This is a genomic window from Phyllobacterium sp. RCAM01083 (assembly GCF_055685835.1).
Map to the genome: position 1 here is coordinate 460508 of NZ_JBVFZN010000003.1, position 55843 is coordinate 516350.

General features: G+C 59.2%; 58 protein-coding genes (2 of these 58 cut by a window edge). 36 read left to right on the forward strand and 22 right to left on the reverse strand.

What is annotated here, in order from left to right:
* On the reverse strand, positions 1–283 hold the 5' portion of the coding sequence (locus tag ACZ25R_RS03670; RefSeq protein ID WP_223614644.1) for an AraC family transcriptional regulator. Its footprint begins 545 nt before the window's first position; the window shows 283 of its 828 coding nt (coding positions 1–283); the start codon lies at positions 281–283; its stop codon lies beyond the left edge, outside the window.
* Between the two features lie 131 nt (positions 284–414).
* Between ACZ25R_RS03670 and ACZ25R_RS03675 the strand changes: the two genes are divergently transcribed.
* From ACZ25R_RS03675 to ACZ25R_RS03695, 5 genes are all read left to right on the forward strand, one after another.
* Positions 415–1641, forward strand: a complete 1227-nt coding sequence (locus tag ACZ25R_RS03675; RefSeq protein ID WP_346306194.1) for an MFS transporter — start codon at positions 415–417, stop codon at positions 1639–1641.
* A 227-nt stretch (positions 1642–1868) separates the two neighbouring features.
* Positions 1869–2750 (forward strand): helix-turn-helix domain-containing protein, encoded by an 882-nt coding sequence (locus ACZ25R_RS03680; RefSeq protein ID WP_472460080.1) that lies wholly within the window; start codon positions 1869–1871, stop codon positions 2748–2750.
* A gap of 171 nt (positions 2751–2921) precedes the next feature.
* Positions 2922–5111, forward strand: a complete 2190-nt coding sequence (locus tag ACZ25R_RS03685; RefSeq protein ID WP_472460081.1) for a TonB-dependent siderophore receptor — start codon at positions 2922–2924, stop codon at positions 5109–5111.
* Between the two features lie 221 nt (positions 5112–5332).
* A complete protein-coding gene (locus ACZ25R_RS03690; RefSeq protein WP_346306191.1) occupies positions 5333–6259 on the forward strand; it encodes an ABC transporter ATP-binding protein in 927 nt (308 codons plus the stop codon).
* Positions 6256–7017: an ABC transporter permease gene (locus ACZ25R_RS03695; protein WP_223614639.1), complete on the forward strand. Its 762-nt coding sequence runs from the start codon at positions 6256–6258 to the stop codon at positions 7015–7017. The genes ACZ25R_RS03690 and ACZ25R_RS03695 overlap by 4 nt, the downstream gene beginning before the upstream one ends.
* Positions 7018–7019: 2 nt before the next feature.
* Here ACZ25R_RS03695 and ACZ25R_RS03700 read toward each other — a convergent pair whose 3' ends face one another.
* A complete protein-coding gene (locus tag ACZ25R_RS03700) occupies positions 7020–7208 on the reverse strand; it encodes a hypothetical protein (RefSeq protein ID WP_463012736.1) in 189 nt (62 codons plus the stop codon).
* 82 nt (positions 7209–7290) lie between these two features.
* Positions 7291–7713, reverse strand: coding sequence for a hypothetical protein (locus ACZ25R_RS03705; protein WP_464664741.1), 423 nt, complete (start codon positions 7711–7713; stop codon positions 7291–7293).
* A gap of 350 nt (positions 7714–8063) precedes the next feature.
* On the opposite strand from ACZ25R_RS03705, the gene ACZ25R_RS03710 reads away from it, so the two are divergent.
* Positions 8064–8771, forward strand: coding sequence for a DUF3053 family protein (locus tag ACZ25R_RS03710; protein ID WP_472460082.1), 708 nt, complete (start codon positions 8064–8066; stop codon positions 8769–8771).
* Here the strand turns inward: ACZ25R_RS03710 and ACZ25R_RS03715 are convergent.
* From ACZ25R_RS03715 to ACZ25R_RS03730, 4 genes are read right to left on the reverse strand one after another with little or no spacing between them, the layout of a single operon-like run.
* Positions 8768–9826: a D-TA family PLP-dependent enzyme gene (locus ACZ25R_RS03715; protein ID WP_472460083.1), complete on the reverse strand. Its 1059-nt coding sequence runs from the start codon at positions 9824–9826 to the stop codon at positions 8768–8770. The two genes, ACZ25R_RS03710 and ACZ25R_RS03715, sit on opposite strands and share 4 nt — an antisense overlap.
* A 3-nt stretch (positions 9827–9829) precedes the next feature.
* Positions 9830–10711 (reverse strand): MurR/RpiR family transcriptional regulator, encoded by an 882-nt coding sequence (locus tag ACZ25R_RS03720; protein ID WP_346306186.1) that lies wholly within the window; start codon positions 10709–10711, stop codon positions 9830–9832.
* Between the two features lies 1 nt (position 10712).
* Positions 10713–11780: an ABC transporter ATP-binding protein gene (locus tag ACZ25R_RS03725; RefSeq protein WP_472460084.1), complete on the reverse strand. Its 1068-nt coding sequence runs from the start codon at positions 11778–11780 to the stop codon at positions 10713–10715.
* A gap of 1 nt (position 11781) precedes the next feature.
* Entirely contained in the window at positions 11782–12573 is a 792-nt protein-coding gene (locus ACZ25R_RS03730) for an SDR family oxidoreductase (RefSeq protein WP_472460085.1), read from the reverse strand.
* A 281-nt stretch (positions 12574–12854) separates the two neighbouring features.
* On the opposite strand from ACZ25R_RS03730, the gene ACZ25R_RS03735 reads away from it, so the two are divergent.
* The 5 genes from ACZ25R_RS03735 (at position 12855) to ACZ25R_RS03755 (ending at position 17754) form a co-directional block, all read left to right on the forward strand.
* Positions 12855–14084, forward strand: a complete 1230-nt coding sequence (locus ACZ25R_RS03735; protein WP_472460086.1) for an ABC transporter substrate-binding protein — start codon at positions 12855–12857, stop codon at positions 14082–14084.
* A gap of 96 nt (positions 14085–14180) precedes the next feature.
* Positions 14181–15050 carry a carbohydrate ABC transporter permease gene (locus tag ACZ25R_RS03740; protein WP_403181708.1) on the forward strand — a complete coding sequence of 290 codons (870 nt, stop codon included), beginning with the start codon at positions 14181–14183 and terminating at the stop codon, positions 15048–15050.
* Positions 15047–15874, forward strand: a complete 828-nt coding sequence (locus ACZ25R_RS03745) for a carbohydrate ABC transporter permease (RefSeq protein WP_288192171.1) — start codon at positions 15047–15049, stop codon at positions 15872–15874. The genes ACZ25R_RS03740 and ACZ25R_RS03745 overlap by 4 nt, the downstream gene beginning before the upstream one ends.
* 19 nt (positions 15875–15893) lie before the next feature.
* Positions 15894–16262 carry a RidA family protein gene (locus ACZ25R_RS03750; RefSeq protein WP_472460146.1) on the forward strand — a complete coding sequence of 123 codons (369 nt, stop codon included), beginning with the start codon at positions 15894–15896 and terminating at the stop codon, positions 16260–16262.
* 22 nt (positions 16263–16284) lie between these two features.
* The gene (locus ACZ25R_RS03755; RefSeq protein ID WP_472460087.1) at positions 16285–17754 is read left to right on the forward strand and encodes a M81 family metallopeptidase; all 1470 of its coding nucleotides are present in this window, start codon (positions 16285–16287) and stop codon (positions 17752–17754) included.
* Positions 17755–17772: 18 nt separating this feature from the next.
* Here ACZ25R_RS03755 and ACZ25R_RS03760 read toward each other — a convergent pair whose 3' ends face one another.
* Positions 17773–18240 (reverse strand): MarR family winged helix-turn-helix transcriptional regulator, encoded by a 468-nt coding sequence (locus ACZ25R_RS03760; protein ID WP_403181701.1) that lies wholly within the window; start codon positions 18238–18240, stop codon positions 17773–17775.
* Positions 18241–18314: 74 nt separating this feature from the next.
* On the opposite strand from ACZ25R_RS03760, the gene hmgA reads away from it, so the two are divergent.
* The 5 genes from hmgA (at position 18315) to mazF (ending at position 21936) form a co-directional block, all read left to right on the forward strand.
* Positions 18315–19631, forward strand: a complete 1317-nt coding sequence (gene hmgA / locus ACZ25R_RS03765; RefSeq protein WP_472460088.1) for a homogentisate 1,2-dioxygenase — start codon at positions 18315–18317, stop codon at positions 19629–19631.
* Positions 19628–20650 carry a fumarylacetoacetate hydrolase family protein gene (locus ACZ25R_RS03770; protein ID WP_472460089.1) on the forward strand — a complete coding sequence of 341 codons (1023 nt, stop codon included), beginning with the start codon at positions 19628–19630 and terminating at the stop codon, positions 20648–20650. The genes hmgA and ACZ25R_RS03770 overlap by 4 nt, the downstream gene beginning before the upstream one ends.
* Entirely contained in the window at positions 20650–21294 is a 645-nt protein-coding gene (gene maiA / locus ACZ25R_RS03775) for a maleylacetoacetate isomerase (RefSeq protein ID WP_288194425.1), read from the forward strand. The genes ACZ25R_RS03770 and maiA overlap by 1 nt, the downstream gene beginning before the upstream one ends.
* A 64-nt stretch (positions 21295–21358) precedes the next feature.
* Positions 21359–21601: an AbrB/MazE/SpoVT family DNA-binding domain-containing protein gene (locus tag ACZ25R_RS03780; protein ID WP_223614623.1), complete on the forward strand. Its 243-nt coding sequence runs from the start codon at positions 21359–21361 to the stop codon at positions 21599–21601.
* Entirely contained in the window at positions 21601–21936 is a 336-nt protein-coding gene (mazF, locus tag ACZ25R_RS03785) for an endoribonuclease MazF (protein ID WP_223614622.1), read from the forward strand. Before ACZ25R_RS03780 ends, mazF begins: the two co-directional genes overlap by 1 nt.
* Before the next feature lie 10 nt (positions 21937–21946).
* On the opposite strand, the gene ACZ25R_RS03790 is transcribed toward mazF, so the two are convergent.
* The 3 genes from ACZ25R_RS03790 to hppD form a co-directional block, all read right to left on the reverse strand.
* Complete coding sequence (locus ACZ25R_RS03790; protein WP_472460090.1) at positions 21947–22612, reverse strand: nucleotidyl transferase AbiEii/AbiGii toxin family protein; 666 nt, start codon at positions 22610–22612, stop codon at positions 21947–21949.
* A 113-nt stretch (positions 22613–22725) separates the two neighbouring features.
* On the reverse strand, positions 22726–22950 hold the full coding sequence (locus ACZ25R_RS03795) for a hypothetical protein (RefSeq protein ID WP_403181678.1): 225 nt from the start codon (positions 22948–22950) through the stop codon (positions 22726–22728).
* Between the two features lie 55 nt (positions 22951–23005).
* Positions 23006–24118: a 4-hydroxyphenylpyruvate dioxygenase gene (gene hppD / locus ACZ25R_RS03800; RefSeq protein WP_472460091.1), complete on the reverse strand. Its 1113-nt coding sequence runs from the start codon at positions 24116–24118 to the stop codon at positions 23006–23008.
* 120 nt (positions 24119–24238) lie between these two features.
* Between hppD and ACZ25R_RS03805 the strand changes: the two genes are divergently transcribed.
* Positions 24239–24700: an Lrp/AsnC family transcriptional regulator gene (locus tag ACZ25R_RS03805; RefSeq protein WP_105733708.1), complete on the forward strand. Its 462-nt coding sequence runs from the start codon at positions 24239–24241 to the stop codon at positions 24698–24700.
* A 20-nt stretch (positions 24701–24720) separates the two neighbouring features.
* Here ACZ25R_RS03805 and ACZ25R_RS03810 read toward each other — a convergent pair whose 3' ends face one another.
* From ACZ25R_RS03810 to ACZ25R_RS03825, 4 genes are all read right to left on the reverse strand, one after another.
* The gene (locus ACZ25R_RS03810) at positions 24721–25059 is read right to left on the reverse strand and encodes a type II toxin-antitoxin system PemK/MazF family toxin (RefSeq protein ID WP_464664729.1); all 339 of its coding nucleotides are present in this window, start codon (positions 25057–25059) and stop codon (positions 24721–24723) included.
* A complete protein-coding gene (locus tag ACZ25R_RS03815) occupies positions 25046–25264 on the reverse strand; it encodes a type II toxin-antitoxin system PrlF family antitoxin (RefSeq protein ID WP_346307580.1) in 219 nt (72 codons plus the stop codon). The genes ACZ25R_RS03810 and ACZ25R_RS03815 overlap by 14 nt, the downstream gene beginning before the upstream one ends.
* Before the next feature lie 71 nt (positions 25265–25335).
* The gene (gene pdeM, locus ACZ25R_RS03820) at positions 25336–26022 is read right to left on the reverse strand and encodes a ligase-associated DNA damage response endonuclease PdeM (protein WP_472460147.1); all 687 of its coding nucleotides are present in this window, start codon (positions 26020–26022) and stop codon (positions 25336–25338) included.
* Positions 26023–26048: 26 nt separating this feature from the next.
* Positions 26049–28628: a ligase-associated DNA damage response DEXH box helicase gene (locus ACZ25R_RS03825; RefSeq protein ID WP_472460092.1), complete on the reverse strand. Its 2580-nt coding sequence runs from the start codon at positions 28626–28628 to the stop codon at positions 26049–26051.
* 54 nt (positions 28629–28682) lie between these two features.
* Here ACZ25R_RS03825 and ACZ25R_RS03830 point away from each other — a divergent pair, with 54 nt between their 5' ends.
* On the forward strand, positions 28683–29699 hold the full coding sequence (locus ACZ25R_RS03830) for a ligase-associated DNA damage response exonuclease (RefSeq protein ID WP_472460093.1): 1017 nt from the start codon (positions 28683–28685) through the stop codon (positions 29697–29699).
* The gene (locus tag ACZ25R_RS03835; protein ID WP_472460094.1) at positions 29699–31324 is read left to right on the forward strand and encodes a cisplatin damage response ATP-dependent DNA ligase; all 1626 of its coding nucleotides are present in this window, start codon (positions 29699–29701) and stop codon (positions 31322–31324) included. The genes ACZ25R_RS03830 and ACZ25R_RS03835 overlap by 1 nt, the downstream gene beginning before the upstream one ends.
* A 50-nt stretch (positions 31325–31374) precedes the next feature.
* On the opposite strand, the gene ACZ25R_RS03840 is transcribed toward ACZ25R_RS03835, so the two are convergent.
* The gene (locus ACZ25R_RS03840; protein WP_472460095.1) at positions 31375–32172 is read right to left on the reverse strand and encodes a DUF1295 domain-containing protein; all 798 of its coding nucleotides are present in this window, start codon (positions 32170–32172) and stop codon (positions 31375–31377) included.
* Positions 32173–32808: 636 nt separating this feature from the next.
* Between ACZ25R_RS03840 and ACZ25R_RS03845 the strand changes: the two genes are divergently transcribed.
* The 5 genes from ACZ25R_RS03845 (at position 32809) to ACZ25R_RS03865 (ending at position 39929) form a co-directional block, all read left to right on the forward strand.
* On the forward strand, positions 32809–34404 hold the full coding sequence (locus ACZ25R_RS03845; protein ID WP_403181662.1) for a peptide ABC transporter substrate-binding protein: 1596 nt from the start codon (positions 32809–32811) through the stop codon (positions 34402–34404).
* 191 nt (positions 34405–34595) lie between these two features.
* Positions 34596–36197 carry a peptide ABC transporter substrate-binding protein gene (locus ACZ25R_RS03850; protein ID WP_472460096.1) on the forward strand — a complete coding sequence of 534 codons (1602 nt, stop codon included), beginning with the start codon at positions 34596–34598 and terminating at the stop codon, positions 36195–36197.
* Between the two features lie 79 nt (positions 36198–36276).
* Entirely contained in the window at positions 36277–37200 is a 924-nt protein-coding gene (gene oppB, locus ACZ25R_RS03855) for an oligopeptide ABC transporter permease OppB (RefSeq protein WP_105733698.1), read from the forward strand.
* Positions 37193–38323: an ABC transporter permease subunit gene (locus ACZ25R_RS03860; RefSeq protein ID WP_223614611.1), complete on the forward strand. Its 1131-nt coding sequence runs from the start codon at positions 37193–37195 to the stop codon at positions 38321–38323. The genes oppB and ACZ25R_RS03860 overlap by 8 nt, the downstream gene beginning before the upstream one ends.
* A gap of 1 nt (position 38324) precedes the next feature.
* Positions 38325–39929: an ABC transporter ATP-binding protein gene (locus ACZ25R_RS03865; protein ID WP_223614610.1), complete on the forward strand. Its 1605-nt coding sequence runs from the start codon at positions 38325–38327 to the stop codon at positions 39927–39929.
* Positions 39930–40001: 72 nt separating this feature from the next.
* Here the strand turns inward: ACZ25R_RS03865 and ACZ25R_RS03870 are convergent, their stop codons facing one another.
* Genes ACZ25R_RS03870 through ACZ25R_RS03880 form a run of 3 tightly spaced genes read right to left on the reverse strand, consistent with a single transcriptional unit; the run spans position 40002 to position 42528 of the window.
* Entirely contained in the window at positions 40002–40934 is a 933-nt protein-coding gene (locus tag ACZ25R_RS03870) for a carbohydrate kinase family protein (protein ID WP_472460097.1), read from the reverse strand.
* Positions 40931–41377, reverse strand: a complete 447-nt coding sequence (locus ACZ25R_RS03875) for an RbsD/FucU family protein (RefSeq protein ID WP_472460148.1) — start codon at positions 41375–41377, stop codon at positions 40931–40933. The genes ACZ25R_RS03870 and ACZ25R_RS03875 overlap by 4 nt, the downstream gene beginning before the upstream one ends.
* Positions 41378–41379: 2 nt before the next feature.
* The gene (locus ACZ25R_RS03880) at positions 41380–42528 is read right to left on the reverse strand and encodes an ROK family transcriptional regulator (RefSeq protein ID WP_472460098.1); all 1149 of its coding nucleotides are present in this window, start codon (positions 42526–42528) and stop codon (positions 41380–41382) included.
* A 313-nt stretch (positions 42529–42841) separates the two neighbouring features.
* On the opposite strand from ACZ25R_RS03880, the gene ACZ25R_RS03885 reads away from it, so the two are divergent.
* The 6 genes from ACZ25R_RS03885 (at position 42842) to ACZ25R_RS03910 (ending at position 48371) form a co-directional block, all read left to right on the forward strand.
* Positions 42842–43858: a substrate-binding domain-containing protein gene (locus tag ACZ25R_RS03885; protein ID WP_464664867.1), complete on the forward strand. Its 1017-nt coding sequence runs from the start codon at positions 42842–42844 to the stop codon at positions 43856–43858.
* A 94-nt stretch (positions 43859–43952) separates the two neighbouring features.
* Positions 43953–45035 carry an ABC transporter permease gene (locus ACZ25R_RS03890; protein WP_472460099.1) on the forward strand — a complete coding sequence of 361 codons (1083 nt, stop codon included), beginning with the start codon at positions 43953–43955 and terminating at the stop codon, positions 45033–45035.
* The gene (locus ACZ25R_RS03895; protein WP_105733692.1) at positions 45035–45814 is read left to right on the forward strand and encodes an ATP-binding cassette domain-containing protein; all 780 of its coding nucleotides are present in this window, start codon (positions 45035–45037) and stop codon (positions 45812–45814) included. The genes ACZ25R_RS03890 and ACZ25R_RS03895 overlap by 1 nt, the downstream gene beginning before the upstream one ends.
* Before the next feature lie 16 nt (positions 45815–45830).
* The gene (locus ACZ25R_RS03900) at positions 45831–46520 is read left to right on the forward strand and encodes a D-lyxose/D-mannose family sugar isomerase (RefSeq protein WP_472460100.1); all 690 of its coding nucleotides are present in this window, start codon (positions 45831–45833) and stop codon (positions 46518–46520) included.
* Positions 46521–46540: 20 nt separating this feature from the next.
* A complete protein-coding gene (locus tag ACZ25R_RS03905) occupies positions 46541–47167 on the forward strand; it encodes a nucleoside/nucleotide kinase family protein (protein WP_472460101.1) in 627 nt (208 codons plus the stop codon).
* Positions 47168–47252: 85 nt separating this feature from the next.
* Positions 47253–48371, forward strand: coding sequence for an alpha/beta fold hydrolase (locus tag ACZ25R_RS03910; RefSeq protein ID WP_472460149.1), 1119 nt, complete (start codon positions 47253–47255; stop codon positions 48369–48371).
* Positions 48372–48384: 13 nt separating this feature from the next.
* On the opposite strand, the gene ACZ25R_RS03915 is transcribed toward ACZ25R_RS03910, so the two are convergent.
* Positions 48385–49167 (reverse strand): IclR family transcriptional regulator, encoded by a 783-nt coding sequence (locus ACZ25R_RS03915; RefSeq protein ID WP_472460102.1) that lies wholly within the window; start codon positions 49165–49167, stop codon positions 48385–48387.
* Between the two features lie 99 nt (positions 49168–49266).
* Between ACZ25R_RS03915 and ACZ25R_RS03920 the strand changes: the two genes are divergently transcribed.
* From ACZ25R_RS03920 to ACZ25R_RS03935, 4 genes are read left to right on the forward strand one after another with little or no spacing between them, the layout of a single operon-like run.
* Positions 49267–50034 carry an SDR family NAD(P)-dependent oxidoreductase gene (locus ACZ25R_RS03920; protein WP_472460103.1) on the forward strand — a complete coding sequence of 256 codons (768 nt, stop codon included), beginning with the start codon at positions 49267–49269 and terminating at the stop codon, positions 50032–50034.
* Entirely contained in the window at positions 50031–50960 is a 930-nt protein-coding gene (locus ACZ25R_RS03925) for a 2-dehydro-3-deoxygalactonokinase (RefSeq protein ID WP_288194439.1), read from the forward strand. The genes ACZ25R_RS03920 and ACZ25R_RS03925 overlap by 4 nt, the downstream gene beginning before the upstream one ends.
* A gap of 5 nt (positions 50961–50965) precedes the next feature.
* Positions 50966–51610, forward strand: a complete 645-nt coding sequence (locus ACZ25R_RS03930; protein WP_223614600.1) for a 2-dehydro-3-deoxy-6-phosphogalactonate aldolase — start codon at positions 50966–50968, stop codon at positions 51608–51610.
* Positions 51611–51612: 2 nt separating this feature from the next.
* Positions 51613–52488, forward strand: coding sequence for an SMP-30/gluconolactonase/LRE family protein (locus ACZ25R_RS03935; protein WP_223614599.1), 876 nt, complete (start codon positions 51613–51615; stop codon positions 52486–52488).
* 14 nt (positions 52489–52502) lie between these two features.
* Here the strand turns inward: ACZ25R_RS03935 and ACZ25R_RS03940 are convergent, their stop codons facing one another.
* Positions 52503–52748: a hypothetical protein gene (locus tag ACZ25R_RS03940; RefSeq protein WP_472460104.1), complete on the reverse strand. Its 246-nt coding sequence runs from the start codon at positions 52746–52748 to the stop codon at positions 52503–52505.
* Between the two features lie 5 nt (positions 52749–52753).
* The gene (locus tag ACZ25R_RS03945) at positions 52754–53641 is read right to left on the reverse strand and encodes an MFS transporter (RefSeq protein WP_472460150.1); all 888 of its coding nucleotides are present in this window, start codon (positions 53639–53641) and stop codon (positions 52754–52756) included.
* Between the two features lie 474 nt (positions 53642–54115).
* On the opposite strand from ACZ25R_RS03945, the gene ACZ25R_RS03950 reads away from it, so the two are divergent.
* The gene (locus tag ACZ25R_RS03950) at positions 54116–55597 is read left to right on the forward strand and encodes a sensor domain-containing diguanylate cyclase (protein WP_472460105.1); all 1482 of its coding nucleotides are present in this window, start codon (positions 54116–54118) and stop codon (positions 55595–55597) included.
* A 156-nt stretch (positions 55598–55753) separates the two neighbouring features.
* Positions 55754–55843, forward strand: partial view of an IS30 family transposase gene (locus ACZ25R_RS03955; RefSeq protein WP_464664934.1) — the beginning only. Its footprint extends 921 nt past the window's final position; only the first 90 of its 1011 coding nucleotides appear in the window; the start codon lies at positions 55754–55756; its stop codon lies beyond the right edge, outside the window.

The window sequence follows — 55843 nt, forward strand, 5'->3', positions numbered from 1 at the left end:
GCATATCCACCGCATGCCGCACGCCCGCCGGCAGCCATAGCGCATGATGCGGCGGCACCATCCAGCGGCCGAACTTGGTGGAGACCATGACAACCCCGGTCATCGCGTGCAGCAGTTGCGACAGGCTGTGCTGATGCTCCGGAACATGGCACCCCGTGGGATAGTGCGCCAATCCGGCAACCACATCGCCCTTCGATTGCTCAAGCCATTCCAGCCGCTGCAGATGCACACGCCCCAGATCCCTGGCGTGGAAACTCATCTCGGGAAACTTCAGATAGAGCATCGGCTTGGCCCACTTGCGAAAGAAATAGACCAAACCACGAAGGCAGGTTTTGTGCAACAGGTATATCAGGGAAGGGAAGGGTGACGCGAAGCACGCAATCAACACCCTCATTTTCCGATGGAACGCCCGATATGACCGATACATCCCTGCCCGCACAGCGCTCTTCCGCTGAAATAACTGCCTTCGGCATCATCTTTGCCGTGAGCTTCTGCCATCTGCTCAACGACATGATGCAGTCCATGCTCTCGGCCATCTATCCGATGCTCAAGACCAACTATGGTCTCGACTTCAAGCAGATCGGCCTGCTGACGCTCACTTTTCAGGTGACAGCGTCCCTGCTGCAGCCTGTCGTCGGCACCTACACCGACAAGCGCCCGATGCCCTATTCCCTGCCGGTCGGCATGGGCTTTTCGCTGGTTGGCCTCGGCCTCTTGTCGATCGCCACGCACTATTCGATGCTGCTGATCGGCGCCGCTTTCATCGGCATCGGCTCGTCCATCTTCCATCCGGAGTCTTCGCGCGTCGCGCGCCTGGCATCCGGCGGACGTCATGGCCTCGCCCAGTCGCTGTTCCAGGTCGGCGGCAATTTCGGCACGGCGCTCGGACCTTTGCTTGCAGCGTTCATCATCCTGCCGCACGGCCAGCAGAGCATTGCCTGGTTCTCGGCGGCGGCACTGATCGGCATGATCGTCCTGTATCAGGTCGGCAACTGGTACCAGCGCTATCGCGCCGCCAATGCGAAAAAGCCGCCGGTCAGCCGTACCCTGAAACTGCCGCGCCGCAAGGTAACGATGTCGCTGATCATTCTCACACTGCTGGTGTTCAGCAAGAACATCTATCTCGCCAGCATCTCCAGCTACTACACCTTCTACGTGATCCACAAATTCGGCATCACCGTACAGCAGTCGCAGCTGATGCTGTTCCTGTTCCTCGGCGCCGCTGCTGTCGGCATCATCGGCGGCGGACTGGTTGGCGACAAGATCGGCGTCAAGACCGTCATCTGGTTCTCGATCCTGGGCGTCCTGCCGTTCACACTGCTGATGCCCTATGCGAACCTGTTCTGGACCGGCGTGCTGACCGTGTTCATCGGCCTCATCCTGTCCTCGGCATTCCCGGCCATCGTGGTGTTCGCACAGGAGCTTGTGCCGGGCCGGGTCGGCATGATCGCCGGCATCTTCTTCGGCTTCGCCTTCGGCATGGCCGGAATTGCAGCCGCGGTTCTCGGGGTCGTTGCCGACAACAAGGGAATCGACTTTGTCTATATGGTCTGTTCCTACCTGCCATTCCTCGGCCTGTTGACCATCTTCCTGCCGAGCATGCGCGAGGTGAAGGGCGAGCCCGTGGCGGTCCCGGCGTAAACAGGCTGCAGCATTGTTGCCATCCGGCGACAGTCGCTGAAATAACAGCCCTTTGTCGTAACGGGTCCGGAACGCGCGTGTTCCGGGCCCGTTTTCAATTGGCTCAACGATTTCAATGGTTAAAGATGATTTCGTTACTCATATTTTATAAGCTGATGCAAAACCTTCTGGAAGCGTTCCAAATCATTGGCGTTGCCTGATATTTCCAATGGTTTTATGCCAATCGAATGACGTTTCAACCGCAGATGAATACCAAGATAAACGGCTTTTCCGTCGTCGGGGGCTTGCAGCAGCGCGCCTGGGACGGTGTTGTCGCCGATCTATTCAGCGTGAATTGCGCGCCCGACGCCAGCGGTCAGTATGAGGCGAGGGACCCCCGACTTTTCATCGTTCTCGACGGTCTGAACACCGGCACGTTCAACGTGCGGCTCGACCCGCAGAGCAAGGATCTCGGCAGCGATGGCGTTGCCAATCCGATGTGCTATGTCCCGGCGGGAATGCCGCTCTGGTCCCGCCTCCGCGAGGTCAAGCATATCCGCCACATCGACCTGCACTTCAACGTCCAAACACTGGTCAAACGCTTTGGCGACGGGGTCGATCTTGGCGCGGTCACGCGGCCGCGCCTGATGTTTTCCGATCCGCGCATCCTGGCTCTGGCCAATCTCATGGCGGGGGAGTGTGCCAATCCCGATCCGCTGCACCCGCTCTATGGCGAGAGCCTGGCAATCTCGGTCTTCACGCTGCTGTTCGACATCAAGGCTAAAGCAGAGCGCAAGCGCAGCAAACTTGCGCCCTGGCAGCTGCGCCGTGTCACCAACTATCTCGGTGAAAACTGGATGCGTGCGGTCCGCCTGCAGGAACTGGCTGATCTGACCGGATTGTCGCAATCGCATTTCAGTCATGCCTTCAAGGCTTCGACCGGCATGCCGCCGCACCAGTGGCAGATGCGCGCGCGCGTGCGCCGCATTGAAGAAATGCTGCTGCGGACCGGCCACAGTCTCAACCACATCGCGGAGCTCGCAGGCTTTGCCGATCAGGCGCATTTCACCCGCGTGTTCCGCCAGCACACCGGCCTCACGCCGGCCGCCTGGCAACGCAGCCGGAAATAAGCATTACCGCCAGGCGACTTTAGCCCAAAAACATTCAACGGCCGCGATTTCGGACAAGACCCGCACTTATAGTTGAGTTAAATAGTCATAATATTTCAGGCATACGATGATATTGGCGCGGGCGCAGCGGCGTGCGGTGTCATTGTTCTTTGGGGTTTTTTGGGGCGACACATGACAAGACATAACCGGACACGGCGGGCAGGGCTTCTGTTTGCCGGCACAACCCTCAGCATTGCGCTTCTGCCAATCGCAGCCATGGCGGAAGAATCCATCGTCCTCAAGGAAATCGTCATCGATGGCGGCAACGGCACGGCGACCGGACCGGTCAACAGCTACGTCGCCAAGAAGACCACCGCCGGTTCGAAATCCGCCCTGCCGATCACCGCCATTCCCCAGTCCGTTTCCGTGGTCGGCCAGCAGGAACTGCAGGATCGCGGCGTCAAGAAAGTCGATGAAGCCCTGCGCTATACCGCAGGCATCACCGCAGCGCCCTTCGGCGAAGACCCCGATACGGACTGGATTTTCATTCGTGGCTTCCAGGCCACGCAAAGCGGCGTTTTCCTCGATGGCCTGCCGCTCTTCGGCTATGGTTTCGGCGGATTCCAGATCGATCCCTTCATGCTTGAGCGGGTGGAAGTCCTCAAGGGCCCCGCTTCGGTTCTCTATGGTGGCGCCAATCCCGGCGGCATCGTCAATATGGTGAGCAAACGTCCGGAAAAGGATCGCTTCGGCCGGATCGAGACGGGTGTCAACCAATATGGCAATGCCTATCTCGGCGTCGATGTCGGCGACAAGCTCGATGAAAACGGCGTCTGGACCTACCGCTTCACCGGTCGGATCGCCGGCGGCGAGCAACAGACGGATTTCGCCAAGGATTTCCGCGGCTCGCTGATGCCGCAGATCACCTATGCGCCATCAGCCGACACAAAAGTCACCGTGTTCGGCCAGTTCTCCGCCCTCGACCAGACCCATGCGGGCGGCGGGTTCCTGCCTTATTACGGCACCGTCAAGGACGCGGCATTCGGCAAGATCAGCCGCAAGGCGAACTTCACCGAACCAGGTATCGATGACGGCCAGAACCGCCAATATCTGTTTGGCTACGAAGCGGAACACACATTCGACAATGGCTGGAAGCTCAGCCAGAATGTACGCTACGGCCATCAGAACAAGAAGGAAACCAGCCCCTATCCCTATGGCTATGTTGATCCCGCCTTCCCCTATGGCGGCGGTCTGAAACCGACTACGCCGGACAATCTCCTGTACCGGATCGGCTTCAACCACGATACGAAAGTCGACACGTTCCTGATGGACAACCGGGCCGAGAAGCAATTCACCACCGGCGCGCTCGAACACAATTTCCTGTTCGGCGTCGACTACAAATATTTCAAGATCGACCAGGTGCAGGCATCGGGCGGTGCAACGCCGATCAGCGCCAGCAATCCGGTCTACGGTGCCCCGCAGGGCCCGACCAGCGTCTATCTCGATCAGGTTTTGAAGATGAACCAGATTGGCGTCTACACGCAGGATCAGGTGCGGTTCGGCGATGGCTGGCTGATGACCCTGAACGGCCGCTATGACTACGTCAACATCGCGTCGGATTCCGCCGAAGGCCCGTTCTTCCCGCTTGGCCCGACCTATGACTACAACAAGAGCGCCGTCAGCGGCCGTGTCGGGCTCGGCTATGAATTCTCGAACGGCGTGACGCCCTATATCAGCGCGGCAACCTTCTTCAATCCGGTGATTGGCGTCACCCTTGGCGAACCGCTGAAGCCGGAAGAGGGCTATCAGTTCGAAGCGGGTGTCAAATACGCCCCGGATTTCGTTGACGGTTTGCTGACGGCATCCGTGTTCCAGATCACCAAGCAGAATGCGCTGTCGCGCATTCCAGGTACCTTCATCGACACACAGCTGGGCGAGGTCACATCGACCGGGCTGGAACTGGAAGGCAAGGTCAATATCGACCAGAACTGGAAGGCCCTGGCATCGCTGACCGTGCTCGATATGGAGATTACCAAGGATGAGGACCCGGCATTGATCGGCAACTGGCCGACAATCGTCCCGAAAGTGTCCGCCGCGTTCTGGCTGGATTACACAGTCGACCAGGGACCGCTGCAAGGGGTCAATCTCGGGGCAGGGGTCCGCTATCAGGGCGAGTCCTACGCCAACAAGGCCAACACGCTGAAGGTTCCCGGCGCCACCTTGTTCGATGCCGCTATCCGTTACGAGAAGGACAACTGGGGCGTTGCCCTCAATGTCACCAATCTTTTCGACAAGGCCTATGTCAAGGGCTGCGACGGCGAGGCGGTCTGCGGTTATGGCGACGGCCGGACGATCACGCTTTCAGCCCACACCAAATGGTAGTTGCACAGCCCTTGTAGAAAACTGCCATCCGGACACCCGCCATGCATGTCGCATGGCGGGTGTTTTGTTTGATGGGCCTCCTGACTCGTTTTGTCAGGAGGTGGTTTGAAAACCAGTTTGGATCACCATATAAGGAAAACCATTCTTCCAATGACGGTTCAGGCCTCCTGTTTCATTCTACCGGAGACGTCGCAACCGAAAATTCCGTCCGGATAGACCCCATGTCCTCAGCCATATCTGTTTCCAATCTGCATAAAACCTATGATTCCGGGTTTGAAGCACTCAAGAACATCAATCTCGACATTCATCACGGTGAAATCTTTGCCTTGCTCGGCCCCAACGGCGCCGGCAAGACGACGCTGATCAGCACCATCTGCGGCATCGTCAATCCGACGTCCGGCACGATCCTTGCCGATGGGCACGACATCCAGAAGGAATATCGTGCGGCGCGCACCAAGATCGGCCTGGTGCCGCAGGAATTGACGACTGATGCCTTCGAGACGGTATGGAACACGGTGAGTTTCAGCCGCGGCCTGTTCGGAAAGCCGTCCAAACCCAGCCATGTCGAGAAGATCCTGAAAGACCTTTCGCTCTGGGACAAGAAAGACAACAAGATCATCACCTTGTCCGGCGGCATGAAGCGCCGCGTCATGATTGCCAAGGCACTGTCGCACGAACCGGAGATCCTGTTCCTCGATGAACCGACCGCCGGTGTCGACGTCGAGCTGCGCCGCGACATGTGGAATGTTGTGCGCGCCTTGCGCGAGTCCGGCGTGACCATCATCCTGACGACCCACTACATCGAGGAAGCCGAACAGATGGCGGACCGCATCGGCGTCATCAGCAAAGGCGAGATCATCCTGGTCGAAGAAAAGCACGAACTGATGCGCTCGCTGGGCAAGAAGCAGCTGCGCCTGCATTTGCAGGAAGAGCATTCGGCCGTACCCGACACTCTGGCCAAGTACGGGCTCGAACTGGCCGCCAGCGGCAGCGAGCTGATCTACAGCTACGATGCACATGAGGACAAAACCGGCATTGCCTCCCTGCTCAAGGATCTGGACAAGGCAGGCATAGGGTTCAACGACATTCAGACGAAGCAAAGCTCTCTCGAGGAAATCTTCGTCAATCTGGTGAGGGAACGCAAATGAACCTTTACGCGATCCGTGCGATCTATCTCTTTGAAATGCATCGCACTTGGCGCACGATCATGCAGAGCATCATCTCGCCTGTCATTTCCACCAGCCTGTACTTTGTCGTCTTCGGTTCGGCCATTGGCGGGCGCATTCCCGAGATCAATGGCGTCAGCTACGGTGCGTTCATCGTACCGGGACTGGTCATGCTGTCGCTGCTGACGCAGAGCATTTCCAACGCGTCCTTCGGTATCTACTTTCCCAAATTCACCGGGACGATCTATGAATTGCTGTCGGCACCGGTGTCCTATTTCGAGATTGTCATCGCCTATGTCGGCGCGGCGGCGTCGAAATCGATCATTCTCGGCGTGATCATTCTGGCAACGGCCGCCTTGTTCGTGCCGATGCGGATCGAGCATCCCTTTGTCATGGTGCTGTTTCTCGTGCTCACCGCGGTGACATTCAGTCTGTTCGGCTTCATCATCGGCATATGGGCCGACGGCTTTGAAAAGCTGCAGCTGGTGCCGCTGATGATCGTCACGCCGCTGACGTTCCTGGGCGGCAGCTTCTACTCCATCGACATGCTTCCGCCGTTCTGGCGCACGGTCACCCTGTTCAATCCGGTCGTTTATCTCATCAGCGGCTTTCGCTGGAGTTTTTACGGCTTGTCTGACGTGCACATCGGAACCAGTCTTGCCATGACATTGGTGTTCCTCATCGTCTGCATTCTGATTGTGCGCTGGATGTTCAAGACGGGGTACAGGCTGAAAAGCTAGGCCTATTCTTCCCAGCGCTGGAAGGGATCGCGATCATCCGTCGTATGATTGCGCTCCTCGGCGCAAAGGAAGGCCGCCGGGATTTCTTCCGGCTTCAGCACGGCAAAGCGGTCCGGATCGGGCTCGACGACGTCTGCCGGGCCGCTTGGCAAAACAGGCTGCTTGAACAACACCTTTACAGTTGGCCCCATACGCATTCCCCGTGTCCCGCACGCATAAGCTCTGGCGAAGGCCTGCATGATGCAGGAAAGACCCGCCGGGAGTCGAGTCCCTTCAGTGCCCCCAGAATCCGTAGACAACGAGTGCCACGAACAGGGTGACAAACGCGGCAAAGGCGATATGCAATTTCACCAGAACGCTCTTGGTCCCCGATATTCTGGCCTGCAACGGCCGCGTCTTTTCCGGACGGGACCGCAGCCGCATCCGCGCCAGCATGTCGTCCAGAGCCTTGCACCCATCCAGTTCATCCTCATGCGAGGCGATGAAGCGAAACAGAGCGGCATCAAACAGGAGGTAGCCGGTAAGCAACAGGGTGATGAGCCCGCCCATCATCATCAGGGGCCACAGGCCGGCAAGCACAGCGCCGCCCTTGTCGGCGATGAGCGACGTTGCCACCATAAGAACGCAGGTCAGGACCCCATAGGTCACTGCACGATGTCGCAAACGATGAGCAAACTCAGCAGCATCTTCCTCCATGGCAATTCCTTCCTCCGGCCCTGAACGCATGGCATTCTATGGCCAATCGGGAGCGGCCACAATCGGAGCCTTGATCGATCGGTCCGGCATGCAAGATGGCTCGGCCCCGGCCTCCCGCAGCTTCCATTGCTTCTGGAAAACATGCCTGACGGCGCCCGTCACGGTTGTGCAACATATCTTTCTGCACTAGGCCCTACCCAGCGATCCGATCAATTTTGAGGGAAATGCCACTCTTCCCATGCTGGCGCCCAATTTCTGCAGCACCACAGGGAGCAACAAGGCCGACAGGCCCTATCGTTCAGGCCACTTGCCTGAGCGGACGTCAAGAAGAAGAAAAGGAAAATAACAAAATGCCAGGATTCCGTTTTGCCATTGCGGCTGTGATGACCGTGTTCATGGCCTTCTCGATCTCCGCCTGTTCGGACAACGAGGCCACCCAGCGCAAGGCATTCATCGACTTTCTGCAGACGCGCATTGTCGACAAGAAGGGCGTGAGCGTCCCGCAATTGACCACGGAAGAAACCAAGTCTCTTGGCAGCTATGCAGCACAATACAAGATCATTACCGATTTTCATGCGGCGATGAACGAAAAGATCAGCAAACCCATGGAAGCCCTTGCTGCCAAAGGCGCAATCACCTCCATCGACGATGCCATGAACCGCAAGGATGACATCAAGGCCGCCTATGCCGGCCTCAGCACGCTGCGCACAACCATGGATGAAGAACAGAGCGTCGCCGACAAGGCCCATGCGGCGCTGAAGCAGCCGGAAGACCTCAAGCCCGTCTTTGACAAGGCCTATGAAAAGACCGTGAGCAATCTCGCCAACACCTACAAGGAAATCTTTCCGGCCACGAGCGAGACCTTTGACATCCTCCTGAAGGTTGTCGATTTCGTCGATCAGAACAAGGACAAGATCACCATCTCCGGCTCGATGTTCGAAGTGTCGGATCCCACCATCCAGGCACAGTTGAACATCCTGCTCGATCAGGTCAACGCCAAGGGGCAGGCAATGTCCGACGCGCAGCGGAAAATGCGCGCGGCCATCTACGGAAACTAGCCGACCCGGCCTCGCGCGGCGACGGGGGCAATGTCGACGACCGCGTCGCCTGATATCAGCACCACGCTGTCGAAGAGATTGGAGACCACGCAGGCGTGATTGGGAATGATCCGGACCCGGTCACCGATCTGCGGCTTGGATTTACACGCCGACACGTCGATCGTCCCGTGCTCCTCGCTGAGTGAGGTGATCACCGCATCGGGAAATTCGACAATCCGCCCGAACCCTTCCATGCCGAACGTATCGCTCGACAGCGATTTTGACCCGGCATCGATGACCGCGCGATTGTCCGTCGGGCGGCTGACCACGGTTGCCAGAACGGTGAGGGCGCAATCGTCCCAGGTGCCGGCATTCTTTGCCACCTGAAACCGGTCCATATAGATATACGTGCCGGGCCGATGTTCGGTGGCCGCCGTCACCTCGTGAGCCCGCCACATATCGGGCGAACCGCCGTTGGAGATGATGCGCGGATCAAGTCCTGCATCGGCCGCTTTCTGCTTTGCCGTTGCCAGCCATGCCTGGTTCTCCAGCACGCCACCTGCTTTCGGATAGGTCATGAAACCGGCGAAGCGAAGACCGTCGGCGGCGTCGATCACCTTCGCCAGCGCAACCGCGTCATCGGGTGTCTGCACGCCGCAGCGGCCCATGCCCGTATCGCATTCCACCAGAACCTCGAGCGGCTTCGCCGAACCGGCAAAGGCCGCGGCAAGACCGCTGACGGTTGCGGCGCTGTCCGCCGTCACCGCAAGCGTGATGCGTCCGTGCAGGACAACGAGCCGGTCGAGCTTGGCTTTGCCGATGATATTGTAGGGAATGAAAATGTCGGTCAAACCGGCGTCGGCCATCACTTCAGCCTCGCCCAGCTTCTGGCACGTGATGCCGACAGCGCCAAGTTCCACCTGCCGTTTGGCAAAACGCGGCAGCTTGTGCGTCTTGATATGCGGGCGCACGCGCAGCCCATGCGCATCGGCATAGGCCTGGAAGCGTTGCAGGTTGGCATCGGCCCGATCCACATCGATCAGAACGGCAGGCGTATCAAGGTCGGACAGTTTCAATTCTCAGTCTCCAAGCGGAAGGTTGGGTGCATCGCTCTTTTGCATGCCCTGAAGATTCTTGATCCGGCGCATGCGTTCCACTGCGGGCGCGCCGATTTTTTCCGCCACGCTCATGGCCAGCATATCGGTGAGGGCAAGCAGGGCATAGCGGGCAGGTGAGGGCCGGTAGACATTCGTGCCTTCTTCGATGTGAAAAGGCAAGACCAGTTGCGCCGCGGCCGCCAAGGACGACTTGGCCGCCGTGAACGCAATTGTCTTTGCCCCGTAGCGCCCGGCAATGGTCACCGCGTCGATGACCGGCTTGACTTCGCCGGACAGGGAATAGGCGACGATGACCGTATCCCTGTTGCTGGTAGCAGCGGTCATCTGCTGCATTTCGCCATCGATATGGGAGGAGGCCGGAAGACCCAACCGGAACAACCGGTTTTCGAGCTCGGTCGCGGCCATAGACGAGGCACCGCCCGACCCGTAGGCACGAACCATACCGGCACCGGCAACGATAGCCGCAGCGCGGTCGAGACTTGCCCGGTCGATGAGATTGGTCACCGTTTCAATCGCACTGACGGCACTGGTTGCTATGATGGACGGAATGCCATGGCTCGCCGAACCATCGGCGGCATTGACCGAGATGAACCGCCCGGCAACCGCCAGCGACTGGGCAAGCCCCACCTTGAAATCACGGGTGCCTTCGAAGCCGAGCGAGCGGCAGAAACGGGTAATCGTCGGCTCGCTGACCCCGGCCTTTTCCGCCAGCTTTTCGATGGACGCATGGGTGGCAAAATCCGCATCAGCCAGAACGGCGGCCGCCACCCTTTGATCGGAGCGCTGGCCATTCTCGGCGATCTCACGCAACCGGGCAACAATGTCAAAAAGCGGCGAAGCCATGTCAGATCCGGTTTCCGGTTTTCCCGTCGAAGACGTGCACCTTGCCGGGATCAACCGTCAACATCATCTGGCTGCCCGGTTCCGGCGCAATGCGGTCACGGAACACCGCGCGCACATCCACGCCGGCAATCGTGCCGAAAAGATGCGTTTCCGAGCCGGTCGGCTCGATCACGGCAACTTTATAAGGGAAACCCTGACCGCTAGCCGCCAGGCGGTAATGTTCCGGACGGATGCCCACCTCAATCGGCTGACCGGAAGCGGCCGTCGTATCGCCAACCGGGATCGCGAAACCATCCGATGTCCGCATGCGTACCATCCCGTCACCCCGCTCCAGCGTACCGGGAATGAAGCTCATGGCGGGCGAGCCAAGGAAACCGGCGACGAATTTGTTGGCGGGCTGGTCATAGAGTTCGAGCGGCGAGCCGATCTGTTCGATGCGGCCGCCATTCATCACCACGATCCGGTCCGCCATGGTCATGGCCTCGATCTGGTCGTGCGTCACATAGACGATGGTTGTCTTGAGCTGCTGATGCAGCGCCTTGATTTCCGTGCGCATCTGCACGCGCAGCTTGGCATCCAGATTGGACAGCGGTTCATCGAACAGGAACAGGTCGGGTTCCCGCACGATGGTCCGGCCCATGGCAACGCGCTGGCGCTGGCCGCCCGAAAGCTGGCGCGGCAGGCGGTCGAGATAGTTGTGCAGGTTGAGCGTTTCCGCTGCCTTGTTCACCTTGGCATCGATAACAGTTCCGGCTTCCCGCCGGATTTTCGGGCCAAAGCCGATATTCTTGCGCGTCGTCATATGCGGGAACAGCGCATAGCTCTGGAAGACCATCGAAATATTGCGCTGCTGCGGCGCGAGGCCATTGGTCAGGCGATCGCCGATCCATAGCTCTCCCGAAGAAATATCGTCGAGACCGGCAATCATGCGCAGAAGCGTGGACTTGCCGCAGCCGGAAGGGCCGATGAGAACGAGGAACTCGCCGTCACGCACCTCAAGATCGATGCCATGCAGAACGCTCATGGCTCCGTAGGATTTGACGAGTTGTTTGATCTGAAGTCCGGCCATGTCAGTCTTCTCCCGCAAGAACGTCGTTGATGAAGCGCAGATTGCCTGACGTCAACCCGGCATCCACGGCCAGCGCCGTGCCTGTTATTCCAGATGCCGCCGAGGAAGCCAGAAACAGGGCGGCATGTGCCACTTCTTCCGGTGTCACCATGCGCCCGAGCGGATAGTGCGGCAAGACTTTCGCCAGGAGTTCCGGCTGACTGGCGAGGCGATGATCCCATGCGGGTGTGCGCACCGAACCGGGGCAGACCGCATTGGCACGGATGCCGTACCGTCCACGCTCCACGGCCAGCGCCTTCACATAGGAGATAAGCCCGGCCTTGGCAGCCGAATAGGCCGGGTTGCCGAAATGCGAGAGGCCATTGACCGAGGATATGAACACCACATTGCCGACGCCGCGTCTGGCCATGGCATCGACGACCGGCGCCGTCACATGAAAGGCACCATTCAGGTTGACCGCAATCTCGCGATCCCAGACGTCGCCATCCACCTGATCCAGTGTTTCGCCGCGGGTGAAGCCGGCATTGTTGACCAGCACGTCAGGCGCACCGTTTTCGCCGATGAAATCACCGACGGCCTTTGCGATGCCGGCGCGGTCCGTGAGTTCAAAAACAAGACGATGGGCGAGAGGCAGGTTTTCCAATGCCGCATCCGTCCTGTCGGCGCCCGAGACGACGGCCCCCGCAGCCGTGAAGGCTGCAATCAATGCCTGGCCGATACCGCCTCCGGCACCGGTGATCAGCACCTGCCTGCCTTTTAGTCCATAAAAATCATGCAAATTGGGTGAGGTCATTGCGCGTTCATCTGTTCCCGTATCATTGGCCCGCTTCTGCGGACATTCTCTCGCGGATTCTACCGCCTGTTGCCCAGCTAATGGCGATGCGTGAAAAAAAGCAACATAAAAATACATCAAACCGATGCAAAATTCGCTTGCATGAAATTAAATTACATTTGAAGATAGAGAGGCTGGTTGGAAGAAGCGGCTTGCGGGAGGCGAAGGAGCCTACCCGCCGAAGACGGTTCGCGGACACAAACAAACGCCGTGTGACTGCGGCGATAACAAGGGGAATGACAATGACGTTCAAACAGAAACTATGCCTTCTTGCCGGAGCAAGCATCGTTGCCTTCAGCAGCAGCGCCTTTGCCGCAAGCACCGTGCGTGTCACCATCGCCGAATACAGCAAGGGCACGGGCCCTTACTTCCAGGAAGCGGCCAAGGCGTTTGAAGCCGCCAATCCCGATGTCAAAATCCAGATCGAGGTCGTGCCGTGGGACAGCCTGCAGCAGAAGCTGACCACCGATATCTCGGCTGGCGCCAATGCCGATCTTTCCATCATCGGCACACGCTGGCTGCTCGACTATGTGTCGGAAGGCATCGTTGCGCCGCTTGACGAGCACATCAAACCGGACTTCAAGGCCCGCTTCATCGACACGTTCCTGACGCCGTCGGTCATGAACGGCAAGGTCTACGGCCTGCCGGTCGCCGCCTCGGCGCGGGCGATGTACTACAACAAGGATATTTTCGCCAAGGCCGGCATCAGCACGCCGCCCGCGACGTGGGCCGACTTCAAGACCGATGCGGAAAAGATCAAGAAGCTCGGCGGCGAGACCTATGGTTTCGGTCTGCAGGGCAAGGAAATCGAGACGGACGTCTATTTCTACTACGGCATGTGGTCGAATGGCGGCGAAATCGTCAAGGGCGGCAAATCCGGCCTCGATTCAAAGGCGGCCATCGACACCGCCAAGCTTTACAAGAGCTTCATCGATGAGGGCCTGACCCAGCCGGGCGTGACCTCCTATTCGCGTGAAGACGTGCAGAACCTGTTCAAGCAGGGCAAGGTGGCAACGGTCATCACCGCACCGTTCCTCTCGGGCCAGATCAAGACCGAAGCGCCGAAGCTCAACTATGGCGTGGCACCCATCCCGGCAGGTCCGGGCGGCGACAAGGGCACCTATGGTGTGACCGACTCCATTGTTCTGTTCGAGAATTCCAAGAACAAGGAAGCGGCCTGGAAGTTCCTCGATTTCATCTTCACCAAGGAACAGCGCACCAAGTTCGACAAGATCGAAGGCTTCCTGCCGGTCAACGCGGAAGAGGCGAAGGATCCTTATTTCGCTGACAATGCCGATCTGAAGGTCTTCACCTCGCTGCTGCCGAATGCCCGGTTTGCGCCGGTCATTCCGGGCTGGGAGGACATCGCCAAGACAACCTCCAATGCCGTGCAGAAGATCTATCTTGGCCAGGGCGAGGCCGAGGCAACGCTGAAGGAAGCGGCTGCCAAGATCAACGCGACGCTGAAATAAGCCGGCCGCGGGAGAGTGGGCCAGCCGCTCTCCCGCCCCGTCCTTCAGAGGCCATATTCTCCGGTCCCATATTCTCCGGTCAAGGAACGCACGCTTATGCAACGGGCAACGGCCCCCTATTTTCTTATCCTGCCCAGCTTCATTCTGGCAGCCGCCATCATCCTCTGGCCGCTGAAGGAGATCGTCTCGCTGTCGCTGCACGACGTGAACCGTTTCGGCATGCTGCGCGAGTTCGTCGGGCTTGAGCATTTCCGCGTGCTGTTCGCCGATCCGGATTTCATCGCCGCAACCTGGCGCACGCTGGTCTGGACCGTTTGCGTCGTGCTCGGCACGCTGATCGTATCGGTCCCCATCGCGCTGATCCTCAACGAGGATTTCTATGGGCGCGGCATCGCCCGCATCCTCATCATGCTGCCCTGGGCGATCTCGCTGACCATGACCGCCGTGGTCTGGCGCTGGGCTCTCAACGGCGAAAGCGGCATGCTGAATTCGGCGCTGCGTGATCTTGGCCTGATCGGCAGCAATATCCAGTGGCTGGCCGAGGCGTCCACCGCCTTTCCGATGCAGATCCTGATCGGCATCCTCGTGTCAGTGCCGTTTACGGTGACCATTTTCCTCGGCGGCCTGTCCTCGGTTCCCGATGATCTCTATGAGGCGGCGGCCACGGAAGGGGCAGGGCGCTGGGACCAGTTCCGCCTGATCACGCTTCCCCTGTTGCGGCCCTTCATCAACATCGCGTTCGTGCTCAACACGATCTACGTCTTCAACTCCTTCCCGATCATCTGGGTGACCACACAGGGCGGGCCTGCCAATTCGACCCATATTCTCGTGACCTATCTCTACGAGCTCGGCTTCCGCCTGGGGCGCCTGGGCGAGGCAGCGGCGATCTCGCTGATCATGTTCGCCATCCTTCTGGTCTTCACGCTCATCTATGTGCGGCTGGCCATGCGCGAGGAGAAGGCATGATGAACAGCAAGCTCAAGCGCTCCCTCCTGTTCTGGCTGTTCCTGTCGCCGATCGTCGTGGTGATCCTCTTTCCCTATGTCGTCATGACGATCACCTCGCTCAAATCGGCAACGGAAGTGCTCAACCCCACCTGGTGGCCGGAAGAGCTGCACTGGCAGAACTTTTCGGAGATGTGGCAGACCTCCGGCATTGCGTCGGCGCTCGCCAATTCGCTCTACGTATCGACGCTGTCGACCCTGCTGACCATCGTCGTCTCCATTCCCGCCGCCTATGCCCTCAGCCGCTACCAGTTTGCCGGCCGCAACGCCTACCGGCAATTTCTGCTCGTCTCGCAGATGCTGTCGCCCATCGTGCTGGTCATCGGCCTGTTCCGGCTCGTGGCCAATGCCGGGATGATCGACAACCTGAACGTGCTCGTCATCATCTACACCGGCTTCAACATCGCCTTCTGCGTGTGGATGCTGCAGAGCTATTTCTCCACCATCCCGCGCGATCTCGAAGAAGCCGCATGGATGGAAGGGGCAAACCGTTGGCGCACGCTGCGCAGCGTCTTCCTGCCGCTCGCCGTCCCGGCAATGGTCGTCACCGCCATCTTCACCTTCATCAATGCCTGGAACGAGTTCGTCATCGCGCTCACCATGCTGCGCAAGGAAGAGAACTATACCCTGCCGATCCGCGTGCTGTCGCTTGTCGCCGGCCGCTACACGGTCGACTGGCACTACGTCATGGCTGCGGCATTTGTGGCATCCGTTCCGGTCGCCATTCTCTTTGCGTGGCTGCAGCGCTATCTGGTGCGCGGGCTTTCCATCGGCGCCGTCAAATAACCAAGCACAGGAATTGAACATCATGACAAAACAGCATTTCGGATCATCGCATGTGCCGCTGTCACCGGCCGTCCGCGCCGGGGATTTCATCTACATTTCCGGCCAGGTCCCGGTCGGCGCCGACGGCATCGTCATCACAGGCGGCATCGAGGCACAGACAAAGCAGGTGATGGAGAATATCAGGACAGCGCTGGCGCTGGCCGGTGCGGATCTGTCCGATGTGGTGAAGACTTTCGTCATTCTCGAAGATGCGCGCGAATTCGCCGCCTTCAACAAGACCTACGCGACCTATTTCCCGCAGAACCCGCCGGCCCGCACCACGATTGAATCGCGCCTGATGATCGACATCAAGATCGAAATCGAAGCCATTGCCTACAAGCCCCTCTGATACATAAAGAACAGGCATTTCCATGCGCATCTTCACCGCCTCCTTCGCGACGGAAACCAATACGTTTTCGCCGGTTCCAACCGACCGCGCCAGTTTTGAAATGGCCTTCTATGCGGGTCCCGGCGAACACCCGGACACACCGACGCTGTGCTCGGCGCCCATGGTGGTTCTGCGCCGCCGTGCACGGGAGGAGGGCTTTGAACTCATCGAGGGCACCGCGACCTGGGCCGAACCCGGCGGGCTTTTGCAGCAGCGGGCCTACGAGGAACTGCGCGACGAAATTCTCGGCCAGCTGCAAGCGGCCTTGCCTGTCGACGCGGTCATTCTTGGCCTGCACGGGGCCATGGTCGCCCAGGGCTATGATGATTGCGAAGGTGATCTGCTCGAGCGCATCCGCGCGATTGTCGGCCCTGACGTGCTCATTGCATCGGAACTTGATCCGCACAGCCATCTGACACGCAAACGCGTGGAAAATTCCAACATTCTCGCCGCCTTCCTTGAATTCCCGCATACGGATTTCTACGAGCGCGGCGAACACGTCGTCGATCTCGCGCTGCGCACGCTGCGCGGCGAGATCAAGCCGGTCATCTCCACCTTCGATTGTCGCATGATCGGTGTTTTCCCGACCAGCCGCGAACCGATGCGTTCCTTCGTCGACCGTATTCAAGCCTTGCAGGGCAAGAACAACATTCTCTCCATCTCGCTGATCCATGGCTTCATGGCGGGCGACGTGCCGGAACTCGGCACACAGGTCATGGTCGTCACCGACAATGATGCACCGCGTGGCGAGGCATTGGCTGAATCCCTCGGCATGGAAATTTTCGGCATGCGCGGCCGCACCGCCATGCCGATGCTCGATACGGAAGCCGGGCTCGATAAAGCTGTGGCTCTTGCTGGGCAGAAGACCGGAAAGCCGGTGGTTGTCGCCGATGTCTGGGACAATCCGGGCGGCGGTGTTGCCGGTGACGGCACGCTGATCCTGCGCCGCATCATCGAACGCGGCATCGATAACGTGGCGGTGGCAACGATCTGGGATCCGATTGCCGTCACGTTCTGTCTGGCAGCCGGCGAGGGCGCACGGATTCAGCTACGCTTCGGCGGCAAGGCTGGCCCCGATGGCGGCGCACCGCTGGATGCCCGGGTAGAAGTCGTGAAGGCCGTGCAGGAAGGCTGGCAGAGTTTTGGCAAAAGCCGGGTCACCCTTGGACCGGCCGCCGTCATTCGTCTCGAAGGCACGGATATCGAGGTCATCCTCAATACCAATCGCACCCAGACATTCGAGCCTGACATTTTTTCCAATCTTGGCATCGAACCCGCTGCCAAAGATATCCTGCTGGTCAAGTCGACCAACCATTTCCATGCGGGTTTCGAGCCGGTCGCAGCCGAGATCATCTATATCGATGCGGGCGCGCCCTATCCGTCGAACCCGAAGAAGACCGATTACCGGAAATTGTCCCGCGAAATCTGGCCGCGGGTCGACATGCCGTTCTGACCGGCCTGCAACCTGCTGCTACCGGCCCTGCCGGTAGTAGGCTTCCAGCGCCGCCAATCCCGCCTTCAGTTCTTTGGCGCCGCGTTCGCCGAGCCTGGCAAACAGCTCGGTCTCATAGTCGTGCGCCATCGTCGCCAGATGCTGATACGCCTTGCGTCCCGCCGGCGTCAGTTCCAGATGTTCCGTGCGGCGGTCGGCGTCATCGCGCTTGCGCTTGAGCCAATGGCGCTGCTCCAGTGAAAACACCGCCCGGCTAACCTTTGTCTTGTGCATGGATGAATGTGCACCAATGGCCGTCGCCGACAGCGCCCCGAATTGACCAAGCGTTGCCAGCGTGCGCCATTCCGGCCGCGTCAGGCCATATTCATCACGGTACTGGCTGGCAAAGCGCTGGCTGATCGCCTCCGCTGCCTTGTTCAGCCGGTAGGGAATGAAATCCTCCAGCACCAGCGGCGGCATTGCCGCCTCATTCTGTTTCCCGGTCATTTGATCTCCTTTGCCGTTGATAGTTACAAAAAAGATCGTCACAAATGCAACTAAATAGATCGGGAGGATTGATCATGACCCTTCACTACATGCCGGGCTTCGGCAATGACTTTGAAACCGAATCGCTCCCCGGCGCGCTGCCGCAGGGGCAGAACTCGCCGCAGCGCTGTGCCTATGGTCTCTACGCGGAACAGCTGTCCGGCTCCCCCTTCACCGCGCCGCGCGGCATCAATGAACGCTCCTGGCTGTACCGCATCCGGCCGTCGGTCAAACATTCGGGACGTTTCACGCCCGCGTCGCGCAAGGACTGGAAGACTGCGCCGAATCTCGACGATCACGAACTGCCCATCGGCCAGCTGCGCTGGAACCCGACACCCATGCCGCAGGAGCCGGTGAATTTCATCGACGGCATCCGCACCATGACCACGGCCGGCGACGTGCACGGCCAGACCGGCATGGCCGCCCATGTCTATGCGTTCAACCGCGACATGGAGGATGACTACTTCTTCAATGCCGATGGCGAAATGCTGCTGGTGCCGGAAAAGGGCCGCCTGCGGGTATTCACCGAGATGGGCATCATCGAGATCGAGCCCTCGGAAATCTGCATCATCCCGCGCGGCATGGTGTTCAAGGTCGCTGCCCTTGACGGCGAAGCCCGCGGCTATATCTGCGAGAACTACGGGGCGAAATTCGCGCTGCCGGATCGCGGGCCGATCGGCGCCAATTGCCTCGCCAACCCGCGCGATTTCAAGACGCCCGTTGCCGCCTATGAGGACAAGGAAACCCCGTGCCGCCTGCATGTGAAATGGTGCGGCAAGTTCTATCGGACGGATCTCGGCCATTCCCCGCTCGACGTGGTGGCATGGCATGGCAATTACGCGCCGTATAAGTACGACCTGCGCACCTTTTCGCCGGTGGGCGCCATCCTCTTCGACCATCCCGACCCGTCGATCTTTACGGTACTGACCGCGCCATCCGGCGAGGAAGGCACCGCCAATGTGGATTTCGTCATTTTCCCGCCGCGCTGGCTGGTTGCCGAACACAGCTTCCGCCCGCCATGGTACCATCGCAACATCATGTCGGAATTCATGGGATTGGTTTATGGTCAGTACGACGCCAAGGAGGAGGGGTTCGTTCCGGGAGGCATGAGCCTGCACAACATGATGCTGCCGCACGGGCCGGATACGATGGGCTTCAACAAGGCATCGACCGTGCAACTGAAGCCGCACAAGCTGGAGAATACCCTGGCCTTCATGTTCGAAACCCGTTTCCCGCAGCATCTCACGCGGTTTGCGGCGGAACTGGACTCGCTGCAGGACAATTATGCCGATTGCTGGACGGACCTGAAGAAGCGGTTCAACGGCACACCCGAAGGAGACTGGTCCGAATGAAACTTGCATCTTTGAACAATGGAACGCGGGACGGCAGGCTCGTCATCGTGTCCAGGGATTTGACCCGTTTCACCGATGCGTCGTTTCTCACACCCACCCTGCAATCCGCACTCGACAACTGGGCGCGCATTGCACCGCATCTGGAAGCGCTGGCCGAAAGCCTCGAGCATGGGGCCGTTCCTTCCGAGCGCTTTCATGAACATGAGGCGCTGTCGCCATTGCCGCGCGCCTTTCAATGGGCGGATGGATCGGCCTACGTCAACCACGTCGAACTGGTGCGCAAGGCCCGCGGGGCAGAGATGCCCGAGAGCTTCTGGACCGATCCGCTGATCTATCAGGGGGGCTCCGACAGCTTTCTCAGCCCCCGCGCGCCGATCGTCATGGCTGATGAAGCCTATGGCATCGACATGGAAGGCGAAGTGGCTGTCATTGTCGATGATGTGCCTATGGGTGCGACGCCCGATCGGGCACGCAGTGCCATCCGCCTCATCATGCTGGTCAACGATGTCAGCCTGCGCGGGCTGATCCCGGCGGAACTCGCCAAAGGCTTCGGTTTCTTCCAGTCGAAACCGTCTTCGGCTTTCTCGCCGGTTGCTGTCACGCCGGATGAACTGGGCGAGGCGTGGGACGGCGGCAAGGTGCATCTGCCGCTCAGTGTCGACTACAATGGCAAGCCGTTCGGCCGGGCCAATGCAGGCCTCGACATGACCTTCGATTTCCCGGTTCTGATTGCCCACGCGGCCAAAACCCGCCCGCTGTCGGCGGGTACGATCATCGGTTCCGGCACCGTTTCCAACAAGCTGGATGGCGGACCGGGCAAACCCGTCGCGGAGGGCGGGGCGGGCTATTCCTGCATCGCGGAAATCCGCATGATCGAGACGATCAATCACGGTGCCCCGAAGACGGCATTCATGCAGTTTGGCGACACGGTGCGCATTGAAATGAAAGACAATGCCGGCCATTCCGTTTTCGGCGCCATCGAGCAGCAGGTGACACGCTATCAAACGGACGCTGAGTGATGAACGGGCTCGTCCTCTTTGATTATTGGCGCTCGTCGGCAAGCTACCGGGTGCGGATTGCCCTGCAAAGCCTCAAGCTGAACTATGAAACCGTTCCGGTTAATCTGCTGAAGGGCGAGCACAAACAACCGGACAATCTGAGCCGCAACCCGCAAGGCCTCGTTCCGACGCTGGCCATGGACGGCAGGATGATGACACAGTCTCTGGCCATCATCGAATATCTCGATGAGATTTACCCCGATGCGGCGTTTCTGCCGCCCGATCCGGCAGGCAGGCAACGCGTGCGGGCGCTGTCCTATGCCATTGCCATGGATATTCACCCGGTCTGCAATATGGGTGTGACCGCGCATGTCATGGATATCACCGGGGGCGGCGATGCAGCGCGCGGCGCCTGGATGCAGAAGTTCATCGCGCAAGGACTGGAAGCCTTCGAACGGCTCCTCGACAATCCGGATACCGGCAAGTTCTGCCATGGCGACAAGCCGGGCATGGCCGATTTCTGTCTTGTGCCGCAGGTCTACAATGCCCGCCGCTGGGGCGCTGATATCTCGGGGTTGAAACGGGTCAATGCCATCTCCAGTCGCTGCGAAAAACTCAAGGCCTTCGTGGCAGCACATCCGGATAAAGCCAAGCCTGACGTATAGACATTGTTGACACATCAAGCGGAACTCGTCATTGTATCGACAATGATGATACAAGGAGTTGACTATGCGTGTAACCGTGAAGAAATGGGGGAACAGTGCTTCGGTGCGCATCCCGGCCGCTGTCATGGTTGCGGCGCGGCTGCAACTCGACACGGTGGTTGATGTGCGTGAAGAAGATGGCCTGATCATCATCGAGCCGGTCCGTCAGGCCGAATATGACCTGGATCAGCTGATCGAGGGCGTCACATCCGAGAACATGCATTCCGAGGCCGACTTTGGCACTGCCGTCGGCAAGGAATCCTTTTGATGCCGGCCTACGTACCCGATGCCGGCGACATCGTGTGGCTGCATTTCAATCCTCAGGCTGGTCATGAACAGGCCGGACATCGTCCCGCCGTCGTGCTCAGCCCTGCCAGTTATAACGGCAAGACCGGGCTCATGCTGTGCTGCCCCATGACCACGCAGATCAAGGGGTATCCGTTCGAAGTGCTGATCGCAGGTGACCGTCCAGGCGTGGTCCTCGCCGATCAGGTTAAGAGTCTCGACTGGCGCGTTCGGCGCGCAATGCACAAGGGTAGCGTGTCGGCAGCAGAACTTGCCGAAATCCGTAGCAAGGCCGCCGCGCTGATCGGCAAGCGTTAGAGGCAACGCCTTATTCGGCTTCTACACGGCCTTCCGGCCAGATGCGAGCGACGTCGATTTTCAGAGCGGCGATCCCGTCAAAAGCATCCTCCATGCTCATGTTCAGAACATCAGCAGCATGGTGCAATTCCTTGCCATCCTGGAGCCGGTTTACAACCCATCCAAGTTTGCGTTCGATGTCCTGACCATAGGCCTTTGTGGTCTTTTGGACAGCTGCATCGGGAATAGATCCATAACGTCGAACCAACATTCCAAGGTCGATCGCATCACGATATGCAATCGACCGGTCGTGGCAACGATCCGCGTTCGCCAGAAGCTTTTCGGCAAACATGTCCACGACAACAAGCGTGGGGATGCCGATCTGCTCATCGAAATGGCCCTGCACATCGATGCGCGCCTCGCGGATAATTTCAAACTTGATGGTCTGACCATGCAACAGCAAGGCAGCCCGCAGGCCATACTGGTCAATCTTGAAGCTGCGCAAGGATTCAACCGGTTCCGGGAAAAACGCCCGAATTCCCTTCTCCACTGCCGCTGAACGCAGCTCACGGTATCCATCCGCATCGGAGCAGAGAAAATCGACATCAAGCGATTGCCTGTATTCGCCAAGCTTGAGAACGATTGCCGTGCCACCACCAAACCAGCAATGATTGGCAAACAGGAACGCATGATCCATCAGCCCGAGCGCTTCAATGATGACGCGATGTTCCTGCCTCTTGAGTTCCCGCATGACTTTCCGATCACATTTTTCAGTCCTGCACTATGCAGGAACCGCTATGGATGGAAAAGTCAGGAAATCAGCAATACACCATTACCGAAAACCCGCGTCAGCTCCCGAATGAGTTTGGCTTCACGGGTGGTCAGGTGCTCGGCATCAACAAAGCGCCAGTTGCGCTCATAAAGTTCAAACGCTTCTTCGGCGGGGATTGGACGTGCAGCGTCCCTGTTCCACGCGAGCAATTTCAGCTCGGGGAAATCAGCGGGAACAATAGGGGCTACAAAAGCTGCAGTCATCATGCACTCAATATAGTGCACAACGAACCCGATTTATAGCCCGCTCCGTTGTGCGTTATTCCGCAGCAGCGACCTTGATCACGCCACGGCGGATCTGGTCTTCTTCGATCGACTCGAACAGAGCGCGGAAATTGCCCTCGCCAAAGCCTTCATCGCCCTTGCGCTGGATGAACTCGAAGAAGATCGGGCCGATGACGGTCTTGGAGAAGATCTGCAGCAGGATTTTTGTCATGCCGCCGTCGATCACGCCTTCGCCGTCGATGAGAATGCCGTGCTTCTTCATCCGCTCGATCGGTTCATCGTGGCCATGCACACGCTCATGCGACATGTCGTAATAGGTCTCGGGCGGGCCGGGCATGAATTTGAGCCCATTGTCCGCGAGCTTGTCCGTCGCGTCGTAGATGGTTTCCGTCCCGACGGCGATGTGCTGGATGCCTTCGCCCTTGTACTTGCGCAGATATTCCTCGATCTGGCTCTTGTCATCCGTCGATTCGTTCAACGGAATGCGGATCTTGCCGCAGGGGGAGGTGATGGCACGGGAAACGAGGCCCGTCAGCTTGCCGGCGATGTCGAAGAAGTGAATCTGCTTGAAGCCGAACAGTTCCCGGTAGAACGCCCACCACTTGTCCATGTTGCCGCGATAGACATTATGGGTCAGGTGATCGAGATAATAGAAACCGACACCTTCCGGTTTCGGGTCGCGTTCGCCCAGCCACTCGAACTCGTCCTCATAGACCGAGCCTTTCTCGCCATACTTTTCGATAAAATAGAGCATTGATCCGCCGATACCGACAATGGCGGGAACATCGATGGTCTTGTCATCGCCGGTATAGGGTGTCGCCCCCTTGGCAACCGCATGATCGAAGGCATGCTTGGCATCGACCACGCGCCAGGCCATGGATGGCGCACACGGGCCATGCTCACCGACGAATTTCGTCGCATGGGAATTGGGTTCAGCATTGAGGATGTAGTTGATGTCGCCCTGACGCCACAACGTTATGTTCTTGGTGCGATGCCGGGCAACGGGCTTGTAGCCCATGCGGGCGAAGAGCTCTTCCAGCTTTTCCGGCTCCGGATGCGAGAACTCGACAAACTCGAAACCATCCGTCCCGGCAGGATTTTCCTTGCTGATCGTGGCGACCGGTGCGTCGTGCGGAAATGGGCCCATGGCATCCTCCTCTGATTATCCGCATTATCGCGCAAATGACATGCAAAGTGTTTGCATTTCAGCGCTCCGCGGAGGCATAATGCGCACATTTCGTGCATATAACCATCAAGGAGAGCATGAATGGAGCAACTTGACGCGTTTGACCGCAAAATACTGTCTTCCTTGCAGGAGGATGGACGACTCACGAACAACGAGCTTTCCGAGCGGATCAACCTGTCCGCCTCGCAATGCTCGCGCCGCCGCTCCCGGCTGGAGGAGGAGGGATTCATTCGCGGCTACAGGGCGGAAATCGATCGCGAAAAACTGGGTCTCGGCATCGTCAACATCATCTCGGTCACACTTGCGACCCATAACAGGGACAACGCCCGCCGCTTTTCCGACCTCATTTCAAAGCTGCCGGAAGTCATGGAGGCCCATGCGCTGACGGGAGAGATGGATTATTTCATCAAGGTGGTCACACCGGATTTGCGGGCACTCTCGGCCTTCGTCAACGACGTGCTGCTGCCGCACGAGTCCGTACAGAACGTCAAGACCGCCATCGTGCTGGACACATTGAAGGAAGATGGCCGGCTGCCGATTTGAATGGAGAACTGACAGAATTGCTATTTGCTGAGGACTGAGGCAACCACACGCCTGACATCATCCAGTGTTTCCGTTGCAACCTGTCCCAGCTTGTCCGCATGAGCCGCTTCAATAGTCGCAATCTTGAGCGGCCGGATGACGGAGGCGACCGGAAGACCAGTTTCCGCATGACGGGGAATGGAAACATCTCCCACCCAGGATTTATTTTCAGCACTGGTAATCATCAGCACCCAAAGAAGGTTGGCATCTTCACCCACGGCACCATCCGAGATGACGAGCGCAGGCCGGTGCTGGCGCGTGTTGCGGTCCGTGTATGGAAACGGTACGCGGACGATATCGCCGGATTTAAAGGTCTGCATAGGCTTTTCTGTCGGCAGGGCTGTCCCACTCCACGAATGTTGCAAAGGGATCATCGCCTTGAGTACCGGCTTCCACTCGCATGAGGATGACCCGCCCCTCTTCAATCCGATAGGCAATTTCATCGCCTGGATTCAGTTTCAGCGCCACGCGCACAGCTTGCGGTATGGTCGTCTGAGCTTTACTCGTCATTTTGCTGGTGATCATGGGTTACTCCTTCGCATGGCCCATATGTAAGGAATTTCCTTACCAACTGCAAGAATAGCCGTGCGGATATCTCATGGATACAGCGTCTTGCGCAGCATGGGGTAAACCCTGGCATGGCCGAGCATATAGGCCTTGAGGCTATTGCTGTCGAACAGGCCATGGAAGGCCCGGCCGAGAATATTGAGCCCGCCGGTATAGGCGCCGAAGGCGGGCATGATCATGCGGGTATGGTCGGTGACGAAACAGCGCCGCTGCACCGACTGGCCGCGCCTTACCACCTTTGCCGCCGGATGCAGATGCCCGGCGATTTCACCGCGCGATGCGGTTTTTGAAGGCTCGTGGCGGAACACCAGCGCCCCGAAAGCCAGTTCGGCGTAGGTCTCGCCGGGAAGATCAGCCGGATGCTCCGGATCGTGATTGCCCGTGATCCAGATCCAGTCGCGGCCATGCATCAATGTCGCCAGCTGCTCGGCATAGATGGCGGGCAGGCGCGCGGCGGCATCGCCATCGTGAAAACTGTCGCCGAGGCTGATGACACAGGCCGGTTGATAGCGGGTAATGCTCGCCGCCAGTGCCTTCAATGTGGAGGCGGTATCATAGGGCGGCAGCATCATGCCGCGCCGGGCGAAGGACGAGCCCTTTTCGAAATGCAGGTCCGAGACGATCAGGATGCGATCGGCCTCCAGATAAAGCGCGCCGGATGGATCGCATAGGGCGGTATGGCCAGCAATATCGGTCTCGACCGCGCCGTGCAGCATTGTCCGTGTCGTGTGAACCGCCAGATTCATGTCCGTTCCATCATCTCGCGGGTCAGTTCGTCGGCAATCTCTTCGAGCAGCGTTTCGTGGGCTTCGCCCGGAACACGCTCCTTGCCGATTTCCATCATCACGGGAACGGCGAGCGGCGATATCCGGTCGAGCTCCTTGTGGATGATGTGACCCTTGATTCGTGCCAGCATATCGGCAAGGCGGCGGATGTCGAGCAGTCCGGTGGCCGCATCGGCGCGCGTGGCCTGGATGAGAATGTGGTCGGGTTGATGCGTGCGCAGGACGTCATAGATGAGATCGGTGGAGACGGTTACCTGTCGTCCGGTCTTTTCCTGTCCCGGATGCCGCTTCTCGACAAGGCCGGAGATCAGCGCGCAATTGCGGAACGTACGCTTCAGCATCCAGCTTTCCGACAGCCATGCCTCGAGATCGTCGCCCAGCATGTCTTCGTCGAAAAATTCGGAAAGCGGCAGTTCACCCTTCCGGAACATACGGCCCATGTCGCGCAGGCCCCAGATCGACAGCGCGTAATCCGTGGCGACAAAGCCGAGGGGCCGCGCCTTGGCCCGTTCGAGCCGCCGCGTCAGCAGCATGCCAAGGGTCTGATGCGCCAGCCGCCCTTCAAAGGGATAGATCACCATGTAATAGCGTTCACCGCGCGGGAAGGTTTCGACCAGCAGGCTGCCGGGATCAGGCAGCACCGATTTCTCCTTCTGGATTCGCAGCCAGTCGCTGACCTGATCGGGCAGGGCACCCCAGCGATCCGGATCGGCCAGCATGGCGCGCACCTGATCGGCGAGATAGGTGGTCAGCGGGAATTTTCCACCGGCATAGGCAGGGATTTTGGCGTCGAACCCTTCCGCATTGGAAACAAGGCATTCGTTCTCGCGAATGCCTTCAAAACGCAGCACGCGCCCGGAGAAGAAGAATGTATCGCCCGGCGACAGGGCTTCGAGAAACGACTCTTCCACTTTCCCGAGCACCGGGCCGCCACGCGCATTGCCACCCTTGCCGCGCTGGCGGGTGAGCCGCACATTGAGGCTGGGCGCTTCGATGATGGTGCCGACATTCAGCCGGTATTGCTGGGCAATGCGTGGATGCGTCACGCGCCATGTCCCATCGGCGGTCTGGCGGATTTTGGCAAAGCGTTCATAGCTTTTCAGGGCATAACCGCCGGTGGCGACGAAATCGACGATCCGGTGAAACGTTTCACGCAGCAAGCCCGCATAGGGCAGCGCCGTCGTAATCTCCTCGAAAAGTGCATCCGCATGAAACGGTTCAGCGCAGGCCATACCGAGGACATGCTGGGCCAGCACATCCAGCGAACCCTCGCCGAGCGGCGGCGTATCCTGGGCACCGAGATAGTTGGCATCGAGCGCCGCCTGGCATTCCATCACCTCGAACCGGTTGGCCGGAACAAGGATCGCACGCGAAGGCTCGTCCATGCGGTGGTTGGAACGGCCGATGCGCTGCGCCAGCCGGCTCGCCCCCTTCGGCGCGCCCACATGGATGACAAGATCGACGTCGCCCCAATCGATGCCCAGATCAAGCGTCGATGTGGCAACGACCGCACGTAGCGCATTGCTGGCCATCGCCTGCTCGACCTTGCGCCGCTTGCTGACATCAAGCGAGCCGTGATGCAGGGCAATCGGCAGATTGTCATCATTGGCCATCCACAGATCGTGGAACAGGCGCTCCGCCTGGCTGCGGGTGTTGACGAAAATGAGGGTGGTCTGGTGCCGTTTGATCGCCTCGTAAATGCCCGGCAGGGCATAAACGGCGGAGTGGCCGGCCCAGGGAATGCGGTCGGATGTTTCAAGAATGGTGATATGCGGTTTGGCACCGCCTTCGACCTTGACAAGACTGGCCATGGGCCTGCCTTCCAATTGCGGCAGCAACCAGCGCCGCAGAGCATCCGGATCGGCAACGGTTGCGGAAAGCCCGATGGTCTGCACGCCGGGCTGCAACTTGCGTAGCCGCGCCAGTCCCAGCGACAGCAGGTGTCCGCGCTTGGACGTCACCAGCGAATGCAGCTCGTCAAAGATGACATAGCGCAAATCCGCGAAAAACCGCCCGGCATCCCTGTTGGCAATCAAAAGGGCCAATTGCTCCGGTGTGGTCAGGAGGATATCCGGCGGAACAAGCTTCTGGCGTTGCCGCTTGTAGGCGGGAGTATCGCCGGTGCGGGTTTCAATGGTGATATCAAGCCCGATCTCCTCGATGGGACGGGCAAGGTTGCGCTCGATATCGACGGCCAGCGCCTTGAGCGGCGAGATGTAGAGCGTGTGAATGCCACGGCTGACATTGTTGCTTTTGCCGCGTGTCGCCAGATCGACCAGCGCCGGCAAAAAACCAGCCAGCGTCTTGCCCGCACCTGTCGGCGCGATCAGCAGGGTCGAACGGCCGGCTTGTGCTTCCTCCAGCAATTCCAGCTGATGCGCGCGCGGCGACCATCCCTTGGCCTGAAACCAGTCCAGGAAAGGTTTTGGCAGGAGAGAACTGCCTTCGATAAAAAGGGGCTTTGTCTTGGTGCTCACAAGAGCGAATGTAATGGCGTGCAAGGAAAGCGCCAAGTTTTCTTTCGTGGTTTTCGGCATTTGCGTGGAGCCGAATGCTGCCTATCTTCGTTGGTGCAGAAAGGTGGAAGAACAATGCTGACCCGTCCGGAGGCACTTTTGCGATCAACGCCAGCGGGTCTCTATTCCCCGGCTGGGGATTTCCATATCGATCCCGTCAGTCCGGTGGTGCGCGCCCTGATCACCCATGGCCATGCCGACCACGCCAGACCCGGCCACCAGCATGTCATGGCGACGCAGCAGACACTCGACATCATGGGGATACGCTATGGCGACAATTTTGCCGGAACGACCCAGGCGGCAGAGCTCGGAACCGTCAGCGACATCAATGGCGTCAAGGTCAGCTTTCACCCGGCGGGTCACGTTCTGGGATCAGCACAGATTGCCGTCGAGAAGGATGGCATGCGCATCGTCTGTTCGGGTGACTACAAGAGGGCGGCGGATCCCACCTGCATCGGGTTTGAACCCGTTCCCTGCGACGTGTTCATAACCGAGGCGACCTTCGCCCTGCCGGTGTTCCGGCATCCCAATGCCAGGGACGAAATCGCCAAGCTGATAAAATCCATCGAACAGTTTCCGGAACGCTCGCATCTTGTCGGCGCCTATGCGCTGGGCAAGGCGCAGCGGGTCATCCGCATGCTGCGCGATGCCGGCTATGACAGGACGATCTACATCCATGGTGCCCTGACAAAACTCTGCGACTATTACCAGTCGCAGGGCATCGATCTTGGCCCCCTGTCCCCGGCGACGTTGGAAACAGGTGCGCCACAGGATTTTGCCGGCAGTGTCGTTGTCGGACCGCCTTCCTCCTTTCAGGACCGCTGGGCCCGGCGCTTTCCCGATCCTGTTTCATGCTTTGCCTCGGGCTGGATGCGCATCCGCCAGCGCGCGCGCCAGCAGGGCGTGGAACTGCCGATCATCCTGTCCGATCACTGCGATTGGGATGAGCTGACCGGGACGATCAGGGAACTGGCCCCATCGCAGATCTGGGTGACCCACGGCCGCGAGGAGGCGCTTGTCCGATGGTGTGATCTCAACGGGTTTGCCGCACGGCCGCTGCATCTCGTCGGCTATGAAGACGAGGGGGACTGATGCGGGAATTTGCAGCCCTTCTCGACAGGTTGGTGCTTACGCCGCAGCGCAACGGCAAGATCAGGCTGCTTGTCGATTATTTCCGGCAGACACCGGACCCCGCCCGCGGCCTTGCCCTTGCCGCCATCACGCGGGATCTCGACATCGCCAATGTCAAACCCGCCATGCTGCGCGCGCTCGTCGCCGAGCGTATGGACGAACAGCTCTTTGCCTATTCCTATGACTATGTCGGCGATCTCGCCGAAACGATTTCCCTGGTCTGGTCAGCCAAGGAGCCATCACGTGTCAACGCCATTCCCACCCTTGGCGACGTCGTTGCCTCGCTCGCGCGCGCCTCGCGCAGCGACGCCATCAGGCTCGTGGAGAAATGGCTCGACCAGCTGGACGCCTCCGCCCGCTACGCCCTGCTGAAGCTGGTGACCGGCGGCCTGCGCATCGGCGTTTCGGCACGACTGGCCAAGCAGGCACTTGCGGATTTCGGCGCAGTGGATGTCGGCGAGATCGAGGAGCTCTGGCACGGGCTGAAGCCGCCCTATCAATCCTTGTTCGCCTGGCTGGAAGGCAAGACGGAAAAGCCTGCGAGCCTTGCCGCCGCGCCGTTTCGGCCTGTCATGCTTTCAACACCGCTCGAAGAGCCGGATTACGCCAGGATCGTCGCGGAAGATTATGCGGCGGAGTGGAAGTGGGACGGCATCCGCGTGCAGTTGACGGCTGAAGCCGGCCAGCGGCGCATCTATTCGCGGACGGGTGACGACATCTCCCACGCTTTTCCCGATATTGCCGATGCCATGCATTTCGCGGGAACGCTGGATGGCGAACTTCTCGTTGCCCGCAGCACGGCCGAAAGCGTCGAAATCGGCGCCTTCGGTGATCTGCAGCAGCGGCTCAACCGGAAAGCGGTCTCGGCCAAACAGATGGAAAGTCATCCGGCATTCGTGCGGCTGTATGATCTGCTGATTGACGGCGACGAAGACATCCGGGCTTTGCCTTTTGCTGAACGGAGGCAAAGACTTGAGCGCTTTGTCTCCGATCTCGATTCCACACGTTTCGATCTGTCGCCTCTCGTGCCGTATTCCACCTTCGAAGACCTTGTCGCAATGCGCCGGAACCCGCCGCACCCCGTTATCGAAGGGCTGATGCTGAAACAGTGGGATTCCACCTACGTGCCCGGACGCCCGAAGGGACCGTGGTTCAAGTGGAAACGCGATCCCTTCACCATCGATGCCGTGCTTGTCTATGCCCAGCGCGGTCATGGCAAACGGTCAAGCTTCTATTCGGATTATACATTTGCCGTGTGGACCGGCCCGGAAGACGACCCGCATCTGGTGCCGGTGGGCAAGGCCTATTTCGGCTTTACCGACGAAGAGTTGAAACAGCTCGATGCCTATGTGCGCAACAACACCACCGAACGCTTCGGGCCGGTGCGTTCCGTGCGGGCGGAGCCGGGTCATGGCCTTGTGCTTGAAGTGGCCTTCGAAGGATTGAACCGGTCGAAACGGCACAAATCCGGCGTCGCCATGCGCTTTCCCCGCATCGCCCGCCTGCGCTGGGACAAACCGCCGATCGAGGCGGACAGGCTGGAAACACTGGAAGCTTTGCTGCGTGATTCCGATGCCACCGATTGACACGATGGATATTATCCATACTTCAATAGGTTAATACCTGTTTCCTCACCTTATTCTTGAGGAGGCCTGGGAAAGAAGATGCTCGTGCGTCGTTGATAGTCCCGGAAAGCCTGGCCGCGCGAGGCGAGCATGTGCTCCTCCAGCGGCGGGACGCCGGAGACATGGCGCAGCAGCACATACATCAGAACCGGCGCGGCAAGCGTGAGCCAGCCATGTACGTAGTCGCCGTCGAAATCCGCAGCGATCAGCACATAGGCTACCCAGCCCAGCCATTCGAAGAAGTAATTCGGATGGCGTGACCAGCGCCAGAAACCCGTATCGCAGATCTTGCCGCGATTGGCCGGGTTTCGCGAAAACCGCTTGAGCTGCCAATCCGCAATCGCTTCGCCGGCAAGCGCAACAAGCGCCACCACGAGCCCGAGATAATCGGGAAATTCCAGCTCGACATCCGGCCGGGCGGCGGCAATGTAAACGCTGACGACGAGGAGAATGCCGGCAAAGGCCTGCGTTTGCAGAAAGAAGAACATCTGTGAATTGGCAGAGGCACCCCATTGCCTGCGCAACCGCGCGTAGCGCGGATCATCCTCGCTGTTGAGTGTGCGCAGCAGAATATGCCCGCCCAGCCGCAGCGACCATAGCGCAAGCAGGACAATCACCAGCCATTTTCGGGCCGGCGAGACCATATCGCTGGAAAACAGGATGGAAAGAATGCCGATTGCCCCGACACCGAACGACCAGAAGGCATCCGCCCAGCCGCTGTTCCCGGTCTGGCGCTGCACAAGAAAGGCACAGGCCATCACGCCGCAGAGCGCGACAGCTGCGATAGTAAGAATGACGAGAGCTGTCATGCACGTTTACCTGTTGTTCACCGGGGATGTCAGGGTCAGAACTCATTGATCTGGTCGAAATGGTGTGAGGCCAGATCAATGAGTTCTGACCCTAGGCTGATGTTCAAAGGGCGGGGCATTGCAGCATACAGGATTTTCTCGATCAGCAAATCACCACCCGCTTAAGACCTATTCTTGTCCGGCTGTCCAAGGATAAAATTGGGGGTATTGCGCGGTGTGGCAACAACAAAGGGCAACAATGGTCCTCGACGCTTGGCCGGCCACGGGGCTGCAAGCGCTCATCGTCTGCGCGGGCACCCGCACGGTGCCGGAAAGGCTTTGCTAACCAAATTTCCATTTCGGGGAAAAATATCAAAACAGACACCGTGAAACGCGCCAGAGCGGCGATTTTGGAGCAAAAAGTGACGAGAATGAGCCCGATGGTCCACATCGTGCACAATTTTTTTGACGTTTTCGTAAAATTTGCTTGCAGGCCAAACAGCCTGAAAATGCTGCTCTATCCTGAGTTTAACTCGATTTAGGCCGTTTCGTCGACTCGCATATTTCGCATAATTCGCAGAATCGACGGCTTGCGTTTGGCAAAATTTTGGCTTTTGTTCATGCCTTCATAATTCTTCAAAGGGGAAGGACCAAAAAATGTCATTTATGAAACTCAACCTCCGCGCGGCGCTGCTGCTTGGATCGCTGATGATCGGCGCAAGCCCGGCACTGGCAGAAGCCGTGCTGCATCGCGGCAACAGCGGCGAACCGCAGACCCTTGATCAGTCACAGACCTCGATCGATATCGAAGCATTCATCGTCAAGGATCTCTACGAGGGCCTGACGATCTATGACGCCATGGGCAAGATTGTTCCGGGCACCGCGGAAAGCTGGAAGGTTTCCGATGACGGCACCGTCTACACGTTCAAGCTGCGCGACAATGCGAACTGGTCGGATGGCACGCCGGTAACGGCGGAAGATTTTGTCTTCTCGATGCGCCGCGTCGAAGACCCGAAGACAGCCGCCGGCTACGCCAATATCCTTTATCCCATCAAGAATGCCGAAGCCGTCAACAAGAGCAAGGCCAAGGTGGAAGAACTCGGCGTAAAGGCCATCGATGCCAAGACGCTGGAAATCACGCTCGAACGTCCGACCCCTTTCTTCATCGAGCTGCTGTCGCACCAGACCGCGCTGCCGATCAACAAGGCCAGCTTCGAAAAGAATGGCGCCGATTTCGTCAAACCGGGCAAACTGGTGGGCAATGGCGCATTCAAGCTGCTTGAACACGTGCCGAACGACCATCTGACCGTTGCCAAGAACGAACATTACTGGGACGCGGCGAACGTCAAGCTCGACAAGGTCATCTTCTACCCCCTGGAAGACCAGGCTGCAGCCGTCCGACGATACGAAGCCGGTGAACTGGACCTCGTCTACAACTTCTCCTCCGACCAGATCGAGCGCATGCGCGCCGCCAATGCCAAGCAGGTCCACGTGACCCCGGCCATGGCAACCTACTACTACCCCTTCGATACGCGCACCGAACCGTTCAACGATGTGCGCGTGCGCCGTGCCCTTTCGATGGCCGTCGATCGCGATTTCCTTGCCAAGGACATCTACAACGGTACCAAATTGCCGGTTTACTCCCTGGTTCCTCCGGGCATGCAAAACTACGGCGAACCGTCCAAGGCCGATTTTGCCGACAAGTCGCAGCTTGACCGTGAAGATGAAGCGCTCAAGCTGATGAAGGAAGCGGGCTATGGCGAAGGCGGCAAGCCTTTGAACATCGAAATCCGCTACAACACCAACCCGAACCACGAGCGTGTGGCAACGGCTGTTGCCGACATGTGGAAAAAGGCCTTCGGCGCCAAGGTCACGCTGATGAACCTCGATATTTCATCGCACTACGCCTACCTGCAGGAAGGCGGCAAGTTCAACGTTGCCCGCGCCGGCTGGACGGCAGACTATGCCGATCCGGAAAACTTCCTGAACCTCAATGTCAGCACCAACAAGACCTTCAATTACGGGCATTATTCCAATCCGGAATTTGATGCCCTGATGAAGAAGTCCTATGAAGAGCGCAATCCTGCGGAACGCGCCAAGATCCTGCACCAGGCAGAAGCATTGATCATGCGCGATCAGCCGATCGCGCCGCTGATGAATGATGCGAACCTCTGGCTCGTGGCCGACAAGGTCAAGGGCTGGGGTGACAACGCCAACAACGAGCACCTGAGCAAATATCTCAGCGTTGAATAGCAAAGTCTGACGCGCAACCCGCACCCGCGGGTTGCGCGTCACGCTTTTGCCCGGCTCGCTATGTGCCAGCTACCGACCGCAAATCGACAAACAGACATGACCCGGCACGGCCCTTTCGACAGGACCGTGAACGGATGGATATTGCCATTTCATGCCAAACACCGACCAGTAAACGGCGAGGAAACAGCCAGATGACGCTTGCGAAGTTGAATATGACCGCCGCCCTGCTTGCCGGTTCGCTTATGCTGGCGGCAGGTCCGGCGCTTGCCGAAGCGGTGCTGCACCGCGGCAATTCCGGCGAGCCGCAAACGCTGGATCCGTCCCAGACCTCGCTTGAAATCGAGGCATTCATCCTGAAAGACCTCTATGAAGGTCTGACCAGCTATGATCCCGCCGGCAAGATCGTGCCGGGTGCGGCCGAGAGCTGGACTGTCTCCGACGACGGCACGGTCTATACCTTCAAGATCCGCGCCAATGCCAACTGGTCGGACGGCTCGCCCGTCACCGCGGACGATTTCATTTTCTCCTTCAAGCGTGTCGAAGAGCCGAAGACGGCCGCCGGCTACGCCAACATGCTCTACCCCATCAAGAATGCCGAGAAGATCAACAAGGGCGAACTTCCTGTCGACCAGATCGGCATGAAGGCGATTGATGCCAAGACGCTCGAAATCACCCTGGAGCGCGCCACGCCGTTCTTCGTCGAACTGCTGGCGCACCAGACCGCCCTGCCAGTCAACAGGGCAAGCCTTGAAAAGAACGGCGCCGACTTCATCAAGCCGGGCAAACTCGTCTCCAATGGCGCCTTCGAGCTTGTCGAACACGTGCAGAACGATCATCTGACCGCCGCCAAGAACCCTGATTACTGGGGTGCCGGGGATGTGAAACTCGACAAGGTCATCTTCTACCCGACCGAGGATCAGGCGGCCGCCGTGCGCCGCTTCGAGGCCAGGGAAATGGACCTCGTCTACAATTTCTCGGCCGACCAGATCGAGCGCCTGCGTGCATCCATGGGCGATCAGGTGCGCATTACCCCGGCGCTGTCGACCTATTTCTATTCCTTCGACACCCGCGTCGAACCGTTTAGCGACGTGCGCGTGCGCCGGGCGCTGTCCATGGCGATCGACCGCGACTTCCTGTCGAATGAAATCTACAAGGGTGCGCAGCTGCCGGCCTATTCGCTCGTGCCGCTTGGCATTGCCAATTACGGTGAACCGGCCAAGCCCGATTTTGCCGACATGTCGCAGCTCGACCGCGACGACAAGGCGGTCGCGCTGATGAAGGAGGCGGGCTATGGCGCGGGCGGCAAGCCGCTCACCATCGAGATCCGCTACAACACCAATCCCAATCACGAACGGGTCGCCATCGCCGTTGCCGATATGTGGAAAAAGGCCTTCGGCGCCAATGTGACGCTGCTGCAGAACGATATCAGCGCCCACTACGCTTATCTGAAGGAGGGCGGCAAGTTCAACGTGGCGCGGGCCGGCTGGACCGCGGATTATGCCGATGCCGAGAACTTCATGGTGATCAATCTGAGCACCAACACCACCTTCAATTATGGTCGCTGGAACAATCCGGACTTCGATGCCCTGGTCAAGAAATCCTACGACGAAAAAGACCCCGCGGCCCGCGCCAAAATTCTGCATGAAGCCGAAGCACTGGTCCTGCAGGAACAGCCCGTCGCGCCGATGATGAATTTCGGGCAGCTCTGGCTCGTGTCCAACCGCGTCAAGGGCTGGAAGGACAACGGCACCAACGACCATCTGAGCAAATATCTGAGCCTTGCGGAACAATGACCGGTTTGAACGCAACGGTCTAATTGAGTGAGTGGGTGCAGCTGCTGCGAAAGCTGCACAGAAGAGAGAGTATATCTCCATGTTTCATTTCGTCCTTCGCCGACTGGCGAGTGCAGTGCCGACATTGTTCATTGTCGTCACCATTTCGTTCTTCCTGATGCGGTTTGCACCGGGCGGTCCCTTCAACCTTGAAAGACCGCTGCCGCCGGCGACGATGGAAAACCTGATGAAGGCCTATCATCTCGATCAGCCGCTCTGGAACCAGTATCTGCAATATCTCAAGAATGCAGTGACCGGCGATTTCGGCCCCAGCTACATCTACAAGGACAACACGATTGCCGAGCTGATCGGCAAGGGCCTGCCTTACTCGGTGGAACTTGGATTCTATGCCTTGCTCCTTGCACTCTTCGGCGGGGTCATTGTCGGAACGATCGCGGCTTTGCGCCAGAACAGTTTCCTCGATTTCCTCATCATGTCCGTCGCGACAATCGGCGTGACGGTACCCAATTTCGTCGTGGGCCCGGTGCTCACGCTGATTTTCGCGGTGCTGTTGTCCCTATTGCCCGCGGGTGGCTGGGGTGACGGATCGTGGCGCTTCCTGATATTGCCGATGATCGCGCTGGCGCTGCCCCAGCTGGCCGTCTTTGCCCGTCTCACGCGCGGCTCGATGATCGAAGGCCTGCATACCGATCACATCCGCACGGCACGCGCCTACGGATTGCCGCCAAGGACCGTCGTCATCACCCATGCGATGCGCGGGGCACTCCTGCCGGTTGTTTCCTATCTAGCGCCCTGCGCCGCCGCGCTGCTGACCGGTTCCGCCGTGGTCGAAACCATCTTCACCATTCCCGGCGTCGGCCGCTACTTCGTGCTGGGTGCCATCAATCGCGATTACACGCTCGTGATGGGAACGGTCGTTCTCGTGGCGATTTTCGTCATCGTTTTCAATCTTGTGGTCGATATTCTGTACGGCCTTCTTGATCCGAGGGTTCGCCATGACTGATATATCGACAACAAACATTCCCGAGAAGGAAACCCAGGGGCGCAGCCTGTTTCAGCTGGCAACGCTCCGCTTCCGCCGCAACCGTGCGGCGATGGCCGGCTGCGTGGTGCTGTTCTTCATCACCCTGTTTTCCTTCTTCGGACCCTATTTCCTCAGTCATACCTACGATCAGGTATTCCCATCCTACGTCACCATCCCGCCGAGCCTTGAAGCCTTGCCGAAGGCCGATACCCTCGGCGACGTGATGGCAGGCGTGGCAAGCCGTGCCCGGGTGCAGCTGAAGGAATTTGCCGTCGACGGCAACACGTTCACCGCAACCATTCATTCGGACCAGCCAATCGATCCGCGGGCGACCCGCTATTTCGACCGGGCGAACGAGTTTCAGGGTACGAAGGTGGCGGCCACGGAAGACGATGGCAAAACCCTCAAGCTGTCGGGCAATGTCAATCGCGAATACTTCTTCTTCGGCACCGACGCCAACGGCCGCGACATGCTGGCCCGCATCATGCTCGGCGGGCAGATTTCGCTGGCCGTCGGGTTCCTTGCCAGTCTTGTTTCACTGGCTGTCGGCGTAACCTACGGCGCCATCTCCGGTTACATCGGCGGGCGCGTCGACAATGTGATGATGCGCCTGATCGAGATTCTCTATTCCCTGCCGTTCGTGTTTCTCGTGGTGGTGCTCGTCGTCTTCTTCGGGCGCAGTTTTATCCTGATCTTTCTGGTGATCGGTGCCGTGGAATGGCTTGATATGGCACGCATTGTGCGCGGTCAGACCCTTGCCCTGAAACGCCGCGAATTCATCGGCGCGGCGCAGGCCCTGGGGTTAACCGACTGGCAGATCATCCGCCGGCACATCATTCCCAATACGATTGGTCCCGTCATCGTCTTCGTCACGGTCGTGGTTCCGAAAGTCATCCTTCTGGAGAGCTTCCTGTCCTTCCTCGGTCTCGGTGTTCAGGCGCCGCTGACCAGTTGGGGCGCGCTGATTTCCGAAGGTGCAAACAAGATGCAATCTGCACCGTGGCTGCTGATTTTCCCTGCCATTTTCTTTGTCGTCACCCTGTTCTCGCTGAACTTCATCGGTGACGGCCTGCGTGATGCACTCGACCCGAAGGACCGCTGAAATGACGGACAACAAAGATGCAGTATTGTCCGTGCGCGGACTGAAAGTCGACTTCACCACGCCGGACGGCGATGTCAATGCCGTCAAGGGCATCGATCTCGATGTTCTTCCCGGCGAAACACTGGCCGTCGTTGGTGAATCCGGCTCCGGCAAGAGCCAGACCATGATGGGCATCATGGGTCTCCTGGCGCAGAACGGCCGCGTGGCCGGCTCGGCAAAATATCGCGGCAAGGAACTTGTCGGCCTGTCGACCAAGGCGCTCAACGAGGTGCGCGGCTCGAAAATCACCATGATTTTCCAGGAGCCCATGACCTCGCTCGACCCGCTTTACACGATCGGGCGACAGATTGCCGAGCCCATCGTCCACCACAAGGGTGTTAGCTTCAAGCAGGCGAAGGTGCGCGTGCTCGAACTGTTGAAGCTTGTCGGCATTCCCGAACCGGAACGGCGCATCAACAGCTACCCGCACGAAATGTCCGGCGGTCAGCGTCAGCGCGTCATGATCGCCATGGCGCTAGCCAACGAACCGGATCTTCTGATTGCCGATGAGCCGACCACCGCGCTCGACGTAACGATCCAGGCCCAGATTCTTGATCTCCTGCGCGATTTGCAGAAGCGGTTCGGCATGGCCATCGTGCTGATCACCCATGATCTTGGCGTGGTCAAACATTTTGCCGAGCGCGTGGTTGTCATGCGGCGCGGCGAGGTCGTCGAAAAAGGGACGATCAAGGACATCTTTGAACGCCCGCAGGAAGACTATACCAAGATGCTGCTGGCCGCGGAGCCCAGCGGCAGCAAGTCGGCGCCGGAAGACAAGGCGCCGATCATGCTGGAAGGGCGCAATGTCACGGTCGACTTCGCCATCGGCGGCGGTTTCTTCACCAGCGCACACACGCGCTTCCGCGCCGTGGACGGCGTAACGGTCCGGCTCAAGCAGCGGCAAACCATCGGCATTGTCGGTGAATCCGGCTCCGGAAAGTCAACGCTCGGCCGGGCACTCCTGCGTCTTCTGCCGAGCAATGGCCAGTATCATTTTGAAAACAAAAACATTTCCGGCTTTGATCGTGCTGCCATGCGGCCACTGCGCCGGGAATTGCAGCTGGTGTTCCAGGATCCCTACGGCTCGCTTTCGCCGCGCCAGACAGTGGGTGAAATCATCACCGAAGGCCTGCTCATCCACGAGCCGCAACTGTCGCGCGCCGACCGCGACAAGCGGGCCATAGCCGCATTGAAAGAAGTGGGGCTCGATCCGGGTGCGCGCAATCGCTATCCGCACGAGTTTTCCGGGGGACAGCGGCAACGCATCGCCATCGCGCGCGCCATGATCCTCAAGCCGAAGGTCGTCATTCTCGATGAACCGACCTCGGCGCTCGACCGGTCTGTGCAGGGGCAGGTGATCGAACTGCTGCGCGACCTGCAGGCCAAGCACGATCTGTCCTATATCTTCATCAGTCACGATCTCGCGGTGATCAAGGCGATGTCCGACTATGTGATCGTGATGAAGAGCGGCAAGATCGTCGAGGAAGGCCAGACCGATGATATTTTCGATGCGCCGCAGCACGATTATACCAAGACGCTGATCGGCGCTGCTTTCGATCTGGATTAGATCGCGCTTGTCTAATGCAAAACGCCGTTCTGTGGATTGTCACAGAACGGCGTTTTGTAGAGCGCGAAACAATTAAAGTTCAGATCGCCAAGGCGGATTTGCTCCGGCGCGCGATACGGTGACCGCAGACGCCTTGACACCGAGCAGCAAGGCCGCGCGGATTTGCTCTTCCTCAAGCGACGTCAGCGCAGCTTTGGCCAGAAGGCCGGCTTCCTGCAGCGAGGTCAGGACGCCCGCCGTGAACGTATCGCCAGCCCCCACCGTATCGACAACTGCAACCTTCTGCGCCGCCACATGCACCGCCAGCTCGGATGTATAGCCGGTCACGCCATCCGCACCATGGGTGACGAGGATGAGCTTCGGACCATGCTGCGACGCCGGGACAATCCAGCGCCGTGCAATCTCTTCCATCGTGCCGCTCTCACCGAACCAGCGCATATCCTCATCGGAAATCTTGACGATATCGCTCATGGCGATCATGCGGCGCATGCGCGCCAGATGCTTTTCCTTGTCAGGGATAAAGCCCGGCCGGATGTTGGGGTCGAGAACGATGACGCGCTTTTCATGCTCGCGCGCCATCAGCGCTTCATAGGTCGAGCCGCAGGGTTCCGGAATGAGGCTGATCGCGCCGAACTGCAGCGTCGTGACATTGTCCTCCAGCGCCGGCAGATCGCCGAGGGCGAGTGAACGCCCGGCACTGTTCTCATCGTAGAAGGTGTAGCTGGCCTGGCCGTCGGTCAGGCGCACGAAGGCAAGCGTCGTGGGCTGCGGCGAAATATGCGCGTAGCGCGTGCCGACATGGTTGGCCGCCAGGCTTTCGCGCAGCATCTGACCGAAGAAATCCGAGGAGACACCGGAATAGAATTCTGTCGGCACGCCGAGGCGGCCCAAGGCAATGGCTGTATTGAAAACCGCGCCGCCGACATAGGGCGCAAAAGCCGGTTCACCCGCCTCGCTCGTGCGCGGCAACATGTCGATCAGCGCTTCACCACAACATAGGATCATTTGTCAGTTTCTTTCGATGGATAGATGACGCCCTTGCGGACGATGATATTGCCGTAAAGCCTTGGTTCGCTTGTCGCGATGATGGTATGGGCATCCTTCACCCGTGTGTAGAACGCATCGCCGACCAGCGGCAAGAGCGAAAATCCGGGGGCACGGCGCGCGCAAACTTCGTTCATTTCCTCGTGCACCGGATCAAGGAGATCGGGATTTCCCTTCACCGTTGCGCGGAACAGCGCGTGCGGCACGAAATCATCCACCGGCATGACCTGCAGGATCGCATCGAGGATGGGAATCAGCGGCAGGCCATCGGCCCGGATCAGCCGCCGGGCATGTTCCAGCGCCGGATAATTGCCGTCGACCAGCGCGATTTCGTCGCCATGGCCCATGGCACGCAAGGTCGCGAGAAGCTCCGGGCCCAGGATGGGCGGAATACCAATCAGCACGTTCAATCGACCTTTCTGAATATTTTCTGTCCGATGAGGAACCGGTCCGACAGGGCAAGACTGGCGGCCCCGAGGGCTCGGGCATGAATGCCGACCGAGCCTTCGACAATGACGGGCAGCTCGATCCCCTCCAGATCGAATGTTCCGACATGGGCGCGTACGGCATCGACGATCCGGGCGCGCACGTGCGCGGGCATCCAGCCATCGATAACAGCCGCTTCAAAATCGACAACCGACGCGGCGGCAATCACCGCCTGCGCAATGGCCTTGCCCGAACGGTCGATCCAACCGTCCAATTCCTCACCCATCTGGCCCCAATCGTCGGGCGAGGTCCACAGCGGTGAGGGGTCACGGCCAAGGCTGGTGACGATGCGCTCCAGCGCGGTGATCGATGCAATGTCGATCAGCTGCTGCGTGGTCCCGTCGGGACCGGGCACCGGCATGGAACCGAGCGCGCCGGCATTGCCGCTGCGCCCCGCATAGAGGCTGCCATTGATGACGATACCGCCGCCGATGAACGAGCCGATATAGAAATAGACGAAATCATTGAGGTCTTTTGTCTCGCCGAAGACAAGCTCCGCACCGCAGGCCGCCGTGATGTCATTCTGCAGATAGACCGGAAAATCGCAGATGGCGGCAATCGATGCCTTGATATCGGACTGGCGCCATTGATCGAGGATCTCCTGCGGCGCCCCGACTGTATCGGCCCATTTCCACAGTTCGAACGGCGCGGCGATGCCAAGACCGGCCACCTTCGAACGCTGCTTCGCGTCAAGGCCATCCAGCATCGTCGCGATGCCATCCCTGGTGAAAGCCAGGACCGAATCCGGCGTCGGATAGGCATAGGGCATATGCAGCATGGACCGGATACGCCCGACAAAATCGATCAGCACCAGATCCGCACTGCGCCGCCCGATCTTGAGGCCGAGGAAGAAGGCACCCTCCGGATTGAGCGACATGGGAATGAGCGGCTGGCCGATGCGGCCGCGCAGCGGCTCTTCGCGCGAAAGCAGCTCGTCGGCTTCCAGCATGCGCATGATGATCGAGATCGTCTGCGCCGAAAGTCCTGTCATCCGCGCAATGGCTGTTTTGGCAAGGCTGCCATGCTGGCGCAACAGCGAAAGCACGACCCGCTCATTGTGGTCGCGCATGCCGCTCTGGTTTGTTCCCTGATGAAGCGGCGGCCGTGTTCCTCCCGGACCGTGGCGCTCCGATAGTCTGATGCCCAAAAGGACGTCCTCCCTGATATCGGCGCGACAATGGAGCCATCAGGCAAACCTGTCAATAATAAATAAGAGTGATTTATTAATGTTGACAGCTTGGCGAGGCTGGTATTTTCTAGGGCAGCACTTGGCCGGGAGGATAACTGTCCGAGGTGTTCATGCGAAAGTAGAGCTGCCCACCGGCAGCGCGTCGCATTACGATCAAACTCTGGGAGGTAGTGACATGCGCAAAAGCATTTATCTGAAATCAACCATTCTTGGTGCCGCCGTTGTGGCCATCGCCGCCTTTGCCGCTCCGGCACAGGCTGCAGGCGTCGGTGCCTGCCTGATCACCAAGACGGACACCAATCCGTTCTTCGTCAAGATGAAGGAGGGCGCCGTTGCCAAGGCAAAGGAACTCGGCGTCGACCTCAAGACCTATGCCGGCAAGATCGACGGCGACAGCGAAAGCCAGGTGGCAGCGATTGAAACCTGCATCGCGGATGGTGCCAAGGGCATCCTGATCACCGCATCCGACACGGCCGGCATTGTTTCGTCGGTCAAGCAGGCCCGAGATGCCGGCGTTCTCGTCATTGCACTCGACACAACGCTTGATCCAATCGACGCAGCAGATGCAACATTTGCCACGGACAACCTTCTGGCAGGCGAACTCGTCGGCAAGTGGGCTGCCGGAACCTTGGGTGACAAAGCCAAGGATGCAAAAATTGCATTCCTTGACCTGACGCCTTCGCAGCCATCCGTCGATGTCCAGCGCGACCAAGGTTTCATGAAGGGCTTTGGCATTGACGTGGGCGACATCAACAAGATCGGCGACGAAAAAGACCCGCGCATTGTCGGCCATGACGTTACCAACGGCAATGAAGAAGGCGGCCGCAAGGCGATGGAAAACCTTCTGCAGAAAGACCCGGGCGTCAACGTCGTTTATACGATCAACGAACCGGCAGCTGCGGGTGCTCACGAAGCACTGAAGGCATTCGGCAAGGACAAGGGCGTCCTTCTCGTGTCCATCGACGGCGGCTGCCCGGGCGTGAAGAATGTCGAAGCGGGCATCATCGGCGCAACTTCGCAGCAATATCCGCTGATGATGGCTTCGCTCGGCATCGAGGCAATCAAGAAGTTCGCCGATACCGGCGAAAAGCCGAAGCCAACGGCAGGCAAGAGCTTCTTTGATACGGGCGTTTCCCTTGTGACGGACAAGCCGGTCAAGGGCGTCGAGTCCATCGACGTGAAAAGCGGCCTTGCCAAGTGCTGGGGCTGATCACGCCCTGATTTGACAGAAAAGCCAGCAAACAGCGAGAGGACGGTGTAAAACCGTCCTCTCCAAGCTGCGCAAATTTTGGGGGAGCCAACCCATGAACGAAGCCAATCCGGGATCACAACCCAAGCAGGAATTCGAGCGCGTTCTGACACAGAGCGCCACGGCCATCGCCAGTTTCGACGGCGAGCAGAAAAGCCTGGTCGAGCGGACGCGCCATTTTCTTCATTCGAGCCCGGCAGCGGTACCGCTGATCGTTCTCGTTCTGTCGCTGGCGGTTTTCGCCATCATCGTCGGTTCGCGCTTTTTCACACCCTTTGCCCTGTCGCTGATCCTGCAACAGGTCGCGATCGTCGGTATTGTCGGCGCCGCCCAGACCTTGGTGATCCTGACCGCCGGTATCGACCTTTCCGTCGGCGCGATCATGGTCCTCACATCGGTTGTCATGGGCCAGTTCACCTTCCGTTACGGACTGCCCGTCGAACTTTCCATCCTGTGCGGCGTGGCCCTCGGCGGATTGTGCGGTCTCATCAACGGCATTCTCATTGCCTATGTGAAACTGCCCCCCTTCATCGTCACGCTCGGCACATGGCAGATCTTTCTGGCCACGACCTATATCTACTCGGCCAATGAAACGATCCGGGCGCAGGACATCGAAGCGAAGGCGCGCACGCTGCAGTTCTTCGGCGAAAAAATCCAGATCGGCAGCGCCACCTTCACCTATGGCGTATTCGCCATGATCCTTCTGATCGCCGTTCTCTGGTACGTGCTGAACCACACCGCCTGGGGCCGCCATCTCTATGCGATCGGCGATGATCCGGAAGCGGCGGAACTGGCGGGTGTCAGGACCAAGCGCGTGCTGATTTCCGTCTACGTGCTGGCCGGTTTCATCTGCGCGCTCGCCGGTTGGGCCCAGATCGGCCGCAACGGTTCGGTATCACCGCAGGTCGGCCAGTTCGCCAATATCGAATCCATTACCGCGGTGGTTATCGGCGGCATGTCGCTCTTCGGCGGACGTGGTTCCATCCTCGGCATGCTGTTCGGCGCGCTGATCGTCGGCGTCTTCTCCTTCGGCATGCGCATGTATGGCACGGATGTCCAATGGACCTATCTGATGATCGGCGTCCTGATCATCACGGCCGTGGCAATCGATCAGTGGATCAGAAAGGTAGCAGGCTGATGACACAGCAACCCATTCTCACCGCCCGCGGCCTGGTCAAGCGGTACGGCCGTGTCACCGCGCTCGATCATGCGGATTTCGATCTTTATGCCGGCGAAGTCCTCGCCGTCATCGGTGACAACGGCGCGGGAAAATCCTCCCTGATCAAGGCGATTTCCGGTGCGGTTCACCCCGACGAGGGCGAGATCACGCTCGATGGCAAGCCGATCCATTTCCGCTCTCCCATGGAAGCGCGCGATGCCGGGATCGAAACCGTCTATCAGAACCTTGCCCTGTCGCCGGCACTCTCCATCGCCGACAACATGTTTCTCGGCCGTGAAATCCGCAAGCCGGGTATTCTGGGCAGCTGGCTGCGCATGCTCGACCGCAAGACCATGGAAAAGCAGGCCCGTGACAAGCTGACCGAGCTTGGCCTGATGACCATTCAGAACATCAGCCAGGCGGTGGAAACGCTCTCCGGCGGCCAGCGGCAGGGTGTCGCCGTGGCGCGCGCGGCGGCCTTCGGCTCCAAGGTCGTCATCATGGACGAACCGACGGCGGCGCTTGGCGTCAAGGAGTCACGCCGCGTTCTCGAGCTCATCCAGGATGTGAAAAAGCGCGGATTGCCGATTGTGCTGATCTCGCACAATATGCCACATGTTTTCGAAGTGGCGGACCGCATCCACATTCACCGGCTTGGCAAACGCCTTTGTGTCATCGACCCGAAGGAATACAGCATGTCGGATGCCGTGGCATTCATGACCGGCGCCAAGGAACCACCCGCCAGTCTTGCTGCATGAAGGACAGAATTGAAAAATGAAACGCTCAGAAGTCAACGCGATCATCCGTGAAAGCGACAAGTTCATCCGCTCCTTCGGCTATGTCATGCCGCCTTTCGCCTACTGGTCGCCGGAAGAGCTGAAGGCCCGCACCTCAAGCGATTCCAGGGCCATTCTCGATGCCAGGCTCGGCTGGGATATCACCGACTATGGACAGGGCAAGTTCGATGAACTCGGCCTGTTCCTCTTCACCACCCGCAACGGCAATCAGGCAGACCTGAAAAAGGGCGGCGGCATGCTCTATGCGGAAAAAATCATGATCTCCCGCGAAAAGCAGCTCTCGCCGATGCACCGCCATATCGTCAAGGCCGAGGACATCATCAACCGCGGCGGCGGCACGCTCGTGCTCGAACTGTTCAACTCGAATGCCGATGGCAGCGTCGACGAGAAGACGGATGTGCAAGTGGCAACGGACGGCCGTATCGTCATGCTGAAGGCCGGCGGCCTGCTGAAGCTGCAGCCGGGCGAAAGCGTGACGCTGCTGCCGGGAAACTGGCACGCATTCTGGGGTGAGGGCGGCGACGTCCTGATCGGCGAGGTTTCCACGGTCAATGACGACCTGACCGACAATATCTTCCGCGAGCCGATCGGCCGCTTCTCTTCGATTGAAGAAGACGAGGCACCGGTGCATCTTCTGGTTTCCGATTATGACAAATGGCTTGCCTGAGCCATCCTGCGGACAGCACAATGATTATAGCGATCGATGAGCTGGTGACGGCCATTCTGGCCCGCGCCACCGAAACCAAACGTTTGATCGTTGCCATTGCCGGCCCTCCCGGGGCCGGCAAATCCACCGTTTCCGCCGCTATCTCCGCGGCAATCAACGCACGCGAGGCCAATGCGGCCGTCGTGGTTCCCATGGACGGATTCCATCTCGACAATGCCATCCTCGATGCGCGCGACCAGCGCAAGCGCAAGGGATCGCCGCCAACCTTCGACTGTGCGGGCCTGGAGGTGCTGTTGAAACGGCTCAGGGCAGGGGAAGACAATGTCGTCATTCCGCTCTTTGACCGCAAGCTCGATCTCGCCCGGGCGGGTGCCGCCGTGGTCAGCGGCGATCAGCGCGTTCTCCTGGTCGAGGGGAACTATCTTCTTCTGAACCAGTCGCCCTGGGACCGGCTGGCGCCGCTGTTCGACCTCACCGTATTTCTGCAGGTGGATCGTGTCGAAATGGAAAATCGCCTCGTGCAGCGGTGGCTGGGCTATGGCTACAATGTCGGCTCGGCACAGCAGCGTGCCCTGTCGAACGACATTCCCAATGCCGACCTTGTGCTCTCCGCCTCGCGCCCCGCTGATTACACGGTCGTCAACTAGAGCCATTGTCATTTGACTGTAACAGGGAAAGGCAATGAGCTGTCCTTCCCTGGCGAGAGAAGATTCGCCACATGCAGGCACGATGATGAACAGCCTCTATCCAGAGATTGAACCTTATGACCACGGCATGCTCGCCGTCGGTGATGGCAACGAAATCCATTGGGAAGCCTGCGGCAATCCGCAGGGAATTGCGGCTCTTGTCCTGCACGGCGGTCCGGGTTCCGGCTCATCCGCAAGCGCACGGCGTTTCTTCGATCCAGAGCGCTACCGCATCATCCTGTTCGATCAGCGGGGCTGCGGGCGCAGCATACCGCATGCCAGCGATCCCCAGGCCGATATGTCCGTGAACACGACGGAACATTTGTTGAGGGATATCGAATGTTTGCGCGCCCATCTTGATATCGGGCATTGGCTTCTGTTCGGCATATCATGGGGCTGTACGCTCGGGCTTGCCTATGCCGAGGCCTATCCGGAGCGTGTCCTGGCTTTGGTGCTGGCAGGGGTGACAACGACGCGGCGATCCGAGATCGATTGGCTCTATCACGGCATCGCTCCGCTGTTTCCCGAGCAATGGGCGCATTTCCGGCGCGGTGCTGAGCTTGATAATGCCCGGCAGGTCTCGGGTGCGTGGTTCGACAAGCTCACCATGAGGGGATTGAGTGCCCTGCAGAAACAAGACCTCCCTCATGGTGAGCTTGTCGAACCACGCACCCAATCAATGCAGCAAGACTTGGCCAAAAACACCGATGACGATCTTGTCGCTGCCTATTATCGCCTGCTCAACGATACGGATCCCACCATCCGTTTGCAGGCGGCACGCGACTGGCATGCATGGGAATCCGCATCCATCCTTGTCGATCCCGCGGCAAAACTGTCACCAAAATGGTCGGATGATCGCTATATCCTGGCACGCGCCCGCATCATAACCCACTATTTCTATCACAATGCCTGGCTGGAAGACCGCATTTTATTGAACCAAGCCAGTCTGTTGAAGGGAATTCCTGGTGTCATGATTCAGGGCCGTTTCGACCTTGAAGCCCCGCTTGTCACCGCGTGGGAGTTATCGAAGGCCTGGCCGGATGGCATGCTTGTCATCGTGCCCAATGCCGGTCATTCCCCAACCAGTCCCGGCATGACGGACGCCATTATCGCCGCGACGGACCGGTTTGCACGCGGCCCGTCAAATGACGCGGTCGGCATTTGATGCAACCGAAAGCCTATGCGCGGGGTGAAAGGCGTGTGGCCATGTTTGCCATGATCGCGGCAGCCGCGGCGCGGGTAATGCCGGCCCAGGACTGCAAGACGTCCGGAGTTATGCGGTAGGCAGGACCGGTGACGGAAATGCCCGCAACGAAGTGCCGGTTATTGGCATGTATCGGCGCGGCAACGCAGCAGATATCCGCCTCGTGTTCTTCCCGGTCATAGGCATTGCCTTCCGCCCTGATCTGTTCGATTTCCTGCCGCAGCGCCTTGGCATCGGGCAGCGTGCTCGGAGTAAAACGCTGAAACGCGATCTGGGCAATGCGCGCCTGAAGCTCATCGTCGGGCAGGGCGGACAGGGCTGCCTTGCCGACGCCGGTGCAATAGACCGGGGCGGTATTGCCGATCTGCGAATACATGCGCACGCTCTGCCGGCTTTCGACCTTGTCGAGATAGATCACCTCGATACCCCGCAAAACGCCTAAATGAACCGTTTCACCGGTCTGTTCGTGCAGTCTCTGCAGATGCGGTTCGGCAATGGTGCGAAAATCATTGCTGGCCCAGGCCCTGGAGGCGAGCTCCAGCAGGCGCAGCCCGAGACCGTAGGAGTGATCCCGGTTCAGGTCGAGAAGTCCTTCCTCGATCAGATTGGATATTTGCCGGTGCAGCGTACCACGCGGCTGGTCGGACAGTTTGAGCACATCGGTGAATCGAAGCGGCACGGGCGATGACGCAATGATGTGCACGACCTCAAGCGCCTTGCCGAGCGTCCCCGTTGAATTTTCCCGTGTCTTGCCCATTGAATCGCAACCGCCTCTTGACTTTCGGCACCATAGGATGACTATTCTATATAGTCAAATCACGTTCCAAATAATGGAACATTGCAGCGAGATTTTCTCATGATGCCCTCGGCGATTTTCCCTGACCTGAAAGATCGTTCTGTCCTGATCACCGGGGGAGGGTCCGGGATCGGCGCAGCGTTGACGGAGGGGTTCGTGCGCCAGGGGTCGCGCGTTGCCTTCATCGACATTGCGGATGAAGCCTCGCAATCATTGGCGGAGCGCCTCGACCGCGAATATGGCAACCGGCCGCTCTATCTCAATACGGACCTGCGCGATATCGAAGCGCTGCGGGCCTCGATCAGCCGCGCCATTGGGGCCCACGGCCCGGTGACGGTGCTTGTGAACAATGCCGCCTGGGACGACAGGCACGACATCGATGATGTGACCGTCGAATACTGGGACAAGAACCAGTCGGTCAATCTGCGTCCGCAGTTCTTTGCCGCACAGGCCGTTGTGCCGGGCATGCGGCAGGCGGGCGGCGGTTCCATTGTCAATTTCACCTCGACGTCCTTCATGATCAATCAGGGCAACTTTCCCTCCTATACCGCTGCAAAGGCTGGGATTATCGGCCTGACCAAAGGCCTTGCCGGACGCCTCGGGCCGGAGAAAATCCGCGTCAACGCGATCGCGCCTGGATGGGTCATCACCGACCGCCAGCGCGAACTCTGGGTGACGGAAGACGGTTTGAAGTCCCACATCGGCAAGCAGGTTCTCAAGGAAGAGATCCAGCCCGGCGACATGGTCGGCCCCTGCCTGTTTCTCGCCTCCGATGCGGCCCGCATGCTCACCGCCCAGACATTGATTGTCGATGGAGGCTATCTGTGACCACCGCTGCAACCTATGCCGTTGCCGACTGGGGAACGAGCCGTTTCCGTCTCTGGCTTCTCGACCGTGAAGGCCATGTCGTCGCCGAGCGGCGTTCGGACGATGGTCTGGATACCTCCCGCGCGCGCGGTTTTGCTGAAACGCTCGAGGATCATCTTGCCAGCCTGCGCGCACCGGTGGATTTGCCGGTCATCATCTGCGGCATGGCGGGTTCGCGTCAGGGCTGGGTGGAAGCCAATTATGTCCCGGTTCCGGCGGATCTCACCGCCATTCTTTCCGGGGCGGTGAAGATTGCCGGCATCAGGCGCGACGTGCGTATCATTCCCGGTCTGTCGCAGTCGGGCAGCGCGCCCAATGTCATGCGGGGCGAGGAAACCCAGCTGCTGGGTGCCATGCTGGCGCGCAACCTGCGCAGCGGCCTCGTGGCGATGCCCGGCACGCATTCGAAATGGGTCGAGCTGGACGAGGGCAGGGCAACGTCATTTTCCACCTTCCTGACCGGCGAGCTCTATGCGCTTCTGGCCGGGCATTCGATCCTGCGTCATTCCATCGGCAACGCCGCGGAAGCGGTGACACCGGACCACCCCCAATTCACCGCAGGGCTTGAATTGATGCTCGGCGGCAACCGGCGCATGCTGGGCGAGCTCTTCGGCATCCGCGCGGCGATGCTGCTGGAAAATCTGCCGCCGGACGGTGCCGCGTCGCGACTGTCCGGTCTGCTCATCGGAACGGAAATTGCCGGGGCCAAGGAAAAATTCGGCACCTCGGCCACCATTGCACTGGTCGCATCCGGCGCGATGGCCACGCTTTATGCCAAAGCCATGACCGTTGCCGGCCTGAACTTCGATATCGTCGACGCCGATGAAGCGGTGCGCAAGGGCCTGTTCGTTGCCGCGTCACAGCTTTGGCCTGCCATACAAGGATAATTCCAATGCCCCAATCGTCCGCTCCCTGGCCTAAACTGAAGCGCGATCTCATCGCGATCCTGCGCGGCGTCAAGCCGGATGAAGTGCTGGCCATCGGCGAAGAACTGGTGAAAGCCGGTATCGATGTCATCGAGGTGCCGCTGAATTCACCCGAACCGTTCCAGTCCATCGAGCTGCTGGCAAAGACACTGCCGTCCCATGTCCTGATCGGGGCAGGCACCGTGCTTGATCCCGCCGACATTGCGCGCCTCGATGCAGCCGGTGGCCGCCTGATGATCAGCCCCAATGTCGATGCCGCCGTGCTGGCCGCCGCCGCCCGGGCCGGGATGGTCACCATGCCCGGCGTGTTCACGCCGACGGAAGCGCTGGCCGCCTTGCAGGCCGGGGCCTCGGGCCTCAAGTTTTTCCCGGCAAGCGTCCTGGGGCCGGACGGCATCAAGGCGATCAGCGCCATCCTGCCGAAGGGAACAGTCATCGGCGCCGTCGGCGGCGTCGACGAGAACGGCTTTGCCGCCTACGCCAAGGTCGGGGTTCGCACCTTCGGCCTGGGTTCCAGCCTGTACAAGGTCGGCGCATCCGCTTCCCACGTCGCTGAACGGGCAAGGGCCACGGTCGAGGCCTATGACCGCACCTTCCAAGCCGGAGCCTGACCATGGATCAGCCGAAGATCAGCATCCTGCACGACGACCCATGTGAACTCGGCGAAGGCCCTGGCTACGATCCGCTGACAAGCACGATCTGGTGGTTCGATATCGTCACCGGCCGGCTTTTCGAGAAGCCGCGCGCCGGGGGTCCGGCCGCAATCCATCCGCTCGGCCAGATGGCGAGTGCGCTTGCGGTGATCGATGCGGGGCGCCAGCTGATCGCGACGGAAACAGGTCTGTTCATCCGCGACCGCAAGACCGGACATACGGTCATGCACCAGCCCATCGAGGCGGATAATCCGGTGACCCGCTCGAACGATGCCCGCGTCCATCCGGCGGGCGCCTTCTGGATCGGCACCATGGGCAAGAAATCGCAGAAGGGGGCAGGATCGATCTATTGGTACCGGGAAGGGCAGCTGCGCACCCTTTTCACCGGCATTTCGATCACCAATTCGATCTGCTTCTCGCCGGACGGACGTATCAGCTATTTCGCCGATACCACCCGCAATATCATCTGGCGGGTCGATACCGATCCGCAGACCGGCCTGCCCATCGGCGAGCCCGCGGTCTTCTACCAGCACAAGGACGCCGGCGGCATCGACGGCTCCGTCGTTGACCGCGACGGCAATCTCTGGAATGCGTGCTGGGGCCGTTCGCATATCGATGTCTATTCGCCCGATGGCAGACGGATCCGTTCGATCGCAACCCCGGCGCGGCAACCATCCTGCCCGGCGTTCATCGACGCCGACTCCGCAACCCTGGTGGTAACGACTGCCTATCATGACATGACGGAAGCGGAGCAAAAATCCGATCCCAATGCCGGCAAGACATTCCTGATCGAGCTGGCCGGGAAGGGGCGTTTCGATCCGCCCGTCCGGCTGTGACAATCTTGCCCGTCTCAACCCGAAAGGCCGCGTGCCAGATATGCTTGCTTGCCGAATAGGACCATGATGATGAAGCCGGTGGCTGAAAAGACAATGGCCAGAAGCAGCCAGCCCGGCAAACCCCAGCCAACCAGCAGCGCCGTGAGCAGAATGGGGCCGAACATTTCGGCGGCCGCAGAACTGGTATTGAAGAAACCCTGATATTCCCCCTCCTGTCCCGGTGGCGCCAGTCTGAAGCTTAGATCCCAGGCTCCGGCCATGTGCATCATCTCACCCGACACATGCAGCAAGGCCGCCCAGTAGAGCGAATACCACCGTCAGCCATACCGTCGACGGCACAGCCATTGCTGCAAAAAGGAAACAGGCCGCAGACAGCAGAAGGGTGGCGAAGAAGATCGACCTGCGCGCCTCGCATGCATTGGTGACCCGGCGTGCCAGCCGCACCTGCATCAGCATGACACTTACCGTGTTCAAGCCATAGAGGACCGAAGCGATCCAAAGCGGGGCGTTGGTGTGCAGGGCAATCCACAGGGGCAGCGCCATGTTGAGCAGAGGAATGTAGAGAAGAATGACCGTGTTGAGCAGCGTCAGGATCATATAGGGCCGGTCTCCCAGCACGGTGAGCGGAGAACCTTTCCGGACGGTGGCAAGCCCCGGCACCACGGGCGGCAGCAACGAGGAAAATTGCCCCGCCAAGGGCAAAGGCCAGCCGATAGCCGGTCAAACTGTCGAAATACAATGCCAGGCCGCCGATCATGGCACCGGCCGATAGGCCGCAATTGCCTAGCGCGCGCAGATACGCGCTCGTTTGCGTGCGCTGGCTGGCATCAATAAGGGTCGCAATCATCGCCATGCGCGCGGTCATGGCGCCACGCAGACATGCGGCAAAGCAACAGGCGGTTATGACAAAGGCCGTGACCCCGCTAACCAACAGGAAAATCCAGTCGCAGACGCCGGCCCCAACGGTCAGCCACGCCGCAATGTTGCGCGCGTTCCAGCGATCGGCAAGAATGCCGATGGGCAATGGCACAAGCAAGCCAACCAATCCGGCTACCGTCAGGCCAAGGCCTATTTCGAGCGGCGCCAAACCGGATGCTCTGGAAAAGAACAAGGCAGAACTGGAAAAATATACACCGGCGGCGACGGCACCCATCGTCTGGGCAATGGCAAGCCCGCGAACTGTCCTGTCCGCGGGCAGGATAGTTCGCGGGAAAACGCCGTGTTTCAACCGATTTTCTGGCTATCGCCATGCAGCGAGATGACTTCTGGCGACCAAAACACCGAAGTACAACCAGCGGTTATGGCTACCGGAGCCTCTCCATCGGCTGTCGCAATTGCATATGCTGGGTTTGTCATAATCATGCTCTGTTGGATTATCCTCGCACAAAAAGCCTACATCAGATCGAAATGACCGAAAATTAGACCAACGGACTAGAGGCGGCAGGGAAGGGTGTCTGGCTTTCCCTTGAAGCGAAAAAAGCCGCGCCGATGCGTGTTTCCGGACACATGTCCGGGAGAACCGGTGCAATTTGCAGTGAACGCAACTTGGAGTAGTTGACAATAGCGTCAAAGCTGCCAATCAGGCTGGAATATTAACCATATTCCTCCGGCCGGGAGACATAATCCGATGGACAAGCTGAATTTGCATCAGGACGAAATAGACGCATTTGATCTTGCTCCCATTTCCCTCTGGCTGGAAGATTTCAGCGATGTCCGGAAATTCTTCGATTCCCTCCGGCAGGCCGGTGTCAACGACATCACATCCTATCTGCGCGAGGATGAAAACCGGGTGCGCGATTGCGCAAGGCTCATCCGCGTCATCAAGGTCAACAAGAAGACACTGTCGCTGTTTGAAGCCGCTGATTTCAGCGAACTCGTCGCCAATCTCGGTGCCATTTTCCGCGACGACATGCTGCAGACGCATGTGCAGGAACTGGCGCAGCTTTGGCAAGGCAAGGGCGAATTTTCCAGCGACACCGTGAACTATTCGCTGTCCGGCAAACGGCTCGATATCCAGCTGCGCGGCAAGGTCTTGCCCGGTTATGAAACAAGCTGGGAAAAGGTTCTTATCTCCATCGAGGACGTGACCGACCGGGAAGAAGCGAGACGGCAGCACGCGGCAAGCCAGCGCTATGCCGAGGGTCTCTTTGAGCATTCTCCCGTATCCCTGTGGGTCGAGGATTTCAGCAAGATCAAGAAGCTGCTTGACGGGCTGCGCAACCGCGGCATCGAAGACTTCCGGGTTTTCACCGATGTTCATCCAGAATTCGTCCAGCAATGCGCCAGCGAAATCCGTGTCATCGACGTGAACCGCGAAACGCTCAAGCTTTTCCAGGCGCCGGACGCCATGACTTTGCTGCGCCGCTTGCCCGACGTGTTCAAGGACGAGATGAACGTGCATTTCCGTGAACAGCTGATTGACCTGTGGAACGGCAAGCTGTTCCATCAGCGGGAGACGGTCAATTACGCGCTCGACGGCTCCGAACGCCATGTCCTTCTGCAGTTTTCCGTGCTGCCCGGGCATGAAACAGACTGGTCGCTGGTTCAGATATCGCTGACCGATATCACCGCGCGTAAGAAAGCCGAAGCCTATCTTGAATATCTCGGCAAGCATGATGTGCTGACGCGTCTGCACAACCGTGCCTTCTACGTCGATGAGTTGAACCGGCTGGAACGCCGCGAGTTCTTTCCGGTCTCCATCGTCATCCTCGATCTCAACGGACTGAAGACAACCAATGATCAATGGGGCCACGGTGTCGGTGATGGATTGTTGCGCCGGGCCGGCGAAATCCTCAGCGAAGCCGTGAAGCCGCCGCATTATGCCGCGCGGATCGGCGGCGATGAATTTGCGGTGCTTCTGCCAGCAGTCGATGAAGCCGGTGCGGTGGCGGTCGTCGAGGAAATCGTCAGCCTGATCGAGATCAACAACCAGTACTATTCCAATATTCCATTGAGTTTTTCGATTGGCTGGGCCACCAGTGCTGCCGGCGAGAAACTGGAAGCCGTGGCAAAGCGCGCCGACCTGCAGATGTACCAGGACAAGCGGTTGCGCTATTCGACCGGTGAAACCGGCTGGCGCAGCGGTACGACCGTGCGCGAACAGGGCTGATCGCCTTGGCTGTTGCCGGGACATGTCTGTATCCCGGCAACAAAGCGTAGTTCCATAACTACTCTTATGCGATCTTAATGGCGATCTTGGTGGGTTCAAGGATGAAGCGCGACTTGCAATAGATAACAATGGTTTATCCAATGCAAGGAATCGCCCGTGGAACGCACCTACTCCCAGATTGACATGGATGAACGCCGCAAGATCGCTCACTGGCGAACGGCAGGCGTCAAGGTCGACATCATTGCT

Bases quoted from the DNA above. Each gene is read 5' to 3' on its own strand.
- ACZ25R_RS03675 (WP_346306194.1), top strand. From the start codon at position 415: ATGACCGATACATCCCTGCCCGCACAGCGCTCTTCCGCTGAAATAACT.
- ACZ25R_RS03680 (WP_472460080.1), top strand. From the start codon at position 1,869: ATGACGTTTCAACCGCAGATGAATACCAAGATAAACGGCTTTTCCGTC.
- ACZ25R_RS03685 (WP_472460081.1), top strand. From the start codon at position 2,922: ATGACAAGACATAACCGGACACGGCGGGCAGGGCTTCTGTTTGCCGGC.
- ACZ25R_RS03690 (WP_346306191.1), top strand. From the start codon at position 5,333: ATGTCCTCAGCCATATCTGTTTCCAATCTGCATAAAACCTATGATTCC.
- ACZ25R_RS03695 (WP_223614639.1), top strand. From the start codon at position 6,256: ATGAACCTTTACGCGATCCGTGCGATCTATCTCTTTGAAATGCATCGC.
- ACZ25R_RS03700 (WP_463012736.1), bottom strand. From the start codon at position 7,208: ATGGGGCCAACTGTAAAGGTGTTGTTCAAGCAGCCTGTTTTGCCAAGC.
- ACZ25R_RS03705 (WP_464664741.1), bottom strand. From the start codon at position 7,713: ATGGAGGAAGATGCTGCTGAGTTTGCTCATCGTTTGCGACATCGTGCA.
- ACZ25R_RS03710 (WP_472460082.1), top strand. From the start codon at position 8,064: ATGCCAGGATTCCGTTTTGCCATTGCGGCTGTGATGACCGTGTTCATG.
- ACZ25R_RS03720 (WP_346306186.1), bottom strand. From the start codon at position 10,711: ATGGCTTCGCCGCTTTTTGACATTGTTGCCCGGTTGCGTGAGATCGCC.
- ACZ25R_RS03725 (WP_472460084.1), bottom strand. From the start codon at position 11,780: ATGGCCGGACTTCAGATCAAACAACTCGTCAAATCCTACGGAGCCATG.
- ACZ25R_RS03730 (WP_472460085.1), bottom strand. From the start codon at position 12,573: ATGACCTCACCCAATTTGCATGATTTTTATGGACTAAAAGGCAGGCAG.
- ACZ25R_RS03735 (WP_472460086.1), top strand. From the start codon at position 12,855: ATGACGTTCAAACAGAAACTATGCCTTCTTGCCGGAGCAAGCATCGTT.
- ACZ25R_RS03740 (WP_403181708.1), top strand. From the start codon at position 14,181: ATGCAACGGGCAACGGCCCCCTATTTTCTTATCCTGCCCAGCTTCATT.
- ACZ25R_RS03745 (WP_288192171.1), top strand. From the start codon at position 15,047: ATGATGAACAGCAAGCTCAAGCGCTCCCTCCTGTTCTGGCTGTTCCTG.
- ACZ25R_RS03755 (WP_472460087.1), top strand. From the start codon at position 16,285: ATGCGCATCTTCACCGCCTCCTTCGCGACGGAAACCAATACGTTTTCG.
- ACZ25R_RS03760 (WP_403181701.1), bottom strand. From the start codon at position 18,240: ATGACCGGGAAACAGAATGAGGCGGCAATGCCGCCGCTGGTGCTGGAG.
- hmgA (WP_472460088.1), top strand. From the start codon at position 18,315: ATGACCCTTCACTACATGCCGGGCTTCGGCAATGACTTTGAAACCGAA.
- ACZ25R_RS03770 (WP_472460089.1), top strand. From the start codon at position 19,628: ATGAAACTTGCATCTTTGAACAATGGAACGCGGGACGGCAGGCTCGTC.
- maiA (WP_288194425.1), top strand. From the start codon at position 20,650: ATGAACGGGCTCGTCCTCTTTGATTATTGGCGCTCGTCGGCAAGCTAC.
- ACZ25R_RS03780 (WP_223614623.1), top strand. From the start codon at position 21,359: ATGCGTGTAACCGTGAAGAAATGGGGGAACAGTGCTTCGGTGCGCATC.
- mazF (WP_223614622.1), top strand. From the start codon at position 21,601: ATGCCGGCCTACGTACCCGATGCCGGCGACATCGTGTGGCTGCATTTC.
- ACZ25R_RS03790 (WP_472460090.1), bottom strand. From the start codon at position 22,612: ATGGATCATGCGTTCCTGTTTGCCAATCATTGCTGGTTTGGTGGTGGC.
- ACZ25R_RS03795 (WP_403181678.1), bottom strand. From the start codon at position 22,950: ATGACTGCAGCTTTTGTAGCCCCTATTGTTCCCGCTGATTTCCCCGAG.
- hppD (WP_472460091.1), bottom strand. From the start codon at position 24,118: ATGGGCCCATTTCCGCACGACGCACCGGTCGCCACGATCAGCAAGGAA.
- ACZ25R_RS03805 (WP_105733708.1), top strand. From the start codon at position 24,239: ATGGAGCAACTTGACGCGTTTGACCGCAAAATACTGTCTTCCTTGCAG.
- ACZ25R_RS03810 (WP_464664729.1), bottom strand. From the start codon at position 25,059: ATGCAGACCTTTAAATCCGGCGATATCGTCCGCGTACCGTTTCCATAC.
- ACZ25R_RS03815 (WP_346307580.1), bottom strand. From the start codon at position 25,264: ATGATCACCAGCAAAATGACGAGTAAAGCTCAGACGACCATACCGCAA.
- pdeM (WP_472460147.1), bottom strand. From the start codon at position 26,022: ATGCTGCACGGCGCGGTCGAGACCGATATTGCTGGCCATACCGCCCTA.
- ACZ25R_RS03825 (WP_472460092.1), bottom strand. From the start codon at position 28,628: ATGCCGAAAACCACGAAAGAAAACTTGGCGCTTTCCTTGCACGCCATT.
- ACZ25R_RS03830 (WP_472460093.1), top strand. From the start codon at position 28,683: ATGCTGACCCGTCCGGAGGCACTTTTGCGATCAACGCCAGCGGGTCTC.
- ACZ25R_RS03835 (WP_472460094.1), top strand. From the start codon at position 29,699: ATGCGGGAATTTGCAGCCCTTCTCGACAGGTTGGTGCTTACGCCGCAG.
- ACZ25R_RS03840 (WP_472460095.1), bottom strand. From the start codon at position 32,172: ATGACAGCTCTCGTCATTCTTACTATCGCAGCTGTCGCGCTCTGCGGC.
- ACZ25R_RS03845 (WP_403181662.1), top strand. From the start codon at position 32,809: ATGTCATTTATGAAACTCAACCTCCGCGCGGCGCTGCTGCTTGGATCG.
- ACZ25R_RS03850 (WP_472460096.1), top strand. From the start codon at position 34,596: ATGACGCTTGCGAAGTTGAATATGACCGCCGCCCTGCTTGCCGGTTCG.
- oppB (WP_105733698.1), top strand. From the start codon at position 36,277: ATGTTTCATTTCGTCCTTCGCCGACTGGCGAGTGCAGTGCCGACATTG.
- ACZ25R_RS03860 (WP_223614611.1), top strand. From the start codon at position 37,193: ATGACTGATATATCGACAACAAACATTCCCGAGAAGGAAACCCAGGGG.
- ACZ25R_RS03865 (WP_223614610.1), top strand. From the start codon at position 38,325: ATGACGGACAACAAAGATGCAGTATTGTCCGTGCGCGGACTGAAAGTC.
- ACZ25R_RS03870 (WP_472460097.1), bottom strand. From the start codon at position 40,934: ATGATCCTATGTTGTGGTGAAGCGCTGATCGACATGTTGCCGCGCACG.
- ACZ25R_RS03880 (WP_472460098.1), bottom strand. From the start codon at position 42,528: ATGCGCGACCACAATGAGCGGGTCGTGCTTTCGCTGTTGCGCCAGCAT.
- ACZ25R_RS03890 (WP_472460099.1), top strand. From the start codon at position 43,953: ATGAACGAAGCCAATCCGGGATCACAACCCAAGCAGGAATTCGAGCGC.
- ACZ25R_RS03895 (WP_105733692.1), top strand. From the start codon at position 45,035: ATGACACAGCAACCCATTCTCACCGCCCGCGGCCTGGTCAAGCGGTAC.
- ACZ25R_RS03900 (WP_472460100.1), top strand. From the start codon at position 45,831: ATGAAACGCTCAGAAGTCAACGCGATCATCCGTGAAAGCGACAAGTTC.
- ACZ25R_RS03905 (WP_472460101.1), top strand. From the start codon at position 46,541: ATGATTATAGCGATCGATGAGCTGGTGACGGCCATTCTGGCCCGCGCC.
- ACZ25R_RS03910 (WP_472460149.1), top strand. From the start codon at position 47,253: ATGAACAGCCTCTATCCAGAGATTGAACCTTATGACCACGGCATGCTC.
- ACZ25R_RS03915 (WP_472460102.1), bottom strand. From the start codon at position 49,167: ATGGGCAAGACACGGGAAAATTCAACGGGGACGCTCGGCAAGGCGCTT.
- ACZ25R_RS03920 (WP_472460103.1), top strand. From the start codon at position 49,267: ATGATGCCCTCGGCGATTTTCCCTGACCTGAAAGATCGTTCTGTCCTG.
- ACZ25R_RS03930 (WP_223614600.1), top strand. From the start codon at position 50,966: ATGCCCCAATCGTCCGCTCCCTGGCCTAAACTGAAGCGCGATCTCATC.
- ACZ25R_RS03935 (WP_223614599.1), top strand. From the start codon at position 51,613: ATGGATCAGCCGAAGATCAGCATCCTGCACGACGACCCATGTGAACTC.
- ACZ25R_RS03940 (WP_472460104.1), bottom strand. From the start codon at position 52,748: ATGGCCGGAGCCTGGGATCTAAGCTTCAGACTGGCGCCACCGGGACAG.
- ACZ25R_RS03945 (WP_472460150.1), bottom strand. From the start codon at position 53,641: ATGGGTGCCGTCGCCGCCGGTGTATATTTTTCCAGTTCTGCCTTGTTC.
- ACZ25R_RS03950 (WP_472460105.1), top strand. From the start codon at position 54,116: ATGGACAAGCTGAATTTGCATCAGGACGAAATAGACGCATTTGATCTT.